We start from the raw sequence: 56250 nt of genomic DNA, 5'->3' as shown, positions 1-56250 counted from the left end.
AACTGCACCAGTTCCCCTTTCTGATTGTAGCCATACACCGCTGCACCAGCACGCTTTTCGGCTGGCGCTGCCAAAACCGCAGCTTTTATCTGTGCTTCCGCAGCCGGAGGGTTGGTTTGCGCCTGCGCGCATAAAGAAGCAGTAAAGGCAATCATACCCAGAAGTATATTTTTATTAGTCATGTGCAGGGGGTTAACGTGTAAACTGTTCTCTTATACGCTTAAGTATAATTTAGGTAAAAGATGCTACAAAACAGTACAGAGAACCCACTCCCCTGCTGTGTTTCATTTTATACTTTAAGGCTGCGTCTTTTAAGGCATGTGCGCGTCATCACCCTGAAATAAGTTTATCAACCCTTAAAGTATAAAACATGGACCCAATGTACATTTACGCCAGACCAGACCAGGCAAAGGAGGAACAGGAAGCATTTAAAGCCCCAAAAACGCAGCATTGCACCACTCCACCGCCAAGCGCCAGCCCCCGAAATGTGGCCTCTATAGCGAATAAGAAAATTAGCAGCCTACTAAAACTGGCCTGTGAACTTACCTCCTCTAAAGCCTAAAAACGTAAGTTACGAAGCCAAAGAAACTGGTTATAGGTAGTGAGAACGAATTTACTTACCGAACAAGAAGGTTATTTTATTAAGCATTAAAATTTCCGGATTACAAACGATTACCAGATAACATTTACTTAACAGATCTATATTTTTACTAATTTTTTCTTATTATTATACATTAATATACAGCTTTAAACTTACTATTTTCTAAAACTGCTGTACATGTTACTATAGCCGCTTCTATTTGAGCTTTTATCATGATGATCACCATACACCCGATGCACCCAAAGCATGCTGCTTCAGTATTACGCATTTACGAGCAAGGCCTCTCTACCCGACAGGCAACATTTAACACAATTGTTCCGAGTTGGGACGAATGGGACGCAGCACACCTGCAACACAGCCGGTTAGTAGCCTTGGAAGGTGACACCGTAGCAGGTTGGGTGGCTTTATCTCCTGTTTCGGTAAGGCTCTGCTACAAGGGCGTGGCCGAACTTAGCATTTATATCTTGGGCAGTTACCGCGGAAAGGGTGTCGGAAACTTATTGATGCAGGCCCTTATTAACGAAAGCGAGCAAAACGGCATCTGGACATTAAACTCCTCTACTTTTCCGGAAAATGTGGCAAGTATAAAACTCCAGGAAAAGTATGGCTTCAGGGTAATTGGTTACCGCGAAAAAGTAGCGGAGCACTATGGTGTGTGGCGCGATACAGTTTTACTTGAAAGGCGAAGCAAACGGGTAGGCACTCACGCATCAACCTCAGCCTATACACTAACCGAGCAAGTATGAACACAGACATACTCGAACTGGAACCCAGGGTGCTTTGGCACTATTTCTCTCAACTTAATGCCACACCGCGTGGCACAGGCAAAGAGGAAAAGGCAATGCAGTTTATACTTGAAGTGGCAGCAAGTAAAGGCCTACAGCCTTACACCGACCCCGCTGGCAATGTGCTGATACGGAAACCAGCCACGCCAGGCATGGAGAAACGGGCCGTGCTTGCGCTGCAGGCCCATGTAGACATGGTACATCAGAAAACACCTGCATCAGATTTTGACTTTGACACCCAGGGCATCCAGATGTACCAAGACGGCGATTGGGTAAAAGCAAAAGAAACAACTTTAGGGGCCGACAACGGTATTGGCGTGGCAGCTATACTTGCCCTACTTACTGCTGATGCTATCACCCACCCACCCCTGGAGGCACTCTTTACAGTTCGCGAAGAAAAAGGTATGGTAGGTGCAATAGGACTGCCCGAAAACCTGCTGAAGGCATCTGCTATGCTTAACCTGGATTCGGAAGAAATTGATACGATAACCATTGGGTGCGCTGGGCGTGTAGCCATCGTAACGCGGGGCAGTTATGGCCAGGTAAGTGTCCCAGCTAATACGCAGGCCTATTGTTTTAAAGTTTACGGCTTAACTGGCGGCCATTCCGGTTTAGAGATACACCATGGCCGGGCCAATGCCATTAAGCTGATGTGCAAGTTGCTAACTTCTGTTGCAGCACATGCTGATTTTTACGTGGCTAGCATGAAAGGTGGCGATGCGCACAACTCCATTCCGCGTGAGGCGGAAGCTATGTTGGTTATTCAAGAGAAGGATAAAGACAAGTTTCTGAAACTGGTCAAAATGCAGTCGGGTAACCTGTACCGCCTATTCAGCAAAACAGATCCTAATTTAAAAATAGACTGCAGCTCCTGTGCCCCTCCCGAGTTTGTAATGTCCGATGAAAGCAGGCAGACACTTAACCACCTGATTAACTGGTGTCCCGACGGAATATACACGATGAGCAGCGACATGTCGGAGCATGTACAAACGTCGAACACGCTCTCCATCTTTGAGCTGCAGAACGGCAAATACGAAATCCAATGCCTCACCAGGAGTTCTGTCGATACCGAAAAAGACCAACTGGCACAATCTATAAGCGGCGCTTTTACGGCAGCTGGCGCAAATGTATCGTTAGATGGAGCTTACTCCGGATGGTCGCCAAAACCAGATGCGGCTATAGTACGGCATGTAGCGTCAATCTACAAGAAGCTCTTTCACCGGGAACCCAAAATAACGGCTATACATGCGGGGCTGGAGTGCGGCATTATCTGCTCCAAATACCCCGCGATGGATATTGCCTCGATTGGTCCTACTATTTTAGGGGCACATACTCCGGATGAACGTGTACAGATAAGCTCTGTTAAAGATTTCTGGAAGCTATTACTTGAAATACTGGCTACCATGCCTGAAATAAAAAACTTGCGAAAAAGCTGATTCTAACCAACACTTGAGAAGAGTGACGCCAAATCGTGTGAAATAATCTTAACACGCCATGTAAATCAGCAGAAAAAACCTGCTAACCTTACTTTAAAAAAATAGCCGCTCTGGTATATCCCAAAGCGGCTTAATATGTATCTACTTACTTTTAAGAGGGTTTTATACCCATCTTTTACGCTCACTAAAGTGGTTACACCCAAACTGGGCTCCTGTAATCATTTCAAACTTTTTAGGTTTAATGTCATTGGTTGCCTCGTGCACCAACGGCAGTACGTAAGCAGGCTCCAGGGCATGCTGCCCGGTTAACTCGTCGCATACGCCAAAATTCGGGCTAGGTACCTGTACTTTATTTTGATCTTGCTCCCAATGGGTGCAATGATTGCATGTCGCTTCCATAGGTTATGTTGTTTAGTTACACATACTAAATTATACTTGCCTGTGCGCTGCCGAGGTTGCAAATAGCCCGCTAATTAGCCCAATTTAGAATTATACTAAACTGTAATGTAGCACTTTTCAGGAACCATCAGGAAAACGCCGAAAATATATAGTTAAGTATATACAAGATATTTACGTGTATATGCGTTAAATCAAACAGCAAGTATAAATTATATTTTTTCTAGGCTAGAACAAAGTATACTTAATTTGTTAGTATAAATACATGTTGAAGTATAACTTTGCAAGCTAATTACAAATAACAATGGTATCAAACGCTAGTATACACCTTAATTTGCAGGTGATCTACCTTTGTGAATACATGCAGGTAGAATTGGATGAGACTACGCGTTTCATTTACATAACGTGGCTTAAACATACGAGCAGCGAAAAATTCAGGGAGATGTACCAGGTTATCGCTGAGATAACAATTGAACATAAAGCTGAATATTGCCTGAGCGATGCGCGTGCTATTCATTATATTGAGTTTGCTGATCAGAACTGGATCATTCAGCACATGGCGCCTTTGCTCAATACAACATCTGTAAAGCAGTTTGCCCGGCTTACGAACAAAGAAAGCCTTACCCTGATGGACGCAGCCCGTGTTTTTACAGCTTTAGAAAATTTACCGCATGTGCAAAGCCGTACACAGTTTAATGTATTTACTTCCAAAGCAGATGCCTATACATGGCTCTTTCCGGAAATAGCCTGACTCGCAGTTCATGATTGCCTGGATGTAACACGTCAGCTTCCAGTTTCTTTGCCTTTAAGTTTATAATGAGCTCCTGATTTTAGCTGCTATAAAGGCTTAGCGGTGCAGTAGGTAGATTTTGCGTATTATTTATACCTTTACACCTGACACTAATCAAACAAAAACATGTACACAGGTTTACAGCATTTACACTCTTATCTAGCCTATTTGGTGCTACTGGGGCTGCTTGTAAGTATAATAATGGCGCTGGCAGGCTGGTTTGGCAACAAACCATTCACAGACAAAGACAGAAAAGCTGGTCTTTTTGGCCTCATCCCTACTCACCTGCAATGGGTGGTTGGCTTGATTCTATACTTTGTATCTCCGCTGGGATTAGAAAACTTCTCCGGCGCTGGCATGAAAGACTCAGTTTCGAGGCTATACTTTCTGGAGCACCCGCTGATGATGATCATCGCTGTTGTACTGATCACTATTGGTTACGCTAAGGTAAAACGACAGGTACAGAGCGGTAACGGCTTTAAAACTATTGCCATTTTATACGGTATTGCGCTTATACTTATTTTAGCACGTATTCCCTGGATTTCATGGCCAGGTAACTAAGCTGGTTACGTTTTAAAATAAAAAAGGGGAAAGCAATTAAGTTTGTTTTCCCCTTTTTTATAGCTCATTTTTGCAAGCGCTGCAGATACTGCACAAAGGGCCGCTCCAGCCTCTTAGCCTGCGCCTGCATACCGCTGTCCTGTGCCGCTATAATCAGCTCCTGGAGTTGCAACAGGTTAAGCTGCACTTTACGCTCAAATAAACTTCCCTTCGTGAGGTAGTAATCTAGTTCCTGCTGCGTATTTTGCGCGATGTGGTGCACCAGCTGCTCTGCCTTTTTTTCCTCTCCGATGGCAACTAAGAGGGGTACAAACTTAGGCGTATGAAAATCGCTGGGAACAGTATCTAGCGGCATTTTTTCAAAGCAGAAATCAATTACTTCCAACGCTTTTTCATTTTCTCCGGCATCTACGTAGGCCTTGGCCAGCAGGGCAAATTTCTCGCGGGCCGATGCAGCAAAATTAAGGTAATTCTGGTCCAGGTAAACACTTGGGCTATCAAGGTTGCGGTAACTGAATTTATTTACCAGGTTATCATACAGCACCTCTTTGTTTACATAGCCTTGCTCCTGTTCACTTTCTGTTTTAACGGGCACTATCCTGTAGGCAAAGCCTTCCAGGCGGCTATACTTGTGCAGGCCCACATAATCAGATACCGGTATGTTGCCGGAGAAATAAATTGGCCTGTCCCAGTTTTGCGTGCTAAGCAGATCCAGCACCACCAGGTGGCGTTTTTCAAGGTATGGCACCTCGGCTTTTAAATGTAGCCTGTCGGTAACATCATGCATTCTATCCTGGCTGACTACGCCATGCGCTTGCACCTGTTGCTTAGCTATGGGCATATAAAAGTTTTTTGTAGGGAAAGTGAGCAAGGTGGTGCCTGTTCCGTATTGCGCCTGCAGGGCCGGGTGGTTTTGCTTTACCAGTTGCATAAACTGCTTCAGGTCAATGCCGGTGGCTACCTGCGGGCGCTCCAGGTAAGGCAGGTAATCGTTGGTGCCCTGGCGGTAGTTCTCCGTTTCCAGCGATAGCGGCCACGGTGCTGCTTTATAGGCCGGGCGTTTCATTTGCTCAATGTACCAGTCAGTATTCAGAAAAGTCATTACTGCCACGCGTACATCGGTACGGTACCCCTCCACTTCCTGCGCATACCACAGCGGGTAGGTGTCGTTATCGGCATGGGTAAAAAGTATGGCATTGGGTGCGCAGGAGTCAAGCAGGTTTTTGGCTAAGTCCAGGGAGAAGTAGCGGTCAGAGCGGTCGTGGTCGTTCCAGCCCTGTAAAGCCATAATACCCGGCACAGCAAGGCAAAGTATACTTGCAGAAGCTGCGGCGGCATAGTTATACTTTAGCACCCGTTGCATTGCCGCTGCCAGCGCCATCACTCCCAGCCCTATCCAGATGCTGAATGCGTAAAAAGAAGCCGCAAAAGTATAATCCCGCTCGCGAGGCTCTACGGGCGGCTGGTTCAGGTAAAGTGCAATGGCCATACCCGTAAAAAAGAACAGCAGCCCCACTATAAAAGCATCCTGGCGGCATCTTCTGGCATGGTATAACATCCCCAGCACACCAATTAAAAGCGGCAGCAGGTAAAAACAGTTGCGGGCTTTGTTTTGCAGCAGCGTTTGCGGCAGGTTACTGTTCCCGTTCCCGAACCAAAGCACCCCGGCATGCTGCACATCGCTCTCACGGCCCACAAAATTCCAGAGGAAGTAACGCCAGTACATGTGGCCGAGCTGGTACCGCAACAAGAAAGAAATGTTTTGCCCGAAAGTCGGTGTTTGCCCCTGCCGCAGGTCTACCCACTTACTGTATTCCCGCACATCCTCTGGCTTATCGCTGTAAATGCGTGGCAGCAAGGTTTTGTCTTTGCTATCGAACACAGGCTCGATGCGGGGCGATTTCTCATACTTGTTTTTGCCCTTGGTGTAGCGCGGCGCCCCCTCCTGCTGGCCTACAGGCTGCGAATTGTACTGTGTCCCGTACAGCAAAGGCCTGTCGCTGTACTGCTCACGCTTCAGGTACGATACAAAGCTCATCACATCTTCGGGGTTATTTATGTCTATGGTGGGGTTGTAGGCCGAGCGTATCGGTATCATCAAATAAGACCCGTAGCCAATAAGCACAAACACAAAGCAAAGTATAACTGTATTGAGAACCCTGAGTTGGCGCTTGATGGAATAGATAAGACCGTAAAGTATAGCTGACGCCATAAGAATAACAAAGCAGATAATGCCCGATCCGAAAGGCAAACCAAGACTGTTTACAAAAAACACCTCTACAGTTCCGGCCAAAGTAGGCAGCCCCGGAATAACGCCCCAAAGTATAAACACAAGTATAGATGCGCTGATGCTGAAGGTGATAATACTGCCCTTAAAAGTATAGCGATGATACCTGAAGTAAAAGATAAAAGCCAGCGCAGGTATAGCCACCAAATTAAGCAAGTGCACACCAATGGATAATCCCACCAGGTACGAGATGAGTATAAGCCACTTATCGGCGTAGGCTGTGCCTGCCTTCGCCTCCCAGCGCAGCATAGCCCAAAAAACGATCGCCGTAAAAAACGATGACATAGCATAAACTTCCGCCTCTGCTGCCGAAAACCAGGCGGTATCGGTAAAAGTATAAGCCAAAGCACCTACAACGCCGCAACCCATCACCAGCAGTACAGCGGCATCAGCCGGCGTTTCGTTTCTAATAATCAGTTTTCGGGCGAGTATGGTAATGGTCCAGAAAAGAAAAAGCGAAGTAAAGGCGCCGCATAAACCCGACATAAAGTTTATCCACCAGGCCACCTGCGAGGCATCACCGGCTAGTAAAGAGAACATTCGCCCGAGCATCAGGAACAACGGTGCGCCCGGTGCATGCGGTACCATCAGTTTATAAGAGCAGGCAACATATTCTGCGCAGTCCCAGAAACTGGCTGTTGGCTCTAAGGTTAAAGTATAAACGGTAAGGGCAATGCCAAATACTCCCCAGCCGGTTATGTTGTTTATTAGCTTGTAGGTGCGCATAGGTTATACTGGTTTAGTTTGATTTAGAGAGCCTGCCGTAGTGGTAAAGTATGATTCTAATTGCTGTTGCTCTGATTAGGATAAGTATTGCCTGCGTGGTAGTTTAAGCCTTAGACACAAGCTTCACGAGAAGTCTGAAAAAGTACAGGACTCCAGAATTCTCGCGAAGCATGAACTGGCAAGGCCACTTCTTTTCTTAGCTACAAGTTCAATCTGTTATCTCCATCTCGAACACGATGTAATGCTTAACCCCATACTTTTGGCCCCACTCGCTTGGCGGCACACTATCTTTGGTAAGGGCGCAGTACTGGTATAAATCCGGGTTCTGGGGGTCAACGTAAGGCAGCGAGTACACCAACAGCGGGAAAGCAGTATAGAGTGGCACCTGCACCGGTTTGTCCAATGATCCGGTTGCATCGCGCAGGCTGTACAGGTCCGTATTTTTGGATTTATACTTTGGGTTAAGCCCCACCCGATCAAACTGAAACATGAAGTGTGTCTGCTTCTTTTTAGGCTGACGTGCCAACACGTTAAACGTGAAGGAGGCGCTGTCTTTATCAAACATGAATGCGGCAGGATAACCCGTCTGCGTAAAAAAGTCGCGGGTGGCGATAAGCTTGCCGTTGCGGTACTCTTTGGATATCAGCTTAAAATGTTTGCCCCTTAAGCTGGTATCGGAAAAGGCAACGTTAAAATACTCGATGTTCTGCAGCCTTAGCACGTCCCGCAGTTCGCCGGAGTTCATATCCCAGGATACGGTAATGGTGGTGCTGTCTGAAGTATGGGCTTTACTTTGGAAACTGAGCAGCAGGCACATTATCGCAAGGCCATACTTTATACTTGCTGTTGCTCTTTGGCAGATGCCGGAGGTTACTGATTGGTTCATAGAAGCTTTTTTTGGTTTAGACAAAGGAAGCTTACTAATTCCTGATTTAATGTTAAGGCGTGTTAAGGAGTGTTAAATAGTGTTAACGGCTGCACAAATACGTACACGAATCGTTATATTTGGTACTATGAAGCAAAGAATAAAGCTGATTCTGGTTTTAATGTCGGTCTGCACGCTGTGCCTGCTGTCGTTTCAGTTTTACTGGAGCTACCAGGGCTATTTAAGTGCCTCTAAAACATTTAAAGCCGATATAAACCAGGCCCTGCAAGCTGCCGTGGACAGGGACATGGAGTTGCGCCAGGATTACATCGCCGACAAGTATAAAGCATGGCTAGCAGACACGAACCTCGTTAACATTGACTGCCATGTTGATACAGTTTCCGGCACCACCGTGTTTACCGTAACCGATAAAAAGGAATCCGATAACGAAGAGGCCACTTTCACAATTGGTTTCCAGGAGTACAGGCCTGAGACAGGAAAAATGACTGCCAAGGTAAAGCAGTACTTCATCAACCGCTTTGTAAACACCCATGTGCGGGAAAACCTGCAGGAGAAAGTCGCTATTTATTATACCAGGCAACTAGGCGACCTGCTGGAGGAAGCCTATAAGCAAATGCAACTGGATAAAGCCCGACTGCAGCAGTTTTACAAAGAAGAACTGCTTGCAAGAGATATAAAAACAAGCCACCGTTTATACTTTGCAGATGAAGCGCTTGCCGAAACCGAAGTTTACCCCTACGCCACCCGGACTTTCGAGTTTGGTTTCAGAAGACCATTCTATGAAGTAACAGCCTACTTCCCGGACCCAAACAAAACCCTGATGCTGCGCATGAAGTGGGTGCTGTTAAGTTCGTTGGTGCTGGCTGCAGTCACTATCTGCTGCTTTGCTTATACCGTGCTCACGATCCTGCGCCAGAAAAAACTGGCAGAGCTTAAAAATGATTTTGTGAACAACATGACGCACGAGCTGCGCACACCAGTTGCCACCATCAGCATCGCCGCAGAAGCCATGCAGGACTTTAACCTGAGCAAAAACTCATCAGCAGAATATCTCTCTATAATCCGGCAGCAGTCTGGCCGGCTTTCGCACCTGATAGATGGTATCCTGAAAAACCTGGCCTTTGAGCAGAACCAGCTGGAACTGTTGCCACGGCCGGTAAGTGTGCAGCAGCTGGTGCAGCAGGCTATCCTACAGCACCGCCCCCAACTGGATATTGCCGGCGCAAGTATAAATTTCGATCAACCAGCGCAAGTCATACTTGTAAATGCAGATGAACTGCACCTGCTCAATGTGCTGTCTAACCTAATCGAGAATGCCCTGAAGTATAGCCGCGGTACGTTGCGCTTGCACATTAGCTGCCACGCAGAAAACGGTAAAGCCATACTTTCCATAACAGACAACGGTATCGGAATTCCGACTGCAATGCAGCAAAAGGTGTTTGATAAGTTTTTCAGGGTACCGTCTGGCAACGTGCACAACACCAAAGGCTACGGCCTGGGCTTAAGTTACGCTAAAACAATAATAGAACGCCACAGCGGCAGCATCAGCCTGCAAAGCAAAGAAAACCAGGGCACCACTTTTACCATAGCCTTACCACTTTATACTTATGAAACAGCCGAGCGTACTCCTGCTTGAAGACGAGCCGCAGCTGGCTAAAATTGTAACCGAAAGTTTACAGAAACGTGATTTTACGGTGACACACGCGCCCAATGGCCTTCAGGGCCTTGACGCTGTACACGCCGCCGCTTTCGACGTTTGCGTGGTAGATGTCATGCTGCCGCTGATGGATGGCTTTACTTTTGTGCAGGAGCTCCGCAAAACCGATAAAACCACGCCTGTGCTTTTCCTGACAGCAAAGTCCATGACAGAAGATGTGGTGCGGGGGTTTGAGCTGGGCGGAAACGATTACCTTAAAAAGCCTTTTAGCCTCGAAGAGTTAGTGATGCGCCTTAAGGAGCTGCTGCGCAGAAATGCCTCCGCAGAAAAAACTCCTGAAAGTATAGCTATTGGCCATTACACGTTTGCACCCCAAAAGCAGGAGCTGTGGCTGAAACAGGAATTGGTTTGTAAGCTATCGCACCGCGAAAATGAACTGCTAAAGCTGCTCATGCAACACAGGAACCAGGTACTTGACAGGAAAGCCAGCCTCCTGAAAATCTGGGGAGACGATAATTTTTTTAATGGTCGCTCCATGGATGTGTTTATCTCCAGGCTGCGCAAGCACCTCAAACAGGATCCGGCAGTAGAAATTTTAAATATCCGGGGTGTAGGCTATAAGCTGATTGTCTAAGTATAAATCCCCCTACACATATTAGGCTGCACTTGCTCCTTTTGCAGATACTCCCACAGTTATGTTAGCATATTTCACTTTATCAGCAACTTATACTTTTTGCTGCAAACCTATTACCTGGTAAGAGCCACCTGCCACTCCACTTGCACCGCAATCTTTGGCAATTGCCTTATAATGTCAGACCTTTGCTACCCCAGCGTACCTTGTATGCAGGCATAGTTCCGTTGGCATAAATCAGTTACAAAACAGCCCTAATCAATGCACAGGCATTTTATACTTCATAAACCGTATGGCTACATCAGCCAGTTTGTTACCAACCATAAAAAGAAAAAGCTGCTCGGCGATTTATACGATTTCCCGGAGGGAACAATGGCTATCGGCCGCTTAGACGAGGATAGCGAAGGCCTTTTGCTGCTTACAACCGATGGAAAAATGAGCGAGCAGGTGCGCAGCAAAGATGTGGAGAAGGAATATTACGCGCAGGTGGACGGCCTTGTAACGGAAGAAGCCATTGCCCTGCTACAAGCCGGTGTCGAAATCGGGACTGGGGAAGCCATGTACAAAACCTTGCCTTGCAAAGCCCGCCAGCTGAACCCTACCCCCGACTTTCCGGCTCGGAGCCGCAAAATACGCGACGACAGGCATGGCCCTACCAGCTGGGTTTCTATTACTGTATCGGAGGGTAAGTTCAGGCAGGTTAGAAAAATGACTGCGGCCGTGGGCTTCCCTACCCTGCGCCTGATAAGGGTACGGGTGGGCGAAATGCTTTTAGGTGATCTTGCTAACGGCGGCGTACAGGAGGTGGAGGACTTTATACTTTACCCCACCGAAACACGATAAACTAAGCACTTTACACAACCTGAGATGAATTTCTTGCCTTTAGTGCACTAAACCAACGTTTAAACATTTTTATTTGAGGGATTCGTAACATAACCTCAGGTTGGTTGTTGAGTATAGAAATTGATATACTGCCTTGCAGGGTGTCAGCAAAAAAGAACAAGTAAACATATGAGCAACACATCTCCCAATAAGAAGTTGTCAGAAACTAAAATGTCGGTTCTGGATCTTGTACCCATTCTTTCGGGTAAAACCATTGCCGACTCGTTTAAAAGCAGCCTGAACCTGGCGCAGCACGTAGAGCGCTTAGGTTATAACCGCTACTGGCTGGCCGAACACCACAACATGCAGGGCATTGCCAGCTCGGCAACATCTGTGCTGATAGGCTATATTGCAGGCGGAACGTCAAAAATAAGAGTTGGCTCGGGTGGCATTATGTTACCCAACCATGCGCCGCTGGTGGTGGCAGAGCAGTTTGGCACCCTCGAAACTTTGTACCCAGGTAGAATAGACCTTGGCTTAGGCCGCGCCCCTGGCACAGACCAACTGACGGCAAGGGCATTAAGAAGAGACTTGATGGAATCGGTGGAAGATTTTCCGCAGCACGTGCAGGACCTTAGAACTTATCTGGGGCCGGTGCAGCCAAATGCCCGCGTGCGCGCTGTGCCCGGCGAGGGAACCAATGTACCTATCTGGCTTTTAGGCTCCAGCACCTTTGGGGCACAACTGGCCGGACTGATGGGTTTACCTTATGCCTTTGCCAGCCACTTTGCCCCTGCCGCGCTGCATGCAGCCCTTAAAGTATACCGCGACAGTTTTACTCCGTCTGATGTGTTGCAGGAGCCGTACGCCATGGCTTGTATTAACGTAGTGGCCGCAGATACTGACGCCGAAGCCAACCGCCTGGTAACTACTTTGTACCAGGCTTTCCTGAATGTGATAAATGGCACAGCCAGCCCGCAACAACCGCCCGTGGATAGTATGGAAGGCATTTGGAGTGCTACAGAACAATATGCTGTGCAGCAAATGCTGCGTTATACTTTTGTAGGCAGCCCTAAAACGGTGCAGGAAGAGATGCAGGCTTTTGTTGATGAAACACAGGTAGATGAGATTATGGTGGCAGCCCATATCTACGACCACAAAGCAAGGCTCAGGTCTTACGAGATCATCTCGGAACTTGGCAAGAAGGTTTAAATTACTTTTATGCAGCGGGCTAAGTATAAATAACCATGCTTTGCCCGCTGCATAGTTAATGCTTAGAGTTGATGCGGCACAGCCTGTACATGCAAACCCAGTAAGTTCTTACTCCGCTTTGATTGAATTTCGCTTCACGTATTTTTTAATGCAATGCACCGATCCGGAAAATTCAGCGAAAGGATGAAAGTCAGTGAGTAAAACAACTTTAAAACCCAGCTTCTCCCAGATAGCTTTGTTTTCCTCGTCAGTTCGCTTTAATTGCTCCCAGTTACCATGCCCATAGGTAGGGAGCCACACCGTTTTATCAGTTGGTGATGTAATCTCGACCAGTACATTGTTGTAGCTGGCATAGTACCATTTCCGCAGTTTGCTTTCCAGGTCATCGACGTATACCAATGGCAAAGGGTTCCGGATAACCTCAAAGCCTAGCCTACTTAGCGTAGCAGCTATATCATCAAAGGCCATTGGGTTTAACCTGGTTATGAAATCGTGATCAAGTATGGATGCAGCCTGCTGCGGGTCGCCTACCAGCACCTGGTATTTACCGGCTTCGTTGCGGCCGGCCAGCGTTATGAACATGTCTATATGGAAAACAGGCTGCACCGTGCCTTCAGTATTGTGGTGATAATACTCCTCCTCCCACTTCTCACCGTTCATTTCAAATTCTACCCTCTTTTCGGAAGGTATCTGCACCGTGCTCCCAATTAAAAACAGCTTTCTCTCATGGTCCAGGTATTTTTTAAACCGCTCGCACACCAGCCGGTTCAGGCGATCGTACTGCTCCGGGTTTAAAGAGCTTTGCATGTCCAGAAAGGTATTTACGCCGTAATCGGCCCCTACAAAAAAGAAATTATCACCTACCAGAATGTTACCCCCTTCGAAGTATATAGGTACCTTTACCCGTGGCCAGTTAAAGAAACTGCTGCTGTAGTGGCTCGCGTTTTCGTCGCCGGTTCTTCTGTTGGAGTGAGGCTGTACCATGAACAGGGTATCATCTGCTTTATCCAGCACCAGCTCAAAATCATCTTCCGCCCAAACAGTCATTTTACACGAGTCGGGCAGCGCATAAAGCTTTACCCGTGGCATTAACTCCTGGCTTTGCAACCACTCCTCCATCGGGGCATAAACTGATTCGTGTGTAAGTATGTGCAGGTGCGTATGCGGCGGCAGCTTCTGTATAAGGTCCTGGTAAATGTTCCAGAGCGGGTTGTTCGGCCCACTTAAAGCATAAGCCGGTATGTTAAGGTGCAGGCCCTCTAAAGCGCCATCGGCACTAGAGACAAGCGTAGGTTGCATGGGCAAACGTTGGTACTCCTGCAGCAAGCTAATGGCAACCGACCTGCGGCGCATGCCTTTCTCGCTTATCTCCTGCCGCTCTTCATTTTCCAGTTCTTTTAGTAAAGGGTAATGCCTTACTTTTAGTTGTGTTTCAGTTTGCTGCATTACGTTTATACTTTGTGTTGATTATACTTTCGTTACCAGCCAGTAGCCCTCTAACACTTGGCCGGTATGGTAATCATAGCACATGCAATGGTGGGGCCGATTCCTGGGGTTAGATATGCAGCTGGTCGTAGTAAGGCAGCGTATAGGTTTCCCCATCGCTAAGTAAATGCACAATCAAGCCCCTGGCAGAAAAAGGCTCCCCGGCAGACACCCTATAAATATTTGTATCTTTTAAGTGCATACCGTCTATAATGGTTACTAAGCCACTCCCCACAACTTTTACATCTTTACCTTCCGTAATGTAGGCGGCGGTGTCTTCCTCGATGCCCATACCCAGGCAACCCGGGTTTGTAACAATGCATTGGGCCATTCTTACCAGGCGGCCACGCTGTATAAAATGGGTATCGATGGCAACATTTTTAACGAACTCAAGCCCGGTGGTAATCCGTACATCGCCTTTTATAAACCCACCCTGCGACATTACTTCATAAATCATGGGTGTGGAGAGTGCCGTTGCGCCTGCGCTGGTTCCTGCAATCAGTATTTCATCGTGGGTATAACGCTCCTTCATGAGTTGCAACAGTTGGGTGCCCCCAAGTATGGAAGTAAGCCGTAACTGGTCACCGCCTGAGAAATAAATTCCGCTGGCCTTTTCGATTACCTTCAGGTATTCCTCCTTTTGGGCATCGTCCCTGTTACGGATATCGAGTACTTCTACTTTGTTTAAGCCCAATTTGCTGAATACCTTAACATACTCTTTTGCCATCTCTTCTGGCACGGTAGAGGCTGTAGGAATAAAAGCAATCAACGGGTTATCCCCTTTCAGATGTTCTATAAAAAACTTCAGTATCTGCTCACTCTCAAAAGCATTGTTGTGTTCCTGGTCCTCATTCTGCGGATCCTCGTTTTTACTTTCTTTACCGCCGATAGCCAATAGCCGCCCCTTGGGTACAGGCGGCTGGCGCTGCAACTTTTGTATGCCAGTAACTTTTCGCTTTGCCATAGTTTCACATTTTTAGTTTAAGCATCAAGGCTTTTTATAACTTACTACTCTGGTTACTAAGGTGTCTGCCATAGCGGGGTTTTCCCTGAAATTAACCCATACTTCCCGCGTGGATTCCTGTGGTGAAAAAGGCAGTTGCAATTCGGCCTTTTCGATCACATCGCCTTCTTTCTCTAAAACTATTTCTACTAGTATTTCTTCTGCGGTTGTTCCTCCTTTGTTATATATCGTAACAAGGTGCCGGAAAGGCGCATGCTCCGATGGGTCAGCAACGGTTTGTACCAAAAGGTCAGGAGAAGATGGTTTATCAGTATATACCTGGTGCACCAGGTACCCCAATAGTGTTAGCACCATAATAAGGCTGATTGCGAATATAGTCCACTCCAGCCAGTTTTTGATGTCTTTTGATCCGTTAGGCTCCTTCTTATTTTCTTGATCCATACAAGTCCTACATTATTATTTAATAAGCAGGCGACCTGCCGAAGCGCCTAATGATGTTATAACACCTAAAACAACAGACTGCGCCACACATGTCCATAAACTTTCCCCGTCGAAGCGCCCGAAAAACCAAAGCATAAAGGCACTAGCGGCTAATGCAATCAAGTAGCTCAGGCATGTGTCAAATGTTATATTAAAGGCAAGGGAGTTAGCTTCACCTCGAATAGTACCTCTAAAGTCGCTAAAGTAGACTACTATCATGCACAGCAACACCGAAACCAGCGCTAAAAAAAGAATATGTGCCGGCGTCGCTTCCACAGCTATCAGCAGTACTTCTTCGGTAGGCGCTACGTTACCCCCAACTATAATGGCACCGCATAGGGCAAGCACTACCATAGCGGATTTTGTGTCGCGGGCCACCTCTTCCTCCTCTTCCTGTTCATCGTTGCGGGTACCTAGTTGCGCCGTACCTACCGATACGCCTATAGATACCGCCATTGCCTCTATAATAACTTTGCCCATCACCTCATCAAGCCCCATACCGTTAAAGTGAATCCTGTTAAGTATGAGCAACATCGCAAACGAGAGCAGAAGGCCTAAACCTAATTCTTCAAAAGAATCAACTACAACACTACGCCATGTAACCCCAGGGTGCATGCCTGCATAGCGGTTATAGCCAAGTAGCAGCAGAAAAGTTACCAGCATTAATATTAACAAATCTGATGGCTTAGCTATAAAACCAGCCCACCAGACTTCCATAGTATAAAGCATCGGGAAGCTAAACAGAAGCCCTCCTGCTATACCTCTGGCATACTCCTTTAACGACTGCGTAACAGGCCTACTGTTTGCTTTATTAACCATTAGTATTTATGGGAGCGAGTAATCATTTTCACCCCACATACGTCAGTAGGCATATATTATGTTATTAAACTATTGTTGATTTACCAACAGGCAGAGCTGATTTTGTAGCTATCACACTAATTTATAACACCTTAGCTATTAAAAGAGGCTTTCAGCAGGCTAGGCTAATAATCCAATCTGCTTACTTTAGTTTAACAGCAATTGTATTGTGGTACCTCTGGTAAGGCTGCCCATAATTGCGGTGTATAAATTCATCATAAGTCATTTCGCTGATATCCTTTTCATGAACCGAAGCAGTAGGTTGCACACTAGAGCCCTGCTGCTGAAAAGTAAGCCCCCCTGTTTTTTTTAGAAGCTCAGAATTGCTCCTTTCCACATGCATGGTTTGCCTTTGCTTGTACCTGGTTTTAATAACCAGCGCTTTCTCCAATCGTGCAGGTGTGATTTCGTGCAATTCCGGAAAACTACTTTCCTTTTTGAAAACCATTTTGAAGTATATGTTAAAGCTGTTGCGTATTCATGATTTACGGTAAAGCAAGCTTGAAAAAGCAGCACCCGCATTGCAAACACTAGTAAAGTTTGCTCATGCCCCCTTATACGCTCATTCCCAAAAACAATAACAAAACAGTACAATAATTTAACCTCTATACCTATAAATACCAACTTTAAACAAAACCACCGTTTTTATACTTACTTCTTACCTTAATACAATACTATGCTATATGCGTTTGATTTTAAAAGTACCTGATTTTTTACTCCATTTATCGTGTAATGGCTAATAACCGATTGTTGCTTCTAATTCAAAAGGTATATATCTTAAAAAATACTGTTTAACAATTGAATTTAATTCACTTGTAATGAGTTTGTTAAGCATCGGACAAAAAATATTATCTACAGAGGCGTTTAGCATGGTTCATTTATCAAAAACCTTAGAAAGATTTGAGAAATTGGTATCGGAGGGCAAAATAGATTCTTTTGTTATTTATATAGAGCCTACTGGTTTTAAGCTGGAAGCAGAAGGCGAGCTGGCACCCCAAAAGTGCGAAATATCAGAAAGGAATATGAATACGATCCGGACTTTCTTTGGGGGAGTTAACCGAATTCAGTACTCAACATTTGATTACGCCAACTTACTGTGCACGCTTCGCGCTTAAGCTTTACGCAACCTGCTAGCTTAAGCGTAACCTCAACCTGATGCTACGCATACCTATTCCAATGTTCGCTGCCTCTCAAAAACTGTAGATTGCTTTACCCCTACTGGTGATAATATTACCCGCAAACACATAAAAAAAACAGCCCGCATGGGGCTGTTACAATCCTTTTGATGTCATAAGAGACGTAGCGAACCTTATGCTATTAATTTATTCTGAAAAGCATACTTTATCAGCTTGGCTGTATTTTTGGATTTAGTCTTTTCGAGGATGTTCTGCCGGTGCGTCTCTATTGTTCGCTTGCTGGTAAAAAGCTTATCGGCAATTTCAGCATTGGTATAGCCTTCTGCAATTAATGCTAACACCTCCATCTCCCGTTTAGATAGTATATTGGATTCATTCCCGTGCGTTTCGCCCTCCTGCAACGGATTTATAACCCTGTCAAGCAGTTGCATAGCTGCATCAGAGCTTATATAAGGCGTGCCGTTATAAACAAGTTTGATAGCCATAAAGAGTTCTTCTTTACCGGAGCTTTTTAAAATGTAACCAAGTGCTCCGCTTTCCAGCATTCTGTGTATACATGTTTCATCGTTTAGCACAGATAAGGCAACTACTTTTGTGTCAGGGTATTGCTCATGTATAGCGCGGGTTGCTTCGTACCCATCCATGACAGGCATGTTAACATCCATCAGCACAACGTCAGCAGGAGTGGTTGCCAGTAGATCCAGCGCTTCTGCGCCATTAGACGCGTCTCCGACAATTTCAATCTCCTCATTATTTGCCAATAAAGAGCATATGCCTTCACGAATGATCTTATGGTCGTCTGTAATTATTATTCTTATTTTATCTGATTGCTTCATAGTCACGTAAAATGTCTGCTGCAATGGTAATGCATACAATAATATACGTAGTAACTAAGTAATTATACATACCCTACAACAAAAACAAATCAATTTACATCGTTTCTTAGTTATATAGCTATAAACAAGGGCCAACAGCTATTTAAATAAGTATTTATACTTCCTATTTAAGTAAAAAAGCATATTTGGTCTTTGCTCCACAGCTAGCGGACTGCTCTATCATGCGGGTTAACTCTCTTGCTTTAGCTCCTCTATAAATGCCTGCATGTGCTCATAATGCGAGCCTTTCCAGTAAACTTTGTGGCACACGGTGCATTGGTAAAACTCCTGAAAGTAAAGCTGTGTTTTTGTTGGGAGTTCATCCAGAACCTGCTCTTTTGGTATTGGTCTAACTGCACCGTTACAGCGCAGGCATAGCTTAAAAGGACTAATCTCTTGATGTAAATTAAACCTGCGGATAACTTCTTTTGCTTGTTCTGTTTTGTGCTGCGACCTTAGCCAGTACCCATGCACGATTACTTTCTGCTTAAGCAAAACGATATCGCGGGTAAGCACAATGCGTTGCTCCTGCTGCGCAATATGGGCTATTTCTTTGTCACTATAGTTTGTATCATATAAAGTATCAAAACCTAACATGCGCAGCGTACTGGCTAAGGTGCCCAAGTGCACATCCAGCACAAACCTGTAAGGCCGTGAGGGCATGGCAGCTAAGGTATAACCCTCAGGCAAATCAAGTTCAGGCCCTGCTGGAAAAACATGAACATGGCCGTTGGGTTGTAAGGGATGAGAAAAAAAGACGGGCACCTTATTATGAAGGATGGCAGCCACCTCAGGGTGCGGAACACCGATTGCCTCAATGGCGTCTTTTACAGCTGGAGAACCATCAAAAGTGTAAGCCACATGTTTGCCACGTTTAGATGGTTTCAAAAAATCGTTTAATACCCCATGAAAAGTAAACGTGGCAGTACGCATTTAATAAGCTTGTAAGGTTACTTATACTTAAAACGCTTAACATACTTGCCAGGGTTATGCGGCTGTGGTTTGCAGCACGAGCACACGCATTAATTTATTTGCCCTATACTCCTAAATCCACAAAAACTTACTGTAGTATTGCGGCCTTACTCAGCTATTTTATAAAATGGAACAATGGTTAAGCTACGCGATACTGGCGATGCTGACAGGCGGCGTAGCAATGGTTTTTGCCAAGATGGGCATGGGCTCCACAAACGAACATGTGGCACTTGTTATCCGGACTTCGGTTTTACTTGCCATGGTGGTTGGCAACGCCTGGTATGCCGGAGCTTTAAAGGGGCTCACGGCCATCAACAATAAAACGCTACTATGGCTGGTGCTGGCGGGTTTGTGCACAGCTGTGTACTGGATTTTATACTTTAAGGCGCTAAAAACTGCAAACGTATCGGTAGTTGCTACCATCGATAGGGCAGGAATTATTGTAACGGTGCTGCTCTCCTACTTTATACTTAAAGAACCCCTTACGCCGCGCCTGCTCCTGGGCATGGGCACCATATTAGCCGGTACCCTTATACTTGTCTGGAAGTAAGCTAGTTGTCCATGGCCTATTTGATGCCACATACAATATGTAGTTAAAATTCTGGAGTTCGTATAATTTTTTTCCTTGAGTTAAAAATATATCATTTCTTTACCATAGTTATTTAATTGCCACCACTTTACACATAAAACTATGATGAAGAATAAAGACTTGATACTGGTCTTGCTCCGGCTTTTTTTGGGGTATATCTTTTTCTCTGCAGGCGTTTGTAAGCTAGCAGAAGGCGGTTTCGGACAGTTAATAGGGCCACCCTGGCTGGAAGAGGCGCTGGAGAAGCATAGCCTTGGCCTGTTTGCCCAGGTTGTAGCTATAAGCCAGGTAACATGCGGGGCGCTGTTATTATCCCAAAGGTTTAGCTTACTTGGCACCATCATGCTAGTGCCAATGAATGTAGCTATACTTGCTGTAACCGTATCCATGAACTGGGCCGGTACTCCCTATATAAATGCATTCTTCCTGGCCCTTAACCTGCTAATGCTGCTACTCGAAAGACAAAAGTTCAGTTTCCTGTTTCAGCCTAATGCCACACATCGTATAAAACCAAACTTTACAGATAAAATCGGCCAGCATAAACTAAGTTGGCTTGGTCTTTTATTTTGCCTGCTGATAATGTTTGCAGCCAGGTATAATCTGGCTTTAACAAATAGTTTTGCTGTTGTCATCTTTGCAAGTTTTGCATTTACGATACTTAGCGTAAAGGGACTGCACCACCTGGATAAGTTTATACTTGGATTACCCTTCGTTGCTATGCTAATTGTTACTTTCGGTAATCTTAGTACCCTGGCTGTACCGCTGCATGTAACTGTACTGGCACTAGAAGCTATACTTCTTATCCTGCGCATCTACCTTAGCACAAAGGAGGCATCTGCAACTAAAACCCTGGTGCCCGATAGCGCAGAAGCCTGATGATGTACTAAGCAATTTATCTTTGCCAACGCCTTACAACAGGTACACAACCAAGTATAAAATATAACACAAATTCAAGCATCTAAAATACGGATGCCCTGAAGTATAACATCCTAATCTACCCTTAAACCATGAAGAAAACTCTTACTTATTTTATGGCGGCGAGTATCTGGGCTTGCACACCGGCACCTCAGGAGCAAACCATAACAAGTGTGCCAATGGATGAACTGGCAGAACGCTATGTAAAAACGGTGCTGCAACTTGGCCAGTACGACAGCGACATTGTAGATGCCTACTACGGGCCTGAAAGCTGGAAACCAACAACAGCTCCGTCGGATACATTGCCTGCCAACAGCCTGCTAAAGGAGTTACAAACGATTACCCAGGAATTAGCAAAGCAAGATACAGCTGGGCTAAGCCAGCTGGAGAAAAGAAGAGTGTTGATGCTGCAGAAACAGGTTTTAGCTACTAAAACCAAACTACAGATGATGCAGGGCGAAAAATATTCTTTTGATGAAGAAGCAAATCTTTTGTATGATGCTCAACCTCCGCAGCAGCCTCTATCCTATTACGATGGCTTGCTGCAGCAGATAGACAGCGAGCTACCGGGCAAGGGCAATGTAGCAGAGCGCTGGAACACGTACCGGAAGCAGTTTGAGATTCCGAAGCAAAAGCTGGACACCGTTTTTCAGGCGGCTATAACCGAAGCTCGAAAGCGAACATTAGCGCACTATAAACTACCCGCAAACGAAAACTTTACTGTTGAATATGTTACTGATAAGCCTTGGTCAGGGTATAACTACTTTAAAGGCAATGGCTATAGCTTAATACAAATAAATACAGACTTTCCGATAAATATAGAGAGAGCCATAGACCTTGCCTGCCACGAAGGCTATCCGGGACACCATGTATTCAACGTTTTGCTTGAACAGGAACTGGTAAATGAGCGCGGCTGGAAAGAGTTTTCTGTATACCCGCTGTTTAGCCCACAATCGCTTATAGCGGAGGGTAGCGCTAACTATGGCATACAAGTAGCTTTTCCGGCACAGGAACGCCTGCAGTTCGAAAAAGAGGTCTTGTTTCCTTTAGCTGGGCTTAATCCTAAAGAAGCCGATCGCTATTATGCGCTACTAGAGAAGATTGGCAAACTTAACTTTGCTGGCAATGAAGCTGCGCGCTTATACCTGGATGGAAAGATTACCCGGGACCAGGCTGCAGATATGCTGGTAAAGTATAACTTTTACGAAAAAGACAAGGCATTACAGCGCACCCGCTTCATGGACCGTTACAGAAGCTACGTTATCAATTACAACCTGGGGCAGGAACTTGTAAGGCAACACATAGAGCGAAACGGGGGTACTTCCGGCAACCCGGAAAAACGCTGGGAACTGTTCCGTGAGTTGCTTTCTAACCCAAATACTGCTTCTATGTTATAGCTGGGCCTATAAATATAGCAACCTGTATATACTGCATTGCTACAGTATCAGGTGCAGCGGGGCTCATTTTTATAGATTGTTTAAGGTTAAAAGGCATTTGTGTAACTGCAATGCAATTACACATAAAATCATCAAAAATGCGTATTGCAGTTAATATCTAATATTTCTAATTTTATACCATTATTATGAAATAATATAACTATATTTAACAAATAAAGCACGCTCGATCATTTAACCTAATTCACCCTTATCATGAAAAAGAAGTTTTTTGAAATGATCTGCCCTGATTTCAGGTCGCATATGTTGTTGGAAATGCTCGTAAAGATGGTTAGCCGTAACAAAGAGTAACAAGGAGGCAGATAGCGTTACCACAAATGTAAATTTTGTGTAGTTATACTGGGCTCCCATTATTTGGCGAGCCACGGAAGCTTATCTGCTATAAATTATTATCAGCCGCTTTTATGGCTTTTATAAGTTCATCAGGATTTGAATTTGGCAACAGGAAAGTCAGCGCCTCAGGTAAAGTGGCGAAATACTGAAGATCTTGTAGCAAGCCGTGTATCCGGTAAATCTTAGTGCGCATTGTGTCGGCTGCTATTTCTAGCATTGCATCATTGTTGTGCACCATTGCCACCTTGCCCAGTGCTGTGTCGTTAACCAATGCCCCAAGCTGTTCTATTGCCCATTTCTGGTCTTGCATTGTAAACAGGCTTTGCGTGGCATCAATCAGCCAATTCTCCACCCCGTGCTCCTTTATCAAACTATGCGTGAACAGCATGCCTTGCTTGAAGGCTTCATGTCCGGGAGGCCTACTAAACTTACTGAAAATCAGCTTTTCTGATGTGAGCAACTTAACCTCTAAATAATTTTCTAAAGTGGACATACATTATAATTCAAGAGCTTATTGTATAAGGGCAGCAGCAAATTTTATATATAAGCCTCATCTGCTGTAACTGTATTTTTACTAGTAACTGTCCGGTTTAGAACAGTTCTTAATTAAATTGTTCGTTTTCAGACAGTTTTAAAATTACGCAACAAATATAATCACCTAATTATCAAACAATTAAATATTGGCATTTAACTTGTAAAGCTTTTTATATCACATTAAATCTTTTTTGTATGCTAACTAAAACTATGAAATCGTCTTTTGCTGCTGCGGTTATGCTCCTGTTACTGGTCGCGACTATGATGGCTGCCAAAACCGTTACCAATTGCGAAACAAGCACACGGGCTAAGGCTACTACTCCGGTTTGGCCCACTAATGCTACTGCCCAGGCGCTTTCTGTCAGCTAGCGTTTCCGCAATTTAATATACTCAGTTTTATGTACTGTTACCTCAGTCATAAAATTTTACAACTCAGCATAAAAAATTATTACCTGCCAAACCTACCTAAAACTATGAAAAGGAAGCCCCTGCACAACAGGGGCTTTTAGGTTCACATCTACTTTGCACAAAATCTTAAGTATAAAAGCTCTTTAAATTTTTGACCCGACAGGGCACGGCTAACGTATAGACATATCTGTAATAAGGGTGTCTCGAAAATTATTTTAGCCTTTTATTTGCCTCTAAAGTAAATAAAATAAAAAAAAGAGCCACTTTGTAAAATATTATGAACAAATTTACCTCAATAAACGTCTTCAAGACAATAACATCAAATTATTATGAACAACGGAACAGTAAAATTCTTCAACACAGAAAAAGGCTTTGGCTTCATTAAGGATGACAATACAAACCAGGAGTACTTCGTACACGTGTCTGGCTTAGTAGATGAAGTTAGAGAAAACGACAGAGTAACTTACGAACTGCAGGAAGGTAGAAAAGGCCTTAACGCTGTTAATGTTAAGCGTGCCTAACTAAAGTCACCTTATAGAAGAAAAGCCTTACGGTAAACGTAAGGCTTTTTTGTTTTTATACATTTAATATACCCGGGTTTAACGCGCAGCCAGGGCAATGGTTAGTTAATACTCGCTCCTTCTTTTAGCTTGCTCTTCCAGGGCTTTTAATTCGTGTTCGGCAGCTTTTAACCTGTTCTTCGCAGCTTTTTCGCGCTGCTTGGCTTCCTCAGCTAACCGCTCCGCCTCTCTTACCTCCTGCTTTAACAGCGATACTTGTTGCTCTTGAGCAGAAACTGCAGGATCGTTGGAGTAACTGCCCCCGCCAAATACAGAGCAACTCATCGTAACGGACACCATAGCGAGTAGTAAGGCGAATGTAAAAGCTTTAAATGTATAGTTTTTCATAGTGTGGTTTCTAATGTTCAACATGTTTAAGCTTACGGGTGCTTGTTGTATCTTGTTTATAGCAGCATCAACTGTTGCACCGAAACCCTGCTTTTGCAAACGTAGCCTAACGGCTTTATACTTGGTAGCCGCGCATAAATCAAGTATGTGTATGCTTACATTAATCAGAAGATAAAAGCCAGTCCAGGGCATCGTTTTTGTACACAAAGTCTTTGCTTATGCAAGGCAGCGGTACTTTAGAGGCAGTTTCGTAAATCGACTCAATGGCTATCTGCTGAAATATATCCTGCGCTAATAAATTGGCAACGCGCCTGAGCTTACTATGCTGCAGCACTTCAGCTGAGTTTTTTGCAATCCAAACCTGGTCCTCGAAGGTTGGCGAACACATGTTCCTGTAGTCAGCAAGTATAAGTTCTACATCATGTTCAAGTATAAAATTGCAGGCATATGTTATGGCCTCACGCAGTTTCAAGCTTGGTATTACCCCTTTCCATTCGTTCCAGATGAGCTTCTCATCCGGTGAGTGCTGTATCCTTACATATTCTTTTTCCCAAACCGTAATTAACTCAAGCGTTTTCATGCACTTTTCTACCAGCTATAATTTCAGTTCCGTAACATTGTAATTGTACGCTAAATAAAAGTATATGTCTGAATATCTAATACTTACGACAACATTATAAACTTACATTGGTATAATTTTAAAATACAAGCGCATAAAAAAAGCAACTCAGGTAGAGTTGCTTTTTTTATGCGCTTGTATCAGTCGGGAGTTGGTAAGCCCTTGTTGCCTTTTGGCACCTTTATAACCTAATAACTAGCCAATCACCTGTTTTACAGCTCAACAAAGTCGGCGCTTTTAGGTATCTGGTTAAAATGCTCGGCTAAGTCTTCGGGCAAAGCAGCCAGCTTTCTTTTAAACGTATCTATCCAGGCGCCTTCAACATTAATTACAGCAGCTTTTACGCCATCTGCTTTAAATATTTCGTGCCTGATGCCCCACCGCGACCCATCTTTTTTACTTTTAGTCAGCGCTGTGGTTACAGTAAGGTTTTCGTTTATACCCACCTCGCGCAGGTATGTGGTTTCCTCTCTGAAAAGGATGGGACCGATGTGCAGTTTCTGAAATATCTTCAAATCAAGGCCCAATTCATCTAGTGCTTCTATACGCGCTTGTGCGGCAAAATCGGCGTAGGCAGAGTGGCGCATGTGCATGTTTGCATCCAGATGCGACCACATTACCTTGCCTTTGTAAGTATGGCTCATGTGTAGGTATTTAATTTACAGGCTGCAAATTTAGTCCATAAACCCCTAGATACCTAAGAGAAATCAAAATGTTGATCTCATAGCAATCAAGGTGGTCTGCCTAAGCAAGATGGAATTCCTTACAGCACTACATCATTTTTACCTACCTCAAGCTGAATCTATCCTGGGTCTGAAACGAAGCAACTTAAAATTAAATGCCTTCTCTTACCTGCTGTCACTCAACAGGCTCATGGATTTTACCAGGTTGATGAATTCAACTCTGTATCCTTCTTCATCTTTGCCGCGAGCACCCTGCGCCAATTCAAGCACCATCTGATAAGATGCGCTGCCTTTAAACTTAGAATCGCGGAGCAGCATGCCACAGGCAGCCACAGCAGCCGAGAACCTGAAATTATCTGAGGTTTTACCGGCAGCCACAGCTTTATCGGTTACAGTTGTGGTGATCAATTTACTTTCTGCACCATCCGGGTTTTTGTAGCGCAGTTTTAGGGTAAGTATTTCGTTTGTGGCTTTGGCCTTTGGGTCCAGCTCGTTTTTTTGGTACTTAAGCGGGTCAACATCGCCAGCTCTGGTTGATGCCCTAGAGCCCACAGGCACTATTTCGTAAAGTGCAGTAACTGTGTGCCCTGCTCCCATGTCGCCGGCATCTTTTTTATCATCGTTAAACTCTTCATCTGCAAGGGCGCGGTTTTCATACCCGATCAAACGGTAAGATTTTACTTTGGCAGGATTAAACTCCAGTTGCAGCTTTACGTCTTTGGCAATGGTGAAAAGGGTACCGCCAAACTCATTTACAAATATCTTCTTAGCCTCCAAGATATTGTCTACATATGCATAGTTTCCGTTGCCTTTGTTAGCCAGCTGTTCCATGCGAGAATCCTTCAGGTTACCGCTGCCAAAGCCAAGAACAGTTAAGTAAACCCCTGACTCACGCTTCTCCTCAATCAAGCGCTGCAGTTCGCTGTCGCTGCTCACGCCCACATTAAAATCGCCGTCAGAGGCAAGTATAACACGGTTATTACCGCCCTTCACAAAGCTATCCTGCGCCACTTTGTAGGCAAGGTTAATGCCTGCACCACCTGCCGTTGAGCCTCCAGCCTCCAGGTTTTCGATTGCAGCCATAATCTTTGGCTTGTCATTACCCGAAGTTGAGGGAAGTACAAGGCCTGCAGCACCGGCATAAACCACTATGGAAACTCTATCCTGCGGGCGCAACTGGTCTACCAAAAGCTTAAAACCAGACTTTACAAGTGGCAGCTTATCAGGAGACATCATCGATCCCGACACATCGATCAGGAACACCAGGTTTGAGGCAGACAGGTTTTCGGTGGAAATATTTTTGCCTTGCAGGCCAATGTGAAGCAATTGGTTTTCTTTGTTCCAGGGGCACTCCGATAGCTCTGTGGTTACTGCAAAAGGGGCGTCTGCTGTTGGCTGCGGATAATCATAGCTAAAGTAGTTGATCATCTCCTCAATGCGCACAGCATCTACTGGTGGTTTCTGCCCCTGCGACAGGAAGCGGCGTACATTGCTGTAGGAGGCATTATCCACGTCAATTGAAAAGGTTGAAAGTGGCGTCCTTTTCGTGTCGAGGAAAGTGCTTTCTTTGATGTAGTTGTAGTTCTCGGTATTATGCTGTGGCATATTTGCACCATTAACAATATAGGATTGGCTGGACCTGCCGCGTATAGTTACACCAGCAACTTTTCCTGCCAACCCCCTGATGCCATAGCCCGTAACCACAACCTCCTGCAATTGAGCCTGATCTACCTGCAACGCCACATGCAGCACCGAGTCTTGCCCTACCTTGATTTCTTTTGCCTGGTACCCGATGTAGCGGAACACCAGCACTTTATCAGAAGCAGCGAGCATGATGCTATACTTACCGTTCTGATCTGTGGCTGTTCCATTGTTAGATCCTTTTTTAACAACAGCTACTCCCGGCAGGGGCTGTCCGCTTGCTGCGTCTGTTACCAACCCGGAGATAAGTCTTTTTCTTTCCTGCGCCTGCAATGTGCAGGTTATCAGCAAAAAGGTGAGGAGAATGCAGATGTGCTTTTTCATGGCTTTTATGTTTTGGTTTCTTACTGGATGCAGTCTTCACGCGCATTCCATAAAACATTCTGAAAAATTTTCCCTTTCTTTAAGTGGAGGTTTATACTTTAATGCATGATCAATGCTTACTTTAAACACGACGAAACTGTAGGTCAGGCACTTAAAACGCCAACTGCATTTAAAGCTCACAGTTACCAAATACTTACCTGATAAGCATACTTTGTAATTAAAAACTGCTGCTTAGCATACTTTAGGAAAGTTATTTGTAAAAGCCAGGCTGCTGCCAGAAGTATGAATTACCGTTTAAAGGTATGACCCTTAGAAGATCGTGGACGAGGAAACGCTGCCAGAACTTGTAATCCAGCTATAAAAACAGATGCTGCCATTTTTTCTTAAACTGTTTACCAACGGCAAGGCGCCTCCCGGCGACGAGGAGTTGCTGCGCCTGTACCGGCAGACAGGTGAGCTGGAGCATTTGGGAGAGCTGTTTCAGCGCCACACGGAAATGGTATACCTGGTGTGCCTGAAGTACCTGAAGCATGAGGAAGAAAGCAAAGACGCCACCATGCAGTTGTTTGAGCACATAGCAGAGGCGCTGCTAAAACACGAAGTAAGCAACTTTAAAAGCTGGCTGCACAGCACCACACGCAACTTGTGCCTGATGCAGCTACGAAGCAACAAGAAAACGCAACGTATACGCTTAACAGATTCTCCACCCCTGTTTATGGAAAACGCACCGCCCATGCATCTAACAGACGCAGAACAGGTAGAAAAAACGGAACAGGTTTTGCGACAAGCCTTGCAGGAGCTGCCACCGGAACAGCGCCAATGCATCGAGTTGTTTTACCTGCAGCATAAGAGTTACAAAGAAATTAGTGCCTTAACGGGCTGTGATCTAAACAAGGTGAAAAGCTACATCCAGAACGGAAAGCGAAACTTAAAACAATACATGGAAAAAAACCATGCACCAGGATAACCGACATATACTTTGGGAACCGGGAGACCATCCTGCTGTGGAGCTGCTTCGTCAGTACCACGAGGATATCCTCCCTCCTGCACTCCAACACCAATTGGAGCGCCACCTCCTGGGTTGCGACCTGTGCTCGGATGTGCTGGAGGGCATGGCGTTAACAAATGCTGCTGAAACAGAAGCTGCCGTTAAAAGTATAAACCACCAGATTACTGCCAGGGCCAGGCAAAAAAACAAAGAGCCGCTGCCGGTATACTTTACCAGTTGGCGTGTAGCCGCCGCCATTATATTGGCTCTATGCTCCACAATACTTGTGTTCTATTACAATTACAATAAGGTCAAGCAAGATCAAACCATTGCCGTTGCAGCTGCTGAAAAAGCTGTACGGGAGGCCTTAAAACCAGCAGAGGAAGCCGTAACTATTGTACCTGAAAGTATAGCCGATGTAACTCCCGATACGGCAAGCACGGCTGCAATTGCTGCTGTTAAGCCTGCTCCGCCCAAGCCAACGCAAAGATTAACCGTACCGCAACAAGTGCCAGATGAGCTTATACTACAAGATCAGGTGCAGGAGCCGGAATCAGGAAAGGTTATAGCAGAAACATTGCCGTTAGCCGATGCTCCCGCTGTTGCCAAGGCTACTGAGAGTATGGCACCTGCCCAAGCCCTAAGCTACCAAAGCAGGTCTGCACTCGTACCCGAAAACACCTCCGTTGAAAAAGCCTTGACAGGAAAAGCTGCAGGTGTTACCATCAGAGGCAGGAGCAGTATTGGAATGAAGCAGGTGCAGGGGCAGGTTCTTTCGGAGGATGGGCAGCCTTTGCCGGGGGTGGCAGTTACTATAAAAGGCACAAGTAACGGGGTGGCTACTGATGCAAACGGAAACTTTACGATCATTACGCCAAATGATAACGCGACTTTAGCTTTCAGTTATATAGGCTATGAGCGGGTAGAGAAAGGTGTAGATGCCAGTACTCAAAACCTGACGGTAAACCTGCACCCCGACACCAGGTCGCTGAGCGAAGTGGTGGTAACCGGTTACGGGTCTGTAAAACCGCAGCCTCCGGTGATAAAGGACGCTAAACCAGTTGCAGGTGCGCGAGCCTACAGAAAATACCTGGAAGAAAACATTCGTTATACTTCTGCCTCTGAAAAGGGGCGCGTGGTAGTTCGGGCAACAGTATCGCCAGAGGGCAAACTTGAAAACCCGCAGGTAGTTAAAAGCCTGTGCCCAAGCTGCGACGCTGAAGCTGTTCGGCTAGTGAAAGAAGGCCCGCTTTGGCAGCCAGCTACCAGCAATGGGACAAACATAGTGCAAAACGTAAAAATTACCGTGCGCTTTAAACCTCAAAACAAAAACTAAAATGATATCCGATTTACAATTGCAATGGGAAAAACTTTGCGCAGAGTATACTACTGATACCGCGCTGGTAGCGCAACTTTGGAACGAACTCGCCCAGGCGCATACTTCCGAAACCAGGCATTACCATACACTTGACCACCTGGCCTATATGCTGGAATTGGCAGACAAGTACCGACAGCCGGATATTTCGTATGAGGCCCTGCAATTTGCCATTTATTACCACGATATCATCTACAACCCCACTACCCCTGACAATGAAGAGAAAAGTGCTGCATTAGCCGAAATTCGACTTAAAGCACTTGGTTTGCCTGAGCAGGAAATCGCTTTCGTAAAGGAATTAATTCTGGCTACCAAAACCCACCACTCTGGATCCGACGACGCTACCACCAACTTTATGCTTGACCTAGATTTGGCCATACTTGGTGCAGGCTGGCAGAAGTATAATGTATACCGGCAGGCAGTCCGTAAGGAGTACAGCATGTATTCGGATGCTGATTTCCAGTCCGGACGAAGTAATATGCTGGTACAATTCATCTCACAGCCAAACATCTTTAAAACACCTTTCTTCCAGGAGAGGCTGGAGCTGCAGGCAAGAGAAAACCTGCGCATGGAGCTTGATATGCTAGGGTATAGCGCTACTGTTTAATCGAACAACACCCGGTTATCATCTCCTGAAAGTGATTATCTGACACAGTTTTAGAGATGGGCAGGAAGTATACTTTGCTGAGCGCAGTCAGTTCCGGATAATGAGCCTACTTAAAATCACTCTAGCACATGCCAGCATACAGGCATCAACTAATCAACCCTAAGTTGGTTCTGTTTTAGCTTAAAATTGCTTAGCTTGAAAAGTTGTACCACCATACTTCGTACCTAGCCCTATGAACTATAAACAGCTGCTCCCGATACAGTTTTTACCTTTAGGCGACAAAGCGGTGGTGCTTCAGTTTGAGGAAGAAGTGTCTGAAACTACACATGCCAAAATTCAGGCTGTAGTGCAGTATCTGGACAAGCACCCTTCCCCTGGTATTGTAGCGTATGTGCCCGCTTATAATACCCTAACCGTTTACTATGAACCCTGGTTGCTCAGTAACAAAGGCAAAGTTGATCCTTATGATGAAACAGTCGCTTTACTGCAAAAGGCACTAAAAAAGGCTAAAGAGTATAAAGGAGGTAGCAGCCGCTTAGTGGAAATTCCGGTTTGCTACGGGGGCACGTTTGGGCCAGATTTAGAAGAGGTGGCGTTGCATAATAAGTTAACTCCGGACAAAGTAATTGCGCTACACAGCCAAAAGATTTACCTGGTACACATTATGGGTTTTGCACCGGGCTTTCCCTACCTTGGTGGTTTAGACATCCGCCTTGCTACCCCACGCAAAGCAGAGCCAAGAGCCCTTATTCCGAAAGGTTCTGTGGGTATAGCAGGAAAGCAAACGGGCATCTACCCTATCGAAACGCCGGGAGGCTGGCAGTTGATTGGCCGCACGCCGCTGGTACTATTTGACCCGGAACGGGAGCAGGCAAGTATGCTAAAAGCTGGCGATAAAGTAAAGTTCAACGCCATCACAGAAGCAGAGTTTAAAACCCTGGCAGCGCAGCATGAGCATTAAGGTTATCAAACCGGGTATGCTGACCACAGTACAGGACCTTGGTAGGCACGGGCATCAGCAGGAAGGCGTAATTGTGGGCGGTGCCATGGATACACTGGCCCTGCGCATCGCCAACCTCCTGGTAGGAAACCCCGAGAACATGGCCTCTCTCGAAATTACCCTGCAAGGCCCGACTTTATACTTTGAGCAGGACCAGCTGGTAGCTTTAACAGGCGCAAACATAGCTGCAAGTATAAATAATCAGTCTGTACGCATGTGGCGTCCCTTGCTGGTAAGAGCAGGAAGTACCCTTGTTATGAGAAATGTTAAAGAAGGATGCCGTGCATACTTGGCAGTCTCGGGAGGCATTGCTGTACCTGCTGTGCTTGGCAGTACTTCCACTTATTTGCGGGCAGGTTTTGGTGGCTTTAAAGGCCGGGCAGTAGAAGCGGAAGATGTACTTCCCGTTTCTAATGCAAGTATAAAGGGGGCAAAACTGGCAGATTACCTGGCTGCTGCAGCTATTGGTGCCTGGTTTTCGCAACCTAACTGGACCTTAGAGCCGCAATCGTACATGGTATACGAAGAGAGTCCCCTTATCAGGGCCATGCCAGGGCCGGAGCATGGGCTGTTCAGCGAGAGCAGCCGGGAGATTTTCTGGCAAAGCAATTACCAGGTTACATCACAGTCTGACAGGATGGGCTACCGTTTGGCTGGGCAGGTGCTGCAGCTAGAAACTCCAAAAGAATTATTGTCAAGCGCAGTTACGTTCGGAACGGTGCAGGTGCCGCCGCAGGGCTTGCCCATCATCCTGATGGCAGACTGCCAGACAACCGGTGGCTACCCCCGTATTGCGCAGGTTATTGCCGCCGATTTGCCAAAGCTGGCGCAGGTGCAGCCGGGTAAAAGCATCCGGTTTAAAGAAGTAAGTTTGCCAGAGGCGCATGCGCTGTACTTAAAGCAGGAAGCAGACCTAGAGCAACTAAAAAGTGCCATCAGCCTAAAACTAAACACCCCATGAAAACACAACCTGAAGTACAACTAACTGTAGACCTTAACTGCGACATGGGCGAAAGTTTTGGAGCTTTTACGATCGGCAACGACGAAGCTATACTTCCTTATGTAACATCGGCCAACATTGCCTGCGGCTACCACGCCGGCGACCCTTTGGTGATGCGCCGCACCGTGCAACTGGCTTTAAAACACCAGGTAGCCATTGGTGCCCACCCCGGCTTACCCGACCTGGTTGGGTTTGGCCGAAGGGAAATGGCTGTCAGCCCTGCCGAGGTATACGCCATGACCGCCTACCAGATTGGCGCTATGCAGGCAATGGCAAAAGCAGAAGGCGCAAAACTGCATCATGTAAAACCTCACGGCGCGTTATACAACATGGCAGCTGTTAATCCTGCCTTAGCTCAGGCCATTGCAGAGGCAATGTATAAAATTTGCCCGGAAGCCATACTTTACGGTTTGGCCGGAAGTGCCTTGATCAAATCGGGAAATGAAATCGGACTTGTAACAGCCAGCGAGGTTTTTGCTGACCGGACCTACCAGCAGGATGGCACCTTAACTCCGCGCAACCACGCAGATGCGCTGATATCCCAATCTGAAAAGGCGGTACAGCAGGTGCTGCGGATGATAAAACACGGAAAAGTAATTTCGCAGCAAGGCACAGAAGTGAGCATACAAGCCGAAACAATTTGCATACATGGCGATGGGCCGCATGCCCTTGACTTTGCCCGCTACATAAACAAGGCTTTAACAAGAGAAGGAATACAGCTAAAGGCTAAATAAGTATGGGCAAAAGTAACAACTGGGGAGTATTGTTGGGTGCCGCTTTTTTAATGGCTACCTCCGCTGTTGGTCCCGGCTTTCTGACGCAAACTACGGTTTTTACACAGGCGCTTGGTGCCAGCTTCGGCTTCGTTATACTTACCTCCATTATCCTGGACATAGGCGCGCAGCTAAATGTATGGCGGGTAATAGCGGTTTCAGAAAAGCGTGCCCAGGATATTGCCAACATGGTACTTCCGGGGTTAGGCGTTTTTATTGCGCTGCTGATTGTACTGGGCGGCTTTGCTTTTAACATTGGAAACATCGGGGGCGCTGGTCTGGGCTTTAATGTGCTTTTCGGTTTAAGCGCAGAGGCCGGTGCTGTAGTGGCGGCCGCTATCGCCATCGGAATTTTCCTGGTACGCGAAGCCAAAAAGGTGATGGATCGCTTTGCGCAAATAATGGGCCTGCTCCTGATCCTGCTGATGGTGTATGTTGCCTTTACCTCTGCTCCTCCTCTGGCCGAGGCAGCCGTTAAAACCATACTTCCTGATAAAGTTGATTTTACAGCTATCATTACCTTAGTTGGTGGTACTGTAGGTGGTTACATAACTTTTGCCGGGGGCCACCGCCTTCTTGATGCCGGCATAAAAGGAAAAGCCGCGCTGCCGCAGGTAAACCGAAGTGCCGTGTCGGGCATTACCATTGCTTCTGTTATCCGGGTGTTTCTGTTTCTGGCTGCGTTGGGGGTGGTAAGCAAAGGCCTGCTATTAGACGAGAGCAATCCGCCTGCTTCTGTCTTTCAGTTGGCAGCCGGCAACATCGGCTATAAAATTTTCGGTGTCGTGATGCTTTCTGCGGCCATAACTTCAGTTATCGGCTCTGCTTATACTTCAGTATCGTTTGTAAAGTCCTTCAGCCCGGTTTTAGAGAAGTATGAGAACTGGCTTATTATCGGGTTTATACTTATCTCAACTGTTGTATTCGTTACCATTGGCAAGCCGGTGCATTTGCTTATACTTGCCGGGGCACTAAACGGACTTATACTTCCTGTAACGCTTGGCACCATACTTTGGGCGGCACACAAGCAGAAAGTAGTCGGCGATTACAAGCACCCCCTTATACTTACAATTTTCGGGGCGCTGGTTGTGGTGGTAATGGCCTGGATGGGAGGTTATACTTTAGCACAGCAAATGCCGGCACTTTTTGAGTAGAAACCCTTTATCACTATTCCCTCAGATCATCAAAGCTATACTTCGCGCCGCTCCAGAAGTCGTCCAGGGCAATGATGCGGGGCTTGAAAAAAGAGATCAGCGCCGGCCAGTCATCTTTATTGAATACGCTTACGTCAGGCAGGTCTTTATAAATTCGGCTCACGGTTCTGCCCTCGCTGTTGGTAGTGAGAGGCGCCCACACCCACTCCTCCCCCAAATATTCGTGCAGCAGGTTTTTTAGCTCCGTAAACTGCTCAAAAAACAACTCTTGTATAGCTATGTCAGGGTGTGTTATTTCTATACCAATAAAAGCGGATTTCTTTTCGGCCTGCATCCGGAAATACACATGCTTTAGCCCGGTTTTGTAGTTAGACCAATTTATTCTTTCGCCGTCTGAGGAAAGGTGCGGCGCAATATACTGCCCGAAAGCTGTCCAGAATGCTTGTCTTAGTTGTGATGCCTGCTCGCGTGAATACATGCCTCTAATTTTCTTACCTGTACTTTAATAATGGCTTCTGCCAATCTCTAAGAAAGTATATTTAAATAAAGCGGCCAGTTGCTACTGGTTCTGCACCTGGTCAATAGTTTTGCGCTTGTTGTCTTTCACCTCTTTAAAGTAGCTGGGCGTTAAGCCGGTCACTTTTTTGAACTGGTTTGATAAATGGGCTACGCTACTGTAACCTAACTGGTAGGCAATTTCTTTTAAGCTAAGCTCATTGTAGACTAACAGTTCTTTTACACGCTCTACGCGCTGCAGTATCAGGTACTTTTCTATGGTGATGCCTTCGTGGGCTGAGAACAGCGAGCTTATGTAGCTATACTCCAGGTGCAGCTTCTCTGACAGGTAATCCGATGTGTTGATATGCAGATCAGCCTCTCCTTGCCGGTGTACCAGTTCTATAATGGCCACTTTAACCTGCTCTATCAGCTGGGTTTTGCGGTCATCTAAAAGCTCAAAACCATTTGCGATTAGGGTCTCTCTTATTTTATCAAGATCAAAAGCATTGTCAGCTTTGCTTATTTCGGCTTCACCAAGCGATACCTGCACCACCTGGTAGCCCAACGCCGCTAGTTCTTCGGCCACAACTCTGTTGCAGCGGTCGCAAACCATGTTTTTGATGTACAGTTTTAACGTTCCCATGAATTATAATTTGCTACAAAGGTAAAAATCTGGAATTTTGAATTCATACTTATCCTCTAAATTTGGTAAAGATGAAACAGCTGCATATTTTAGAGTATCTTACAAACCAGTATAAACACCTTGCAAGGTGCTGCTTAGTCCATAATTTAAAATCGCACTAAATTGTTCAGGACATCAGCTACGCCTAATTTCACAGAGAAACTTATACTTTAATTACGCCGAAACTAACCATAACAGACTTTTTTAATTAATATTAGCAAAATTACCGCAGTAACATGAGTCTGTTGAATTTAGATTTCTTCAAGCATTTGCTTCTTAATAGTACCGATTTGCTGTCGGTAATAGATGAGACGGGCATGTATAAGTATGTAGGAGACTCTGTTGAAGCAGCTCTTGGGTTTAAAGCGGCCGAAATGGTTGGGCAAAGTGCCCTTGAATACATACACCCCGAAGACCTGCCAGCTATTGTAGAGATACTCTCCAATGCAGGAGTTGCTGACAAAGTGATTACCCCACCTTACAGGTTTAAGTCGAAAAATGATGGTTGGCGCTGGTTAGAAACGACTGTGAGTAACCAATTGCATAACGAGGCTATTCGCGGGCTTATCACCAACTCCCGGGATATCACAGAAACGCTTATTGAAAGATCGGAAAAGGATCTGCATGAGGCATACTATCAATCACTATTTAAAGAACACCCGGACGCTGTTTTCTCACTAAACTTACAAGGATACTTTAAGTCAGTTAACAAGCAATTTTATCGTATTCTGCGCCTGAAAGACATCATACAGCCAGATGTACACTTTGCCGATATCACCTATCCCCCTGATGTTAAAAAAGTAAAGGGTATTTTCCAGAGAACCAGCGCTGGAGAGCCAAACATGTTTGAGATGCGCGTAGTGGATGCCCTGGACGAAGTTAAAGTGGTGCATGTAACATTGCTGCCTGTGTACCTGAGCGGAGCGGTAATAGGAGTACAAGGCATCGCAAAAGATATCACGGAAGCAATACAGGCACAGAGGCTAATGCAGGAGCACTCCGAACAACTCCGTAAGATACTCGAAAGCGTAACCGAGCCTTTTTTTGCCCTGGATGCTACCTGGCGCTATACTTTCACAAACCAGGCGCATTGCGATGTTATCCAAAAATCTCGGGATGAGCTTCTAGGCAATAGTATCTTCGAAATTTTTCCGTGGATGCTAAAATCAGACTTTTACCTGAAGTGCCGGGAAGTTGCGCAGACAGGCAAACCTGTATACCTTGAGGAGACTTATCCCGATAACAACAACATCACCCTGAGTTACAGCATTTTCCCTTTCGAAGGTGGAATAGCCATTAACTATATAGATACAACTGCCCAGAACGTACTAAAGCGCGAAATGGAAAAACTGTCTTTGGTGGCAAGTAAAACCATAAATGGCGTAGTGATAATGAACAAGAACGGTACGATTGAGTGGGTGAACGATGGTTTTACGCGCCTCTCAGGGTATAGCAAGCATGAGGTGGTTGGTTTAGTACCCAGTATGCTTTTGCAGGGCCATGAAACCGATAAGGAAACCGAACAGTTTATTCGCCAGAAATACAAAGAACAAACATACTTTACAACGGAAGTACTTAATTACCGCAAAACTGGCGAGGCCTATTGGGCAAAGATCGATGTTACTCCCATCAAGGATGCCGAGGGTAACCTGCTTAATTACGTAGCCATACAAACCGATATCACCGAAAAGAAGAAAGCGGAAGCCGAGCTCATTAAATTAGCCGACGACCTGCACAAGCAGAACCTCAACCTGCAGCAGTTCACTTACATTGTGTCGCATAACTTAAGGGCACCGGTAGCCAATGCCCTGGGCCTGTCGAGGCTGGTGCGTAAAGTAAGTCCTGATTCTCCTCAGTTTGAAACCATACTCGAAAAATTGCAGACATCTATAACACAGTTAGATGGAGTTATAACTGATATCGGCACCATACTTTCAGTCCGCGACGCAGACAGAACGCTACCTCGCGAAAATGTAAACCTGCTACAGATAACAAGTGAGGTACTCTCTACTTTTCAGGACGAATTTGTGCTAATGAATGCTGTAGTGGATGTGCATATAGATAGTAACTTTACTATAATATCAAATAAAGCTTATTTATACAGCATACTTCATAACCTGGTATCAAATGCCGTAAAGTATAGTTCGCCGGAACGGAACCTGACCTTGAAGATGGAAGTAAGCAAAGATGACCGTGGGTATGTGTACACCGTAAGCGACAATGGTTTAGGAATGGATATGCAACTGGTAGATAATCAGCTTTTCAAGCTTTACAAGCGCTTTCACCCTAACACACATGGCAAAGGTATTGGCTTATTTTTAGTAAAAACGCAGGTAGAAACAATAGGCGGCAAAATTGAGGTTAAAAGTGCTCCTGGCATGGGTACTGCATTTAAAATTTTTCTTGGAGCAAAAAATGTATAATAAAGTATTTATCATCGACGACGACGAAATCAGCATTTTCTTAGCAGAGAATATGCTGGAGGTGATAGAATTTGCCCGGGAATTTAAAGGCTTTCTGTACGCCAATGAGGCGCTTGCAGAATTAATAGCGTTGTTTAAGCGCGGCGACTACCAGCACCTGCCCGACATCATGTTCCTGGACCTGAACATGCCTCACATGAGCGGATGGGAATTTTTGGATGCTCTAATGCCTTACGAGCAGATACTTAGCAGCAGGTGCCAGATCTATATCCTAACATCATCCATAGATGCAGAAGAAATAGAAAAGGCCAAAAAGTATAAAATTGTGAGCAGCTTTCTGCAAAAGCCCCTGGAAGACAGCGCTATCGCTGAAATCAGCAGAAAAGCGTAATTTTTTATTACCTGCTGCTGCATACCCCGCTACCTTTAGCACCATGTGTTTTAGAGTTAACGGGGAGACTTGTAACCTGTGCAACTGCCGCTATAACACAGCCTAAGAAACATATACTTTATAGTACCGTTTTAGAAAGTGAATATAGCTTTTCCAAGAATTTAAACTTCACGGATCAGCAACATGAAACCAAAACGCACTACTATGAAAAAGTATATATCGGCCTGTTTACTGGCAGGCTTTATGACCGTATGGAGTTCCTGTTCTACCAACCCGGTAACAGGCAAAAAAGACGTTATCCTGATGTCTGAAGGCCAGGAACTGGCCATGGGAAAAGAAGCTGACCCACAAATTGTCGCCCAATTTGGCATGTACGACAACCCTGCTCTGCAAAAATTCATAGATCAAAAAGGGCAGCAGATGGCGGCTATCTCTCACCGCAGCAATATCAAGTATAACTTCAAGATACTCGACTCTCCAGTACTCAATGCCTTTGCTGTTCCTGGTGGCTATGTATACTTTACGCGTGGTATTATGGCCCATTTTAACAACGAAGCCCAGTTTGCTGGTGTACTTGGCCACGAAATTGGACATATAGCCGCGCGCCACTCTGCCCAGCAACAAAGCAAATCCATACTTGCCCAGGTAGGTCTCATTGCCGGCATGATCATTTCGCCGGAACTTGCACAGTTCGGAGATGCCGCATCGCAGGGCCTGGGACTGCTGTTCTTAAAATTCGGGCGCGATGATGAACGGGAGTCGGACAGGCTAGGAGTAGAATACTCGACTAAAATTGGCTATGATGCCGCAGAAATGGCTGACTTCTTTTTAACGCTGCAACGCAAGCAGGAAGAAAGCGGCGCAGCCATACCTGAGTTTCTGTCTACGCACCCGGACCCGGGCAACCGCTATACTACTGTGCAGCAGCTCGCCTCTGACTGGAAGCAGAAAGTTGGCTTGCAAAACCCGGAAGTAAACCGCAACAATTACCTTAAAATGATAGATGGCATAATTTATGGCGAAGACCCTAAGCAAGGCTTTGTAGAGGGAGGCGTTTTTTACCATCCTGAGCTAAAGTTTCAGTTTCCGGTGCCGTCTAACTGGGGTTATCAGAACACCCCGCAAATGTTCCAGATGGCACCAAAGGACGGATCAGCCATCATGAATCTGACCTTGGCGGCCGGAAATTCTTTACAGGAAGCAGCCCAGCAACTTATGCAGAACTACCAGCTAACACCTGTACAATCTGGTAATGTAACAGTAAACGGCTTGCCCGCCATGGCTGTTATTGCCGATCAGAAGCAAGAGCAAGGCACTATCCGCACGCTCACTTACCTGATCCAGTACGGGGGCAATATTTATAGTATAATGGGAATATCCTCAGAGCAAAACTTTAATACCTACGCGCAACTGTTCAGCAATACCATGGAAGGCTTCAGGCAACTGACAGATGCCTCTAAGCTGAATAAACAACCAGAACGTGTGCGCATCAAAACAGTAAAACAAACCGGCACCTTGGCACAGGCATTACAGACTTATACCAAAGAAAGTAAAAGGCTTGAAGAGTTTGCTGTACTGAACGGCATGAAATTGCAGGACCGCGTAGAGCAAGGCATGTTAATCAAAGTTGTAGAATAAAACGAGCTAAATAAAAGGGGAAACGTTAGGTGCGTTTCCCCTTTTATTTGCCTGTAATGCCCGGTATTCATGTAAATACCATGGGCGGTATCAGTTGGATGTTAATATATGGCCAACCTTTACTCAAGGGTTTATACTTTTAAAATTACACCCCGATGTCTTCGTTCCACAGCGCGGGTTTCTCTTGTATAAATTGCTGCATCAGCTTATAGCACTCCTCACTATCTGCTACTGAAACAGCTACTCCCCTTTCGCGCAATAGTGCTTCCTCACCCATAAACGTCTTGTTTTCACCGATAACTACTTTAGGTATACCGTAAAGCAGAATGGTACCAGAGCACATTGGGCAGGGCGAAAGCGTAGTATAAAGTTCACATTCCCTGTAAACAGCGGCAGGCTGACGACCTGCGTTTTCCAGCGCATCCATCTCACCGTGCAACACCACACTCCCCTGCTGCACCCGCTTGTTGTGTCCGCGGCCAATTATTTTGCCCTTATGTACCAGCACAGATCCTATGGGTACTCCACCTTCTTCGTAGCCTTTGCGGGCTTCATCCAGCGCGGCTTGTAAAAATTCGTTCATGTTTATGAGTGTAAGTTTAAATGTAGGAGTATAGCGACGTTATACTTAGCAAAGCCCTGCTGCGTTACACTACTTATACTTGGGCCTGCTGCTAACCAACGATCTACTTTTTATCAACAGTATAATTACAAGTACAGCAAAAGCAATTTTAGGCAAATGCAGGTACATGATGCTTTCAATTGTATTCGGGTAACGCGAATGTATGGATGTAACAGGCACTAAAAGACTTTGGCCACTATCCGATAAAATGTACTTATCTACAAAGGCCCAACCAAAATGCAAACCAACCGGCAAAGCCAAAGAGTGGGTTTTAGAGAAGGCATACGCAAACATAAGTCCCCAGATGCCTGTAGTTAGCAACACCCACACCATCAAAAAAGGATTCCCAAAAACGCCCAGTATAAACCAATGGTACATGCCAAAAGCCGCTGCGCTTATAAAGTTTGCGCTGCGCTCTCCTAATAACCCTATTCCCTGGTACAGTAAATATCCCCTGAAAAGCAACTCTTGTAAAAGCACCAGGCTAAGCGCTGCGTATACGTTTAACACCAAAGTATACGGACTTATATTTGCACGCAAAACCCACGTAAAATTTGCCGCAACCGCATACGTATAATGTACAAGCACGGCAAGCGTGACCGTAGCTAAAAAACCCACCATAAATTGCAGTAACCTGTATATCGATAAGTTTAAGCCCAGGGCATTCTGTAAAGACTTGTGCTCCAGGCGAAGCAAAAACCAGCTTATTGCAAGTATAACAAGGTTGCCGACAATGTCCATGGCATTACAAAGTATGTTGATCTGGAATTTGGCAAACAAAAAAGCCTAAACTAGAAATTCATATTGCAGGAGGGTGCGGTATGTCGTAACGCAACACATCCCGGTAATCTCGTTCTTTCTTAAGCATAGCTTTTTCTGATGACTGTCGCAGCAGCTTCCCATTTCCTGATTCTAAGTTAATGGGGTTTACCGGAAAAGTTTGCAGAAAGTCATGCCTGATTAATTTATCCCGTGAGCGCATGGTAACCTGCAGGTACATGTCTGATACGGCAGCTACTTTATACTTGGCCGAGAGCACAACAATTGTTTTGAGGATCTGAAGAAAAAGCTTCTGGTAATCCATTTAGTTTGCTCCCAAAGGTAACGTAAAAATAAAATACCCATGAAGTAGTCGCAAAGCTTATTACTTCCCTGATAAAATATGGTTCTGTAAAGTATAGTCTTTTTGCTATTTTATTTCATTGCGAATAATCCATTAAAATAAATTTTATATTTTAAAGCTGTTTAGCCTGTATAACCGCTTAAAAAGGCAAAACCTGATGGCATATCTGAAAGGGTAACGTTAGGTATACTTACTTTTTAGCAGCAGTACCTGCTTAAAAATTCTCTACATAAAAGCTATAGTTAACCTGAACACAAGCATATAATTGATAAAGCTGAGACTTATACTAGTATTGCTACTGCTTGTGCAGGCAGGCTTTGCACAAACGGCAAAAACTGATGTTTACTACTTGCTTAAACCAGACAGGGTATTTGATGGGGAGCAAATGCGCGAAGGGTGGCAGGTGCTGGTACAAAATGATAAAATAGAGGCAGTAGGCAAATTAAATCATGTTCCAGCCACAGCTAAAATTATAGACCTTAAGGGCAAAACGCTGCTTCCGGGGTTAATTGAGGGACACAGCCACCTGTTTCTGCACCCTTACAACGAAACCTCCTGGAACGACCAGGTATTGATGGAATCAAGGGCAGAGCGTGCCGTGCGTGCAGCAAACCATGCAAAGGCTACTTTGCTGGCCGGCTTTACTACTGTAAGAGATCTGGGTACTGAAGGTGCAGGCTATGACGATGTGGGCCTAAAGCAGGCGATTGAAAAAGGAGTGATACCCGGCCCCCGAATGTTGATTGCCACCGAGGCAATTGTTGCCAGCGGAAGCTACGGCCCCAAAGAACTGAATTATGAGATCGAAACACCCATTGGTGCGGCTGTGGCCGATGGTATGGATGGGCTAACCCGGGAGGTGAGAAAGCAGATAGGCAAAGGTGCCGACTTGATAAAAGTATACGCTGACTACCGTTGGGGCCTGAACAGCTCGGCACAACCTACTTTTACCCTGGAGGAGTTGAAGAAGATTGTAGAAGTAGCCAACAGCAGCGGCCGCCCGGTAGTTGCCCATGCCGCTACTCCGGAAGGCATGCGCAGGGCCATACTTGCCGGCGTAGCCACAATAGAGCACGGCGACAATGCTACGCCCGAAATTTACCGCCTCATGAAAAAGCACAACGTAGCCCTCTGCCCCACGCTGGCTGCCGGCGATGCCATAACCCAATACCGCGGCTGGAAAAAAGGCATTGATCCCGAGCCGGAGCGCATACAGCTAAAACGCAAAAATTTTGCAGCGGCCCTGGATGCCGGTGTTAAGATTATCATGGGTGGCGATGTAGGCGTATTTACCCACGGCGATAATGCCCGCGAGATAGAGCTAATGGTTGATTACGGCATGAAACCACTAGACGTGCTGCGTGCTGCAACAGCAGTAAACGCCGAAGTATTTGGCATAGCCACTACCGCAGGAAGTATAAAACCAGGCCTGCTAGCCGACCTGATTGCTGTAGATGGTAAACCCCTGGCCGATATCAGACAAATACGTAACGTCGCGTTTGTGATGAAAGGCGGGAAAGTGTACAAAGAGTAAGGCAAGCTTTAATCTGTTGTTTTCATGTTACTTTCGCCTCTTTGGTAAAACCTTGTGGTAGGGTAAGCATACTGTATGTCTGTTGTTCTGGCAAACGCTTTCAGTACATCCTCCCATATATCGTTTTCACTTTTCCTGCGGCGCATTAAACTGCACATGTAGCGCATTGTAAGTTTAATGCCGTTCTCAACTACCTTCATGTAGATTTGGGGGCTAAAATCTTCGTAAAAGATAAGGTGCTGCTGCGACTGCTGCTTTACCTGCCTTTGCGCGGTTTCGCTTAGCTTCTCTGCATGCCGCTCAACAATTTCCTGAAGTATGGCTTTTGCCCTGCTCCAATTGCTTTCAAAAGTTATGTGCACAGACACTTCATTCCATATAAAAGGAAAGCCATAGTTATAGTTAACCTGTGGTTCTGTAAATACTTTCAGATTTGGAACATGCACCACCCGCCCGGAGGCCTGGTCAGCATCTACCCAACCATTTATTTCATTTAAGCTAAACTGGAAAAGGCGGATATCGATTACATCGCCGGTGTAACTTCCGATCTGTAACCTGTCTCCTACTCTAAAGGGCCTCTTGCCAATTATAAAAAGCCAGCCAGCAGCGTTAAGCAAGGGCTCGCGAAGAGCCAGCACCAGGCCAGCAGAAAAAAGACCCAGAAAAGTAGCAACCGAGCGTATGCCGCCAAACCAGATGTTAAGGAGAAGCACCAGCCCTATAAGTGTTAAGAAATAGTTGGTAAATTTTCTCCATTTGTATTGCTTGCGCAGATCAAGTTCTCGCTTAAAAACGAGCCGCAGGATCACTTTACTTAGCAGCCACAGGCCGAGCAGTACCAGGAAAGTCTCCAGTATATCAATAACAAACTCTGATCTAAGACCTGTAACACCTGACAGCCATTGGGAAAATTGTCTCATTAAGGTATTAAATTACATCTAGGCTTACGCATATAGGTTTATAAGGATATTCTGATGATACTTATACTTAAACGGCTGTCACTCATCCGCTGCACGTTCCAGCGCTGGCAGCATCAACTAAAGCGGGAAAATATGGTATGATTTAAATGGATAGTTGTTCTAATCAAATAATTAATAAAAGGATATTTTCATTATTTTTTTGTCCTTTTATTAAACAATTCGTATAAGCATTATACTATCTAATTATATTACCTATTAACTTACAGGAGGTTAGCATGGGAACAGTCAGAAGTATCTTACAGGCTAAAGGAAACAAAGTTTTCGCTGTTCATCCCAACGACACCGTTTTTAGTGCGCTTGAAGAGATGGTGGAAAAAAATGTGGGCGCTTTGCTTGTACTAAACGAGCAAGATCATTTCGCAGGCATTTTTACAGAACGCGATTACGCCCGAAAAGTGATCTTAAAAGGCAAAGCCTCCAAAGAAACCCGGATAAAAGAAGTAATGACAGAGCATCCGGTTTCTGTAACACCCGACACCACCCTTGAGCAATGCATGAGCCTGATGACAACCAAATACATCCGGCACCTACCTGTTTTTGAAGCTAATAACCTTGTTGGCCTGATCTCTATCGGCGACATCGTAAAGTATATAATCGACGAGCAAAAATTCATTATCGAGAACCTCGAGCATTACATTTCCGGCACCTGAGAGCCAGTAGGGTTAGGGGTACGGAAGTGATTTACCAAACAGGTTGTTTCACTTAATGGCCGCTGTAAAGCGGAGTGGCTGTGTATGCTTCAGAAGAAAATAATGTGCTTTTATGGCCGTTGCTAGTCTATGGTGCTATTGTACTTAGTCTGATTGCGCTCATCATGGCCCTATCATACGTGCTAGGCCAGCGACACAACGAACGTGCCACCGGCCAGCCTTACGAAGGCGGTATACTTAGCGCCGGCTCTGCCCGCCTCCGCTTCTCCTCCCAGTTTTATCTTGTTGCCATGCTCTTCGTCATCTTCGACGTGGAAACGGTATTTATACTTGCCTGGGCCATCGCCTTCCGCGACCTAGGCTGGTATGGCTACATTGGAGTGCTTGTATTTATCGTGCTGCTGGTGGTGGTGCTGGTCTACGAGTGGAGAAACGGTGCCCTGGACTTTGGCCCAGACGGTAAAAAGATACTGAAAGCTTATAAACGGATGCTGAACAAGCCGGCCTCGTGATAAAAGGTCGTATCTCGTAAAACGTATCAAGTATCACGACTCTGGATGTAATCATGACAAAAGATCAAAAGTACAGCTGAATTACGAACGACGAATAACCAATATAAAGCCTATGAAATGGTGGCTAAGTAAACCCGACGCTCCGGCAAACACCGTGAAAGGTACCGGCTCTTATGAAGAGGCGGTGCAGCAAAGTATTATGCTTACTACGGTGCAGGACCTGGTAGCATGGGGGCGCAAAAATTCCATGTGGCCTTTCCACTTTGGTCTATCCTGCTGTTTCGTGGAGATGGCAACCAGTATGACGCCAAAGTATGATGTGGCCCGCTTTGGAGCTGAGGTAATTCGTGGTACTCCGCGGGAGGCAGATGTGATGATCATTGCCGGAACTGTTTTTATCAAAATGGCACCTATCATCAAACGCCTCCACGAGCAAATGATGGAACCAAAGTGGGTGATATCGATGGGCTCGTGCGCTAACAGCGGCGGCATGTACGACATTTACAGCGTGGTGCAAGGCGTAGATAAATTTCTGCCAGTAGATGTATATGTGCCCGGTTGCCCTCCACGACCCGATGCATTTATGGAAGGCCTGATGCTGTTGGCTGAAAGTGTAGGCAAAGAACGTCGCCCACTCAGCTGGACTATAGGTGAGCAAGGTATTATCAAACCTGAGAAAATAGAGGTAAACGAACGCAAAAGGGAACGATGGAACACCATGACCGAATTCCGCTCGCCGGATGAAGTATAGGTGCAGTATGTAGCGTACTGCCTGCAGCGAGAATGAGAATTTTAAATTACTAAGTAAAATTGAAAGCCAAAAAATATTGACTATGCCGAAATATGTTATAGAGCGTGAAATTCCGGGAGCAGGAAACTTAACCGCAGAAGAATTAAAAGCCATTTCGCAGACTTCCTGCGGAGTACTCAGCAACATGGGTCCTCAAATACAATGGGTACACAGTTATGTAACTGGTGATAAAATCTATTGTGTGTACAATGCTCCCAACGAAGAGGTGGTACGTGAACATGCAAAGCAAGGCGGCTTTCCAGCAAACGCTGTAAGTGAAGTCAAGGCCATCATCGATCCTGTTACAGCTGAATAGTTAATTAAATAGAAGCTTATTTATAAACAGATAAAAATTAAAATCACGCGCATGTTTCACAAAATCCTGATTAGTGTGCCGTGCTATGTGATTTGAAAATAGAGTAGCAATGAGTTAAAGGTAGTACAGGCATTCATTTTTCATTCCTCCTTATGGAAAATAACAGCAGCATTTTGGTTGAACTGCACACGCGGTTCGGCGAGGACACTTTTGCGCAACAAAGCACCCGGGATGAGATGCTCACCCTCTGGATGCCCTGCGATAAGCTGACGGAGGTACTTCAGTTCCTGAAAACCGGGGTAAAGCAGCCTTACAAAATGCTCTTCGACCTGACTGCTATTGACGAACGGACACACCAGAAAAGAAACGGCAGCCCCGCCTCTACCTTTACACTTGTTTACCACCTCTTCTCCTTCGACAGAAATCACTTTATAAGACTGAAAGTTGGCCTTACCGAAGAGTTTCCGAAAGCGCCAAGTATAGCCAGCCTATGGGCCAACGCCAATTGGTACGAGCGTGAGATCTATGATATGTTCGGTATCAAGTTCGATGGACACCCGCACCTGTCGCGCATCCTGATGCCCCGCACCTGGGTAGGCCATCCACTTAGAAAAGAACATCCGGCTCGCGCCACCGAAATGGGACCATTCCAGCTTTACGATGAGAAAGTAGACCTAGAGCAGGCTGCCTTGCAGTTTAAGCCCGAAGAATGGGGCCTGCAGCGAGAAAGCGAAGACAGCGACTTTATGTTCCTGAACATTGGACCGCAGCACCCTGGCACACACGGTGTACTCCGCATCATACTCCAGCTGGACGGTGAAGATATTGTAGATGCCATACCCGATATAGGCTTTCACCACCGTGGTGCCGAGAAAATGGGCGAACGGCAGACTTGGCATACTTACATCCCTTACACAGACAGAGTAGATTACCTGGGTGGCGTAATGAACAACCTGGCCTACCTGCTGGCAGTCGAGAAACTTGCTGGTATCGAGGTGCCGGAGCGGGTAAAGGTGATCCGGGTGATGCTCTGTGAGCTCTTCCGAATCGCCAGTCACCTGGTTTGGTACGGCACCTTTGCGCAGGATCTGGGCCAGCTCTCGCCGGTGTTTTATATGTTCTCTGATCGCGAAAAGATCTTCAACATTATTGAGGCAGTCTGCGGTGGCCGCATGCACCCGAACTGGTTCCGTATTGGCGGTGTGGCACAGGATTTACCCAAAGGCTGGGAAAAGCTGGTGCAGGATTTTATAGACTACTTCCCGAAACGGCTACGCGAGTACGACAGCATGGTCATGAAGAACAGCCTGTTTAAAGCACGAACCGTGGGCATCGGAATTTTTACCCTGGATGAAGCCATCGAATGGGGCGTAACCGGTCCGGGCTTACGAGCCTGCGGCATGGATTGGGATTTCCGGAAGAAACGGCCTTACTCCGGCTACGAAATGTTCGATTTTGACATACCGGTAGCCGCTAACGGCGATTGCTACGACCGTGCTATCGTGCGTGTAGAGGAAATGCGCCAGAGCCTGCGCATCATCGAGCAATGCCTCAAGAATATGCCGGAGGGACCTTACAAAGCAGATCACCCGCTTACCACCCCGCCCGTTAAGAAGAACACCATGCATGATATCGAGACCCTGATCACACACTTTTTAGGAGTGACCTGGGGCCCTGTGATACCAGCCGGTGAGGCGATGAGTTGCATTGAAGCTACCAAGGGAGCAAACGGCTACTACTTGACCAGCGACGGCAGCACCTCCCCTTACCGGGTGCGCATCCGCACTCCCTCGTTCCCGCACATGCAAATGCTGCCATACATCAGCAAAGGCTATACTGTAGCAGACATGCTGTCTATACTTGGCGCCATGGATTATGTGCTGGCAGATATTGACAGATGACCAATGAGTGCTTGAGTGATTTTTGAATAAGTAAATAAACGGTATATGGTGGCGCATGTATTTAAGTACGTCGCCACCTGTACCACCAAAATATAAAGCTAGCTACTACCCACCTCACCCTTCTGCTCTTTCGGATTTGCAATCCGAAAGTATAGTAACTGTGGATTTATAAACCGCAAAAGCAGCCGTTACAGAGCAGCAGCTAATTCATAATTCAGCATTTATAATTCATAATTCTCCCGATATGGTAACACTAACGCCAGAGGAAATTGAAGAAATACAGCACGAGATCTCGCTGGTGCCTATAAAGAAGGCTGCCTGCATCGAGGCGCTGAAGGTAGTGCAGCAGCATCGAGGCTGGGTATCCGACGAAAGTATGAAAGCGGTGGCAGACCTTATGGACATGTCGCCAGCAGAGCTGGATAGCGTGGCTACTTTCTACAACCTCATCTTTAGGCAACCGGTGGGCCGGCACGTGATCCTGGTGTGCGACAGCATCAGTTGCTGGGTGATGGGCTACGAAAACCTGCGGCAGTACCTGAGTGATAAGCTGGGCATACAGTATGGGCAAACCACTACAGATGGCCGCTTTACCATGCTGCCCAACGTGTGCCTCGGCTGCTGCGACCACGCCCCTGCCCTGATGATAGACAACGACCTGTACCAGGACCTGCAGCCCGAGCAACTGGACGAGATACTTAACAAATACGCCTAACATATGGCTACCATGGAAACACCCCTAACCCAACATATTGTAGCAGGCAGGCAGCCCCTCAGCTTAAAAGAGTATGAGCGTGTGGGCGGCTATGAGTCGGTGCGTAAGGTACTGAAGCAAATGACACCGGCCGAGGTAACGGATCTGGTAAAAGCCTCCAACCTGAAAGGGCGCGGTGGTGCCGGTTTTGGTACGGGCATGAAGTGGAGCTTTGTACCGATGGATGTGCCGGGCCCGAAATACCTCGTAGCCAACGCTGACGAAATGGAACCAGGCACCTTTAAGGACCGCCTGCTGCTGGAGGGCAATCCGCATCAATTAATAGAAGGAATGATTGTGGCGGCGTTTGCCATTCAAGCCAACATTTCCTACGTGTTCCTGCGCTGGGCCTACAAACTGGCAGCCAGCGAAATACGCAAAGCCATAGCAGAAGCGTACGAAGCAGGCTACTTAGGCGAAAACATACTTGGCAGCGGCTATACGCTAGACATGCACCTGCACACCGGGGTGGGGCGCTACATGTGCGGCGAAGAAACGGCCTTGCTAAATGCCCTCGAAGGTAAACGAGCAAACCCAAGAGCCAAGCCGCCTTTTCCGCAGGTGAGTGGTTTGTATGGTCGGCCAACTATTGTAAACAACGTAGAAACCCTCTGCTGCCTGCCCCACATTGTAAATAAAGGTGCCGAATGGTTTAAAAGTCTAAGCCAGAGCGAAGATGCAGGCACCAAGATCTACGGCATCAGCGGCAAAGTAAAACGGCCGGGCGTGTGGGAACTTCCCATGGGGGTAACCGTGCGGGAGCTCCTGGAAGAGTATGCCGGCGGCATGAAGGACGGCCTTAAGTTCAGGGGATTGCTACCCGGCGGCGCATCAACAGACTTCCTGGTAGAAGAGCACCTGGATGTGAAAATGGACTATGCCTCTGTGGCCAAAGTAGGCAGCCGCATGGGTACTGGCACTATGATCATCCTGGATGATAAAACCTGCCCTGTTGGCTTTGTGCTGAACCTGCAACACTTCTTTGCGCAGGAGTCGTGCGGCTTCTGTACACCCTGTCGCGAGGGTTTGCCTTGGGTAGAGAAAATATTAAGAGCCATGGAGCGTGGCAAGGGCCAGCCGGAACACATGAAAATCCTGGAGTTTCATACCCAATACCTGGGCCCTGGCAATACCTTTTGTGCTCTGGCTCCCGGCGCGATGGAGCCCCTGCAAAGCGCCCTTAAATACTTCAGAGCTGATTTTGAACGGCATATCACAGAAAAAAGATGTCCATGGAAGCAGTAGCACCTAATGTAACGATCTATATAGACGACAAACCTTTTCAAGTAAAGACTGGCAAGAATCTACTGGAGGCCTGCCTGGGCCTGGGCGAAGACCTGCCATACTTTTGCTGGCACCCTGCTATGGGTTCTGTAGGCGCATGTCGCCAATGTGCTGTAAAGGTATTTAAGGACGAGAATGATACCGTTGGCAGACTGATGATGTCGTGCATGGAGCCGGTGCGGGAAGGCATGCGTATCTCCATCCAGAATATACAAGCGAAAGAATTCCGGAACCATATCATCGGCTGGCTCATGACCAACCACCCCCACGATTGCGCTGTGTGCGACGAAGGAGGAGCCTGCCACCTGCAGGATATGACTGTGATGACAGGTCACGCTTATCGCAAGTATACGTTTGAAAAACGCACTTACCGCAACCAATACCTGGGCCCCTTCCTGAACCATGAGATGAACCGCTGCATCCAATGCTACCGCTGCGTGCGCTACTATAAAGACTATGCCGGCGGAAAAGACCTGGATGTATTTGCGGCACACAACCATTTATACTTTGGTCGCCACGAAGATGGGGTACTGGAGAGTGAATTCAGCGGTAACCTGGCAGAAGTATGCCCTACCGGTGTTTTCACAGATAAAACCCTTAAACAGCACTATACCCGCAAATGGGATCTTACCTCTGCTCCTTCTATCTGCCAGCATTGCAGCCTGGGTTGTAACACGAGTGCCGGCGAACGGTACGGCACCTTGCGCAGCATCACCACCCGTTATAACGGAGAAGTGAATGGCTACTTCCTTTGCGACCGCGGCCGCTTTGGCTATGAGTTTGTGAACAGCGCCAGCCGTATCCGTAAACCTTTAGTGAGAAGCCAACTACCTGAAGCCACCTCCCAACATGTAGCTCTGGAGGAAGCCGCAAAGATGATTCGCAGCGGTAAGGTGATCGGAATTGGTTCTCCACGCGCTTCCTTAGAATCCAACTTTGCTTTAAAAACTTTAGTAGGCGAAGAGCATTTCTATCAGGGATTTTCGGAGCCGGAGCACGACCTTGTGGAGTTTAACCTGGAGGTACTGCAAACTACCGATGCCCACATACTTTCTTTGAGAGAAGTAGAGCATTGCGATGCCGTATTTATACTTGGCGAAGACCTGACCAACACCGCACCTATGCTGGACCTGGCTGTAAGGCAGTCGGTAAGGCAGCAGCCGATAATGGAAGAAGTGCCTAAAGCAGGTTTCCCGATATGGCAGGATGCAGCGGTGCGGGAGCTGGTGCAGGACCGGAAAGGTCCACTATTCATAGCCTCTTTCCAACCTACGAAACTGGATGAGATTGCCACCGAAACCTTCAATTCCACTCCTGCTGAAATTGCCCGGCTAGGCTTTATAGTAGCCAGCATTATTGCCGGGGAGGAGATAAGCGTGCACGATGTAACAGAGCAAACAGTAAGAATGGCTAACCAGATTGCCAATGCTCTGCTTCAAGCACAAAAACCGGCAGTTATTTCCGGCACCCATGGCGGCCGTGAAAGCATCATAAAAGCTGCTGCTAACATTGCCAATGTACTGAAGGCAAAAGGTAAAGATGCAGGCATCATGCTCACAGCACCAGAATGTAACAGCCTGGGGCTAGATATGCTGGGCGGCCACAGACTGGAATCTGCCTTCGATGCTATTGATAACGGTTATACTGACACGGTGATTATACTTGAAAATGACCTCTACCGCAGGGCAAGTACTGCACAGGTAAACCGATTCTTCGACAAGTGTAAAAACGTAATCGTACTCGATTCCCTGCATAACAAAACCACAGAGCGGGCAGACATACTTTTCGCAGCTGGCTCTTTTGCAGAATCTGATGGTACGCTGGTAAACAACGAAGGCCGCGCACAGCGCTTTTACCAAGTATACCCTACCACCGAAGACATACAGGAAAGCTGGCGCTGGTTGATGCAACTCGGCGACCAGGTGCATCACCAGCACATGCGTGGCTGGGAAACCTTCGATGACCTGTTGCCGGCCATGGTCGTAGCACACCCTAACCTACGTGGTGTAGAGGGCATTACACCCCCTGCTGAGTTCAGGATAGCCGGGCAGAAAATACCAAGAGCTTCACATCGGATTAGCGGGCGCACCGCCACCAATGCTGTAACCAATGTAAGCGAGCCCAAGCCAGCCGAAGATCCTGACTCTCCGCTGAGCTTTACCATGGAGGGCTACAAAGGTCAGCCACCTTCATCCATCATTCCGTTCTTCTGGTCTCCGGGGTGGAACTCCATACAATCTACAAACAAGTACCAGTTGGAGATCGGCGGGCCGTTAAAAGGTGGCGACCCTGGAACAAGATTGATCAAGCCTCAGCTGCAAAGCAGGAGCACATACTTCCAAGAAGCACCGCAGCACTTCCTGCCGCTGGACGGGCACCTGTTCATGGTGCCGCTTTACCATACCTTCGGCTCAGAGGAACTAAGTATTCACACCAAAGGCATTATGGAACGTGCACCGGAGCCATATGTGCTGCTAAACAGCCACGATGCGCAGGAAATGAAACTGGCAGAGGGTGAAACGCTAACATTTAAGATTGAAGAGCAGGTGTACCAGCTGCCTGTAAAAACCAGCTCATTTGTAGCTCAGGGAGCAGCAGGATTACCGATTGGCTTGCCTGGCTTACCTTTTTCGGCCTTGCCGGCCTGGGGCATATTAAATAGGGAAATATCATGGAAGAAGCAACCTCAACCTATCTCCTGATTATCGGCGGAGTGCTCTTCGCGCTACTGAACGTGGCGGCTGGGCTCATCTGGATAGAGCGGCGTATGCTGGCGCTTTGGCAGGATCGCTATGGCCCTAACAGAGCTGGCCCGTTTGGTTTATTCATTGTACTCGCAGACTCATTAAAGCTATTTTTTAAGCAAGACTGGGTTCCACCATTTGCCGATAAGCCTGTGTTTGTGGTAGCTCCCGCTATTGTCATGGCCTCTGTGCTGCTGGCATTTGCGGTGATACCCTTTGCACCGGGCATTGTGGTGGCAGATTTGAATATTGGCTTGTTGTTTTTTCTGGCTGCTTCTTCGATGGGTGCTTATAGTATCATACTAGGTGGCTGGGCTTCGAATAACAAGTATAGTTTGTTGGGTGCCATGCGTGGCGCCGCGCAGATGATCTCATACGAAGTGTTCATGGGGTTGTCGCTGATGGGTGTGGTGCTGATGGCCGGTTCGTTTAATCTGAGTGAGATTGTAGAGGCGCAGCGGGGCATGTGGTTCTTTATTCCACAGCTTCTGGGTTTCATCATCTTTTTTATAGCCGGAATAGCCGAAACGCACCGCCTGCCCTTCGACATACCAGAGGCAGAAAGTGAGCTGATCGCTGGCTTCCACTCCGAATATTCGGGCATGAAGTTCGGCATCTTCTTTATCGGTGAGTACCTGGGCATCACGCTAATCTCCTGCATGGTGGTAACGCTATACTTTGGCGGCTGGCTCGGCCCCGATTTTCTGCCACCCATTGTGTGGTTTATACTTAAGGTATTCGCATTCATTTGCCTGTTTATACTTCTCCGCGCCTCTCTTCCACGCCCCCGCTACGACCAGTTAATGGAGTACGGCTGGAAAATACTGCTGCCCCTCACGCTCTTGAATCTGCTGGTGACGGGTGGTGTGTTGTTGTGGCTGGGAGAGTAAAGGAGTTTGTAAATTAGAGAGTTTAGGAGTTAGAGAGTATGTGAATGAGCAAACAGTATAAGGTTGTCATTTCGAGCAAAGCGAGAAATCTGAATTATTTCGGGGTTATGAAAGGCTCCAGATTTCTCATTGCATTCGAAATGACAAAAAGAGCAACAGCCCTGCCTCCTTGGAGAAGTTAGGGGGAGGTTTACACCTTCGTAGGGACAGGTCGCGACCTGTCCGCGCGACGACTAAGGCTATGAAACCTATACTTTGGCTAAAGTAATAGCATAGAGTGTCCCCTTGAGGGGACAATTTGAAATAGTATTTTAAAGAAAGGAGCAGGAATATGTTTAGTTTACTGCGTACCATGTGGCTCACGTTTTTGCATGCTTTCCACAAGCGTGATACCATCGAATATCCCGAAAAGAAAAACTACCTGCCACCCCGCTGGCGAGGCCGCATTGTACTTACCCGCGACCCCGATGGTGGTGAACGCTGCGTGGCCTGCAACCTGTGCGCTGCTGCCTGCCCCGTGGATTGCATAGCCCTGCAAGCCACAGAAGATCCGACAGGACGGCGCTACCCGGAGTTTTTCCAGATAAACTTTTCACGCTGCATTTTCTGCGGTTTCTGCGAAGAGGCCTGCCCTACGTATGCCATTCAGCTTATACCAGACTTTGAAATGGGAGAATATAACCGCCAGAACCTGGTGTACGAGAAGCCAGACCTGCTCATAAACGGCGAAGGCAAGTACCACGGCTACAACTACTACAAAGTAGCCGGCATGGCCATCGGCGGAAAAGACAAAGGCGAGGCCGAAAACGAAGCACCACCAGTAGATATCAAAAGCTTATTACCCTAACACGCCATGGAACTGACATTCTATATCGCGGCCGCTGTTGCCATACTAGCCACCATCATGGTCATCACCAGGTACAATATGATTCACGCGCTGCTCTACCTCGTGGTTTCCTTTCTGGCAATCTCGGTGGTGTTCTTCACGCTGGGCGCTCCCTTTATGGCTGCCCTCGAGATCATCATCTACGCCGGAGCCATTGTGGTGCTCATCATCTTTGTGATCATGATGCTCAACCTGAATGCTGACTCTGTAAAGACAGAGGAAGAGTGGCTGAAACCCCGTATCTGGGTAGGCCCGGCCATACTTTCGCTGGTGCTGCTGGCCGAGCTGATCTACATCTTTACCGCTTCTGATATGCCTGCCTCTACCGTAGCTGCTGTCGATGCCCGGGAAGTAGGTATTGCGCTGTATGGTCCTTACATGCTGGGCGTACAGCTGTGCGGCATGTTGCTGATGGCCGGTATCGTAGGGGCATATCATTTGGGTCGTCAGAAGAAAAAAGTTATTCACCGCTTTTTGGAGAAGGAGGCCGCACAATGAACGGAGTAACCCTGGAAGCCGGACTGCTGTTGGCAGCTATACTTTTTATACTTGGGCTGATAAGTGTGCTCATCCGGCGCAACATCATCTTTATGCTCATCTCAGTAGAAATCATGCTAAATGCAGCCGGACTTGCCTTTATCGTGGCAGGTATGCATTGGGCGCAGCCAGACGGGCAGGTCATGTTCATTTTCATATTGACGATGGCC

General features: G+C 46.5%; 60 protein-coding genes (2 of these 60 cut by a window edge). 38 read left to right on the top strand and 22 right to left on the bottom strand.

Annotated elements, in window-relative coordinates; translation table 11 throughout:
* Positions 1-182: the 5' portion of a hypothetical protein gene (locus tag Q1A23_RS15130; protein WP_299824771.1), read on the bottom strand. It extends 421 nt beyond the left edge of the window; only the first 182 of its 603 coding nucleotides appear in the window; its start codon is at positions 180-182; its stop codon lies off the left edge, out of view.
* Positions 183-370: 188 nt separating this feature from the next.
* Here Q1A23_RS15130 and Q1A23_RS15125 point away from each other — a divergent pair, with 188 nt between their 5' ends.
* The 3 genes from Q1A23_RS15125 to Q1A23_RS15115 all read left to right on the top strand — a co-directional run bounded on the left by Q1A23_RS15125 (position 371) and on the right by Q1A23_RS15115 (position 2822).
* Positions 371-562, top strand: coding sequence for a hypothetical protein (locus Q1A23_RS15125; RefSeq protein ID WP_299824770.1), 192 nt, complete (start codon positions 371-373; stop codon positions 560-562).
* Positions 563-813: 251 nt separating this feature from the next.
* Positions 814-1347, top strand: a complete 534-nt coding sequence (locus Q1A23_RS15120; RefSeq protein ID WP_363322068.1) for an N-acetyltransferase family protein — start codon at positions 814-816, stop codon at positions 1345-1347.
* Positions 1344-2822: an aminoacyl-histidine dipeptidase gene (locus tag Q1A23_RS15115; RefSeq protein ID WP_299824768.1), complete on the top strand. Its 1479-nt coding sequence runs from the start codon at positions 1344-1346 to the stop codon at positions 2820-2822. Before Q1A23_RS15120 ends, Q1A23_RS15115 begins: the two co-directional genes overlap by 4 nt.
* Before the next feature lie 162 nt (positions 2823-2984).
* On the opposite strand, the gene Q1A23_RS15110 is transcribed toward Q1A23_RS15115, so the two are convergent.
* Positions 2985-3221 carry a hypothetical protein gene (locus Q1A23_RS15110; RefSeq protein ID WP_299824766.1) on the bottom strand — a complete coding sequence of 79 codons (237 nt, stop codon included), beginning with the start codon at positions 3219-3221 and terminating at the stop codon, positions 2985-2987.
* 301 nt (positions 3222-3522) lie between these two features.
* Between Q1A23_RS15110 and Q1A23_RS15105 the strand changes: the two genes are divergently transcribed.
* Positions 3523-3969: a hypothetical protein gene (locus tag Q1A23_RS15105; protein ID WP_299824765.1), complete on the top strand. Its 447-nt coding sequence runs from the start codon at positions 3523-3525 to the stop codon at positions 3967-3969.
* 165 nt (positions 3970-4134) lie between these two features.
* Positions 4135-4569 carry a hypothetical protein gene (locus Q1A23_RS15100; protein ID WP_299824763.1) on the top strand — a complete coding sequence of 145 codons (435 nt, stop codon included), beginning with the start codon at positions 4135-4137 and terminating at the stop codon, positions 4567-4569.
* Between the two features lie 64 nt (positions 4570-4633).
* Here the strand turns inward: Q1A23_RS15100 and Q1A23_RS15095 are convergent, their stop codons facing one another.
* On the bottom strand, positions 4634-7582 hold the full coding sequence (locus tag Q1A23_RS15095) for a DUF2723 domain-containing protein (RefSeq protein WP_299824761.1): 2949 nt from the start codon (positions 7580-7582) through the stop codon (positions 4634-4636).
* Positions 7583-7790: 208 nt separating this feature from the next.
* A complete protein-coding gene (locus tag Q1A23_RS15090) occupies positions 7791-8468 on the bottom strand; it encodes a hypothetical protein (RefSeq protein ID WP_299824759.1) in 678 nt (225 codons plus the stop codon).
* 127 nt (positions 8469-8595) lie between these two features.
* Here Q1A23_RS15090 and Q1A23_RS15085 point away from each other — a divergent pair, with 127 nt between their 5' ends.
* The 4 genes from Q1A23_RS15085 to Q1A23_RS15070 all read left to right on the top strand — a co-directional run bounded on the left by Q1A23_RS15085 (position 8596) and on the right by Q1A23_RS15070 (position 12790).
* Complete coding sequence (locus Q1A23_RS15085) at positions 8596-10104, top strand: HAMP domain-containing sensor histidine kinase (RefSeq protein WP_299824758.1); 1509 nt, start codon at positions 8596-8598, stop codon at positions 10102-10104.
* Complete coding sequence (locus Q1A23_RS15080) at positions 10076-10759, top strand: response regulator transcription factor (protein WP_299824757.1); 684 nt, start codon at positions 10076-10078, stop codon at positions 10757-10759. Before Q1A23_RS15085 ends, Q1A23_RS15080 begins: the two co-directional genes overlap by 29 nt.
* 258 nt (positions 10760-11017) lie before the next feature.
* Positions 11018-11599 (top strand): pseudouridine synthase, encoded by a 582-nt coding sequence (locus Q1A23_RS15075; RefSeq protein WP_299824756.1) that lies wholly within the window; start codon positions 11018-11020, stop codon positions 11597-11599.
* Between the two features lie 168 nt (positions 11600-11767).
* On the top strand, positions 11768-12790 hold the full coding sequence (locus Q1A23_RS15070) for an LLM class flavin-dependent oxidoreductase (RefSeq protein WP_299824755.1): 1023 nt from the start codon (positions 11768-11770) through the stop codon (positions 12788-12790).
* A 108-nt stretch (positions 12791-12898) separates the two neighbouring features.
* Here Q1A23_RS15070 and Q1A23_RS15065 read toward each other — a convergent pair whose 3' ends face one another.
* The 5 genes from Q1A23_RS15065 to Q1A23_RS15045 all read right to left on the bottom strand — a co-directional run bounded on the left by Q1A23_RS15065 (position 12899) and on the right by Q1A23_RS15045 (position 17025).
* On the bottom strand, positions 12899-14236 hold the full coding sequence (locus Q1A23_RS15065; protein ID WP_299824753.1) for a hypothetical protein: 1338 nt from the start codon (positions 14234-14236) through the stop codon (positions 12899-12901).
* Positions 14237-14345: 109 nt separating this feature from the next.
* A complete protein-coding gene (locus Q1A23_RS15060; protein WP_299824751.1) occupies positions 14346-15239 on the bottom strand; it encodes a cyanophycinase in 894 nt (297 codons plus the stop codon).
* 24 nt (positions 15240-15263) lie between these two features.
* Positions 15264-15680, bottom strand: coding sequence for a hypothetical protein (locus tag Q1A23_RS15055; protein WP_299824749.1), 417 nt, complete (start codon positions 15678-15680; stop codon positions 15264-15266).
* Positions 15681-15695: 15 nt separating this feature from the next.
* Positions 15696-16538, bottom strand: a complete 843-nt coding sequence (locus Q1A23_RS15050; protein ID WP_299824747.1) for a TIGR02587 family membrane protein — start codon at positions 16536-16538, stop codon at positions 15696-15698.
* A 181-nt stretch (positions 16539-16719) separates the two neighbouring features.
* Positions 16720-17025: a hypothetical protein gene (locus Q1A23_RS15045; protein WP_299824745.1), complete on the bottom strand. Its 306-nt coding sequence runs from the start codon at positions 17023-17025 to the stop codon at positions 16720-16722.
* A gap of 421 nt (positions 17026-17446) precedes the next feature.
* On the opposite strand from Q1A23_RS15045, the gene Q1A23_RS15040 reads away from it, so the two are divergent.
* Entirely contained in the window at positions 17447-17692 is a 246-nt protein-coding gene (locus tag Q1A23_RS15040; protein ID WP_299824743.1) for a hypothetical protein, read from the top strand.
* A gap of 194 nt (positions 17693-17886) precedes the next feature.
* On the opposite strand, the gene Q1A23_RS15035 is transcribed toward Q1A23_RS15040, so the two are convergent.
* Together Q1A23_RS15035 and Q1A23_RS15030 are read right to left on the bottom strand one after the other, a co-directional pair.
* Positions 17887-18549 carry a response regulator transcription factor gene (locus Q1A23_RS15035; protein ID WP_299824741.1) on the bottom strand — a complete coding sequence of 221 codons (663 nt, stop codon included), beginning with the start codon at positions 18547-18549 and terminating at the stop codon, positions 17887-17889.
* Between the two features lie 228 nt (positions 18550-18777).
* The gene (locus Q1A23_RS15030) at positions 18778-19521 is read right to left on the bottom strand and encodes a Mut7-C RNAse domain-containing protein (RefSeq protein WP_299824739.1); all 744 of its coding nucleotides are present in this window, start codon (positions 19519-19521) and stop codon (positions 18778-18780) included.
* Between the two features lie 166 nt (positions 19522-19687).
* On the opposite strand from Q1A23_RS15030, the gene Q1A23_RS15025 reads away from it, so the two are divergent.
* From Q1A23_RS15025 to Q1A23_RS15015, 3 genes are all read left to right on the top strand, one after another.
* Positions 19688-20110, top strand: a complete 423-nt coding sequence (locus Q1A23_RS15025; protein WP_299824737.1) for an EamA family transporter — start codon at positions 19688-19690, stop codon at positions 20108-20110.
* Positions 20111-20251: 141 nt separating this feature from the next.
* Positions 20252-21025: a hypothetical protein gene (locus tag Q1A23_RS15020; RefSeq protein WP_299824736.1), complete on the top strand. Its 774-nt coding sequence runs from the start codon at positions 20252-20254 to the stop codon at positions 21023-21025.
* Positions 21026-21156: 131 nt separating this feature from the next.
* Positions 21157-22461, top strand: a complete 1305-nt coding sequence (locus Q1A23_RS15015; RefSeq protein ID WP_299824734.1) for a hypothetical protein — start codon at positions 21157-21159, stop codon at positions 22459-22461.
* Positions 22462-22897: 436 nt separating this feature from the next.
* Here Q1A23_RS15015 and Q1A23_RS15010 read toward each other — a convergent pair whose 3' ends face one another.
* Entirely contained in the window at positions 22898-23344 is a 447-nt protein-coding gene (locus Q1A23_RS15010; RefSeq protein WP_299824732.1) for a hypothetical protein, read from the bottom strand.
* Positions 23345-23595: 251 nt separating this feature from the next.
* Between Q1A23_RS15010 and Q1A23_RS15005 the strand changes: the two genes are divergently transcribed.
* Positions 23596-23754: a hypothetical protein gene (locus tag Q1A23_RS15005; RefSeq protein ID WP_299824729.1), complete on the top strand. Its 159-nt coding sequence runs from the start codon at positions 23596-23598 to the stop codon at positions 23752-23754.
* A 368-nt stretch (positions 23755-24122) separates the two neighbouring features.
* Positions 24123-24314: a cold shock domain-containing protein gene (locus tag Q1A23_RS15000; RefSeq protein ID WP_219878551.1), complete on the top strand. Its 192-nt coding sequence runs from the start codon at positions 24123-24125 to the stop codon at positions 24312-24314.
* Between the two features lie 105 nt (positions 24315-24419).
* Here Q1A23_RS15000 and Q1A23_RS14995 read toward each other — a convergent pair whose 3' ends face one another.
* The 4 genes from Q1A23_RS14995 to Q1A23_RS14980 form a co-directional block, all read right to left on the bottom strand.
* Entirely contained in the window at positions 24420-24701 is a 282-nt protein-coding gene (locus tag Q1A23_RS14995) for a hypothetical protein (RefSeq protein WP_299824724.1), read from the bottom strand.
* Between the two features lie 160 nt (positions 24702-24861).
* Complete coding sequence (locus Q1A23_RS14990) at positions 24862-25281, bottom strand: hypothetical protein (RefSeq protein ID WP_299824722.1); 420 nt, start codon at positions 25279-25281, stop codon at positions 24862-24864.
* A 251-nt stretch (positions 25282-25532) separates the two neighbouring features.
* Positions 25533-25964: an acyl-CoA thioesterase gene (locus Q1A23_RS14985; RefSeq protein ID WP_299824720.1), complete on the bottom strand. Its 432-nt coding sequence runs from the start codon at positions 25962-25964 to the stop codon at positions 25533-25535.
* A gap of 204 nt (positions 25965-26168) precedes the next feature.
* Positions 26169-28028, bottom strand: coding sequence for a von Willebrand factor type A domain-containing protein (locus Q1A23_RS14980; protein ID WP_299824718.1), 1860 nt, complete (start codon positions 28026-28028; stop codon positions 26169-26171).
* Positions 28029-28395: 367 nt separating this feature from the next.
* Between Q1A23_RS14980 and Q1A23_RS14975 the strand changes: the two genes are divergently transcribed.
* The 7 genes from Q1A23_RS14975 to Q1A23_RS14945 all read left to right on the top strand — a co-directional run bounded on the left by Q1A23_RS14975 (position 28396) and on the right by Q1A23_RS14945 (position 34925).
* Positions 28396-28995, top strand: coding sequence for a sigma-70 family RNA polymerase sigma factor (locus Q1A23_RS14975; RefSeq protein WP_299824716.1), 600 nt, complete (start codon positions 28396-28398; stop codon positions 28993-28995).
* Positions 28982-30352 (top strand): TonB family protein, encoded by a 1371-nt coding sequence (locus tag Q1A23_RS14970; RefSeq protein WP_299824714.1) that lies wholly within the window; start codon positions 28982-28984, stop codon positions 30350-30352. The genes Q1A23_RS14975 and Q1A23_RS14970 overlap by 14 nt, the downstream gene beginning before the upstream one ends.
* Before the next feature lies 1 nt (position 30353).
* A complete protein-coding gene (locus Q1A23_RS14965) occupies positions 30354-30998 on the top strand; it encodes a hypothetical protein (protein ID WP_299824712.1) in 645 nt (214 codons plus the stop codon).
* A 232-nt stretch (positions 30999-31230) separates the two neighbouring features.
* Positions 31231-31959 (top strand): 5-oxoprolinase subunit PxpB, encoded by a 729-nt coding sequence (pxpB, locus tag Q1A23_RS14960; protein WP_299824710.1) that lies wholly within the window; start codon positions 31231-31233, stop codon positions 31957-31959.
* Positions 31949-32959, top strand: a complete 1011-nt coding sequence (locus Q1A23_RS14955; RefSeq protein WP_299824708.1) for a biotin-dependent carboxyltransferase family protein — start codon at positions 31949-31951, stop codon at positions 32957-32959. The genes pxpB and Q1A23_RS14955 overlap by 11 nt, the downstream gene beginning before the upstream one ends.
* On the top strand, positions 32956-33732 hold the full coding sequence (locus Q1A23_RS14950; protein WP_299824707.1) for a 5-oxoprolinase subunit PxpA: 777 nt from the start codon (positions 32956-32958) through the stop codon (positions 33730-33732). The genes Q1A23_RS14955 and Q1A23_RS14950 overlap by 4 nt, the downstream gene beginning before the upstream one ends.
* 2 nt (positions 33733-33734) lie before the next feature.
* Positions 33735-34925 (top strand): NRAMP family divalent metal transporter, encoded by a 1191-nt coding sequence (locus Q1A23_RS14945; RefSeq protein ID WP_299824705.1) that lies wholly within the window; start codon positions 33735-33737, stop codon positions 34923-34925.
* 13 nt (positions 34926-34938) lie between these two features.
* Here Q1A23_RS14945 and Q1A23_RS14940 read toward each other — a convergent pair whose 3' ends face one another.
* Together Q1A23_RS14940 and Q1A23_RS14935 are read right to left on the bottom strand one after the other, a co-directional pair.
* The gene (locus tag Q1A23_RS14940) at positions 34939-35403 is read right to left on the bottom strand and encodes a DUF4268 domain-containing protein (RefSeq protein WP_299824703.1); all 465 of its coding nucleotides are present in this window, start codon (positions 35401-35403) and stop codon (positions 34939-34941) included.
* An 81-nt stretch (positions 35404-35484) separates the two neighbouring features.
* Positions 35485-36066: an AraC family transcriptional regulator gene (locus Q1A23_RS14935; protein ID WP_299824701.1), complete on the bottom strand. Its 582-nt coding sequence runs from the start codon at positions 36064-36066 to the stop codon at positions 35485-35487.
* A 275-nt stretch (positions 36067-36341) separates the two neighbouring features.
* On the opposite strand from Q1A23_RS14935, the gene Q1A23_RS14930 reads away from it, so the two are divergent.
* The 3 genes from Q1A23_RS14930 to Q1A23_RS14920 all read left to right on the top strand — a co-directional run bounded on the left by Q1A23_RS14930 (position 36342) and on the right by Q1A23_RS14920 (position 40557).
* Positions 36342-38528 carry a PAS domain S-box protein gene (locus Q1A23_RS14930; RefSeq protein WP_299824699.1) on the top strand — a complete coding sequence of 729 codons (2187 nt, stop codon included), beginning with the start codon at positions 36342-36344 and terminating at the stop codon, positions 38526-38528.
* Positions 38521-38919: a response regulator gene (locus Q1A23_RS14925; protein WP_299824698.1), complete on the top strand. Its 399-nt coding sequence runs from the start codon at positions 38521-38523 to the stop codon at positions 38917-38919. The genes Q1A23_RS14930 and Q1A23_RS14925 overlap by 8 nt, the downstream gene beginning before the upstream one ends.
* Positions 38920-39123: 204 nt before the next feature.
* Positions 39124-40557, top strand: coding sequence for a M48 family metalloprotease (locus Q1A23_RS14920; protein WP_299824697.1), 1434 nt, complete (start codon positions 39124-39126; stop codon positions 40555-40557).
* A 145-nt stretch (positions 40558-40702) separates the two neighbouring features.
* Here the strand turns inward: Q1A23_RS14920 and Q1A23_RS14915 are convergent, their stop codons facing one another.
* The 3 genes from Q1A23_RS14915 to Q1A23_RS14905 form a co-directional block, all read right to left on the bottom strand.
* Positions 40703-41140: a nucleoside deaminase gene (locus Q1A23_RS14915; RefSeq protein WP_299824695.1), complete on the bottom strand. Its 438-nt coding sequence runs from the start codon at positions 41138-41140 to the stop codon at positions 40703-40705.
* A 69-nt stretch (positions 41141-41209) separates the two neighbouring features.
* The gene (locus Q1A23_RS14910) at positions 41210-41959 is read right to left on the bottom strand and encodes a CPBP family intramembrane glutamic endopeptidase (RefSeq protein ID WP_299824694.1); all 750 of its coding nucleotides are present in this window, start codon (positions 41957-41959) and stop codon (positions 41210-41212) included.
* A 19-nt stretch (positions 41960-41978) separates the two neighbouring features.
* Positions 41979-42263 (bottom strand): hypothetical protein, encoded by a 285-nt coding sequence (locus tag Q1A23_RS14905; RefSeq protein WP_299824693.1) that lies wholly within the window; start codon positions 42261-42263, stop codon positions 41979-41981.
* A 331-nt stretch (positions 42264-42594) separates the two neighbouring features.
* Here Q1A23_RS14905 and Q1A23_RS14900 point away from each other — a divergent pair, with 331 nt between their 5' ends.
* Positions 42595-43836 carry an amidohydrolase family protein gene (locus Q1A23_RS14900; protein ID WP_299824895.1) on the top strand — a complete coding sequence of 414 codons (1242 nt, stop codon included), beginning with the start codon at positions 42595-42597 and terminating at the stop codon, positions 43834-43836.
* An 8-nt stretch (positions 43837-43844) separates the two neighbouring features.
* On the opposite strand, the gene Q1A23_RS14895 is transcribed toward Q1A23_RS14900, so the two are convergent.
* Positions 43845-44756: a mechanosensitive ion channel family protein gene (locus Q1A23_RS14895; protein WP_299824691.1), complete on the bottom strand. Its 912-nt coding sequence runs from the start codon at positions 44754-44756 to the stop codon at positions 43845-43847.
* Between the two features lie 275 nt (positions 44757-45031).
* Here Q1A23_RS14895 and Q1A23_RS14890 point away from each other — a divergent pair, with 275 nt between their 5' ends.
* The 12 genes from Q1A23_RS14890 to nuoK all read left to right on the top strand — a co-directional run.
* Positions 45032-45466: a CBS domain-containing protein gene (locus Q1A23_RS14890; protein WP_299824689.1), complete on the top strand. Its 435-nt coding sequence runs from the start codon at positions 45032-45034 to the stop codon at positions 45464-45466.
* Between the two features lie 80 nt (positions 45467-45546).
* Positions 45547-45978, top strand: coding sequence for an NADH-quinone oxidoreductase subunit A (gene ndhC, locus Q1A23_RS14885; RefSeq protein ID WP_299824687.1), 432 nt, complete (start codon positions 45547-45549; stop codon positions 45976-45978).
* 112 nt (positions 45979-46090) lie between these two features.
* On the top strand, positions 46091-46729 hold the full coding sequence (locus Q1A23_RS14880) for an NADH-quinone oxidoreductase subunit B (protein WP_299824685.1): 639 nt from the start codon (positions 46091-46093) through the stop codon (positions 46727-46729).
* 82 nt (positions 46730-46811) lie between these two features.
* Positions 46812-47084, top strand: coding sequence for a DUF4242 domain-containing protein (locus tag Q1A23_RS14875; RefSeq protein WP_299824684.1), 273 nt, complete (start codon positions 46812-46814; stop codon positions 47082-47084).
* Positions 47085-47236: 152 nt separating this feature from the next.
* Positions 47237-48985 (top strand): NADH-quinone oxidoreductase subunit C/D, encoded by a 1749-nt coding sequence (nuoC, locus tag Q1A23_RS14870; RefSeq protein ID WP_299824682.1) that lies wholly within the window; start codon positions 47237-47239, stop codon positions 48983-48985.
* Positions 48986-49229: 244 nt separating this feature from the next.
* On the top strand, positions 49230-49700 hold the full coding sequence (gene nuoE, locus Q1A23_RS14865; protein WP_299824680.1) for an NADH-quinone oxidoreductase subunit NuoE: 471 nt from the start codon (positions 49230-49232) through the stop codon (positions 49698-49700).
* A gap of 12 nt (positions 49701-49712) precedes the next feature.
* The gene (gene nuoF / locus Q1A23_RS14860; protein ID WP_299824678.1) at positions 49713-50984 is read left to right on the top strand and encodes an NADH-quinone oxidoreductase subunit NuoF; all 1272 of its coding nucleotides are present in this window, start codon (positions 49713-49715) and stop codon (positions 50982-50984) included.
* On the top strand, positions 50972-53725 hold the full coding sequence (gene nuoG, locus Q1A23_RS14855) for an NADH-quinone oxidoreductase subunit NuoG (protein WP_299824676.1): 2754 nt from the start codon (positions 50972-50974) through the stop codon (positions 53723-53725). Before nuoF ends, nuoG begins: the two co-directional genes overlap by 13 nt.
* Positions 53695-54657 (top strand): NADH-quinone oxidoreductase subunit NuoH, encoded by a 963-nt coding sequence (gene nuoH, locus Q1A23_RS14850; RefSeq protein WP_299824674.1) that lies wholly within the window; start codon positions 53695-53697, stop codon positions 54655-54657. The genes nuoG and nuoH overlap by 31 nt, the downstream gene beginning before the upstream one ends.
* 331 nt (positions 54658-54988) lie before the next feature.
* Positions 54989-55504, top strand: a complete 516-nt coding sequence (gene nuoI, locus Q1A23_RS14845; RefSeq protein ID WP_299824672.1) for an NADH-quinone oxidoreductase subunit NuoI — start codon at positions 54989-54991, stop codon at positions 55502-55504.
* A gap of 6 nt (positions 55505-55510) precedes the next feature.
* Positions 55511-56041, top strand: coding sequence for an NADH-quinone oxidoreductase subunit J (gene nuoJ / locus Q1A23_RS14840; protein WP_299824671.1), 531 nt, complete (start codon positions 55511-55513; stop codon positions 56039-56041).
* A protein-coding gene (gene nuoK, locus Q1A23_RS14835; RefSeq protein WP_299824669.1) for an NADH-quinone oxidoreductase subunit NuoK crosses the window boundary here: on the top strand, positions 56038-56250 show its 5' portion. The gene runs 96 nt beyond the window's last position; only the first 213 of its 309 coding nucleotides appear in the window; it begins with the start codon at positions 56038-56040; its stop codon lies beyond the right edge, outside the window. Before nuoJ ends, nuoK begins: the two co-directional genes overlap by 4 nt.

Source organism: uncultured Pontibacter sp. (assembly GCF_947492645.1).
Taxonomy (GTDB): Bacteria; Bacteroidota; Bacteroidia; order Cytophagales; family Hymenobacteraceae; genus Pontibacter.
The sequence above is the reverse complement of the archived record's forward strand: the minus strand, read 5'-3'. Positions and strand labels throughout refer to the sequence as shown.

Excerpts from the sequence above, each read along its gene's own strand:
- Q1A23_RS15005 (WP_299824729.1), top strand. The coding sequence starts at position 23,596 with ATGAAATCGTCTTTTGCTGCTGCGGTTATGCTCCTGTTACTGGTCGCG.
- Q1A23_RS14880 (WP_299824685.1), top strand. The coding sequence starts at position 46,091 with ATGAAATGGTGGCTAAGTAAACCCGACGCTCCGGCAAACACCGTGAAA.
- Q1A23_RS14890 (WP_299824689.1), top strand. The coding sequence starts at position 45,032 with ATGGGAACAGTCAGAAGTATCTTACAGGCTAAAGGAAACAAAGTTTTC.
- Q1A23_RS15035 (WP_299824741.1), bottom strand. The coding sequence starts at position 18,549 with ATGAAGCAATCAGATAAAATAAGAATAATAATTACAGACGACCATAAG.
- Q1A23_RS14875 (WP_299824684.1), top strand. The coding sequence starts at position 46,812 with ATGCCGAAATATGTTATAGAGCGTGAAATTCCGGGAGCAGGAAACTTA.
- Q1A23_RS14975 (WP_299824716.1), top strand. The coding sequence starts at position 28,396 with ATGCTGCCATTTTTTCTTAAACTGTTTACCAACGGCAAGGCGCCTCCC.
- Q1A23_RS15055 (WP_299824749.1), bottom strand. The coding sequence starts at position 15,680 with ATGGATCAAGAAAATAAGAAGGAGCCTAACGGATCAAAAGACATCAAA.
- Q1A23_RS14930 (WP_299824699.1), top strand. The coding sequence starts at position 36,342 with ATGAGTCTGTTGAATTTAGATTTCTTCAAGCATTTGCTTCTTAATAGT.
- Q1A23_RS15030 (WP_299824739.1), bottom strand. The coding sequence starts at position 19,521 with ATGCGTACTGCCACGTTTACTTTTCATGGGGTATTAAACGATTTTTTG.
- Q1A23_RS14985 (WP_299824720.1), bottom strand. The coding sequence starts at position 25,964 with ATGAGCCATACTTACAAAGGCAAGGTAATGTGGTCGCATCTGGATGCA.
- Q1A23_RS15020 (WP_299824736.1), top strand. The coding sequence starts at position 20,252 with ATGATGAAGAATAAAGACTTGATACTGGTCTTGCTCCGGCTTTTTTTG.
- Q1A23_RS14955 (WP_299824708.1), top strand. The coding sequence starts at position 31,949 with ATGAGCATTAAGGTTATCAAACCGGGTATGCTGACCACAGTACAGGAC.
- nuoF (WP_299824678.1), top strand. The coding sequence starts at position 49,713 with ATGGAAACACCCCTAACCCAACATATTGTAGCAGGCAGGCAGCCCCTC.
- Q1A23_RS15075 (WP_299824756.1), top strand. The coding sequence starts at position 11,018 with ATGCACAGGCATTTTATACTTCATAAACCGTATGGCTACATCAGCCAG.
- Q1A23_RS14940 (WP_299824703.1), bottom strand. The coding sequence starts at position 35,403 with ATGTATTCACGCGAGCAGGCATCACAACTAAGACAAGCATTCTGGACA.
- Q1A23_RS15000 (WP_219878551.1), top strand. The coding sequence starts at position 24,123 with ATGAACAACGGAACAGTAAAATTCTTCAACACAGAAAAAGGCTTTGGC.
- Q1A23_RS14915 (WP_299824695.1), bottom strand. The coding sequence starts at position 41,140 with ATGAACGAATTTTTACAAGCCGCGCTGGATGAAGCCCGCAAAGGCTAC.
- pxpB (WP_299824710.1), top strand. The coding sequence starts at position 31,231 with ATGAACTATAAACAGCTGCTCCCGATACAGTTTTTACCTTTAGGCGAC.
- nuoI (WP_299824672.1), top strand. The coding sequence starts at position 54,989 with ATGTTTAGTTTACTGCGTACCATGTGGCTCACGTTTTTGCATGCTTTC.
- Q1A23_RS15090 (WP_299824759.1), bottom strand. The coding sequence starts at position 8,468 with ATGAACCAATCAGTAACCTCCGGCATCTGCCAAAGAGCAACAGCAAGT.
- Q1A23_RS14990 (WP_299824722.1), bottom strand. The coding sequence starts at position 25,281 with ATGAAAACGCTTGAGTTAATTACGGTTTGGGAAAAAGAATATGTAAGG.
- Q1A23_RS14965 (WP_299824712.1), top strand. The coding sequence starts at position 30,354 with ATGATATCCGATTTACAATTGCAATGGGAAAAACTTTGCGCAGAGTAT.
- Q1A23_RS14945 (WP_299824705.1), top strand. The coding sequence starts at position 33,735 with ATGGGCAAAAGTAACAACTGGGGAGTATTGTTGGGTGCCGCTTTTTTA.
- Q1A23_RS14925 (WP_299824698.1), top strand. The coding sequence starts at position 38,521 with ATGTATAATAAAGTATTTATCATCGACGACGACGAAATCAGCATTTTC.
- nuoE (WP_299824680.1), top strand. The coding sequence starts at position 49,230 with ATGGTAACACTAACGCCAGAGGAAATTGAAGAAATACAGCACGAGATC.
- Q1A23_RS15070 (WP_299824755.1), top strand. The coding sequence starts at position 11,768 with ATGAGCAACACATCTCCCAATAAGAAGTTGTCAGAAACTAAAATGTCG.
- Q1A23_RS15095 (WP_299824761.1), bottom strand. The coding sequence starts at position 7,582 with ATGCGCACCTACAAGCTAATAAACAACATAACCGGCTGGGGAGTATTT.
- Q1A23_RS15085 (WP_299824758.1), top strand. The coding sequence starts at position 8,596 with ATGAAGCAAAGAATAAAGCTGATTCTGGTTTTAATGTCGGTCTGCACG.
- Q1A23_RS14950 (WP_299824707.1), top strand. The coding sequence starts at position 32,956 with ATGAAAACACAACCTGAAGTACAACTAACTGTAGACCTTAACTGCGAC.
- Q1A23_RS15010 (WP_299824732.1), bottom strand. The coding sequence starts at position 23,344 with ATGTCCACTTTAGAAAATTATTTAGAGGTTAAGTTGCTCACATCAGAA.
- Q1A23_RS14935 (WP_299824701.1), bottom strand. The coding sequence starts at position 36,066 with ATGGGAACGTTAAAACTGTACATCAAAAACATGGTTTGCGACCGCTGC.
- Q1A23_RS14980 (WP_299824718.1), bottom strand. The coding sequence starts at position 28,028 with ATGAAAAAGCACATCTGCATTCTCCTCACCTTTTTGCTGATAACCTGC.
- Q1A23_RS15050 (WP_299824747.1), bottom strand. The coding sequence starts at position 16,538 with ATGGTTAATAAAGCAAACAGTAGGCCTGTTACGCAGTCGTTAAAGGAG.
- Q1A23_RS15105 (WP_299824765.1), top strand. The coding sequence starts at position 3,523 with ATGGTATCAAACGCTAGTATACACCTTAATTTGCAGGTGATCTACCTT.
- Q1A23_RS15100 (WP_299824763.1), top strand. The coding sequence starts at position 4,135 with ATGTACACAGGTTTACAGCATTTACACTCTTATCTAGCCTATTTGGTG.
- nuoH (WP_299824674.1), top strand. The coding sequence starts at position 53,695 with ATGGAAGAAGCAACCTCAACCTATCTCCTGATTATCGGCGGAGTGCTC.
- Q1A23_RS15065 (WP_299824753.1), bottom strand. The coding sequence starts at position 14,236 with ATGCAGCAAACTGAAACACAACTAAAAGTAAGGCATTACCCTTTACTA.
- Q1A23_RS15025 (WP_299824737.1), top strand. The coding sequence starts at position 19,688 with ATGGAACAATGGTTAAGCTACGCGATACTGGCGATGCTGACAGGCGGC.
- Q1A23_RS14920 (WP_299824697.1), top strand. The coding sequence starts at position 39,124 with ATGAAAAAGTATATATCGGCCTGTTTACTGGCAGGCTTTATGACCGTA.
- Q1A23_RS15125 (WP_299824770.1), top strand. The coding sequence starts at position 371 with ATGGACCCAATGTACATTTACGCCAGACCAGACCAGGCAAAGGAGGAA.
- Q1A23_RS15120 (WP_363322068.1), top strand. The coding sequence starts at position 814 with ATGATGATCACCATACACCCGATGCACCCAAAGCATGCTGCTTCAGTA.
- Q1A23_RS15115 (WP_299824768.1), top strand. The coding sequence starts at position 1,344 with ATGAACACAGACATACTCGAACTGGAACCCAGGGTGCTTTGGCACTAT.
- Q1A23_RS14995 (WP_299824724.1), bottom strand. The coding sequence starts at position 24,701 with ATGAAAAACTATACATTTAAAGCTTTTACATTCGCCTTACTACTCGCT.
- Q1A23_RS15040 (WP_299824743.1), top strand. The coding sequence starts at position 17,447 with ATGGTTCATTTATCAAAAACCTTAGAAAGATTTGAGAAATTGGTATCG.
- nuoG (WP_299824676.1), top strand. The coding sequence starts at position 50,972 with ATGGAAGCAGTAGCACCTAATGTAACGATCTATATAGACGACAAACCT.
- nuoC (WP_299824682.1), top strand. The coding sequence starts at position 47,237 with ATGGAAAATAACAGCAGCATTTTGGTTGAACTGCACACGCGGTTCGGC.
- Q1A23_RS15015 (WP_299824734.1), top strand. The coding sequence starts at position 21,157 with ATGAAGAAAACTCTTACTTATTTTATGGCGGCGAGTATCTGGGCTTGC.
- Q1A23_RS15045 (WP_299824745.1), bottom strand. The coding sequence starts at position 17,025 with ATGGTTTTCAAAAAGGAAAGTAGTTTTCCGGAATTGCACGAAATCACA.
- Q1A23_RS15080 (WP_299824757.1), top strand. The coding sequence starts at position 10,076 with ATGAAACAGCCGAGCGTACTCCTGCTTGAAGACGAGCCGCAGCTGGCT.
- Q1A23_RS14970 (WP_299824714.1), top strand. The coding sequence starts at position 28,982 with ATGCACCAGGATAACCGACATATACTTTGGGAACCGGGAGACCATCCT.
- Q1A23_RS15110 (WP_299824766.1), bottom strand. The coding sequence starts at position 3,221 with ATGGAAGCGACATGCAATCATTGCACCCATTGGGAGCAAGATCAAAAT.
- nuoJ (WP_299824671.1), top strand. The coding sequence starts at position 55,511 with ATGGAACTGACATTCTATATCGCGGCCGCTGTTGCCATACTAGCCACC.
- Q1A23_RS15060 (WP_299824751.1), bottom strand. The coding sequence starts at position 15,239 with ATGGCAAAGCGAAAAGTTACTGGCATACAAAAGTTGCAGCGCCAGCCG.
- Q1A23_RS14895 (WP_299824691.1), bottom strand. The coding sequence starts at position 44,756 with ATGAGACAATTTTCCCAATGGCTGTCAGGTGTTACAGGTCTTAGATCA.
- Q1A23_RS14905 (WP_299824693.1), bottom strand. The coding sequence starts at position 42,263 with ATGGATTACCAGAAGCTTTTTCTTCAGATCCTCAAAACAATTGTTGTG.